Origin of the sequence: Paraburkholderia oxyphila NBRC 105797, assembly GCF_000685075.1 — a bacterium.
GTDB classification, from domain to species: domain Bacteria; phylum Pseudomonadota; class Gammaproteobacteria; order Burkholderiales; family Burkholderiaceae; genus Paraburkholderia; species Paraburkholderia oxyphila.
The window spans coordinates 57341-115011 of sequence record NZ_BAYD01000006.1 but is presented as its reverse complement, the minus strand read 5'-3'; the positions used below and the strand labels follow the sequence as shown (position 1 = coordinate 115011).

General features: G+C 58.1%; 54 protein-coding genes (2 of these 54 running past the window's edge). 32 read left to right on the top strand and 22 right to left on the bottom strand.

All coding sequences use genetic code 11. The features are described from left to right. The 12 genes from BO1_RS49805 to gmtX form a co-directional block, all read left to right on the top strand. Positions 1-158, top strand: partial view of a MarR family winged helix-turn-helix transcriptional regulator gene (locus BO1_RS49805; protein ID WP_043283872.1) — the 3' end only. 358 nt of this gene lie to the left of the window's left edge; only the last 158 of its 516 coding nucleotides appear in the window; the start codon falls outside the window, past its left edge; it ends in the stop codon at positions 156-158. Positions 159-247: 89 nt separating this feature from the next. Next, positions 248-1846 carry an efflux transporter outer membrane subunit gene (locus BO1_RS05545; protein WP_028216711.1) on the top strand — a complete coding sequence of 533 codons (1599 nt, stop codon included), beginning with the start codon at positions 248-250 and terminating at the stop codon, positions 1844-1846. A 47-nt stretch (positions 1847-1893) separates the two neighbouring features. Next, positions 1894-3132 (top strand): EmrA/EmrK family multidrug efflux transporter periplasmic adaptor subunit, encoded by a 1239-nt coding sequence (locus tag BO1_RS05540; RefSeq protein WP_028216710.1) that lies wholly within the window; start codon positions 1894-1896, stop codon positions 3130-3132. Between the two features lie 38 nt (positions 3133-3170). Next, a complete protein-coding gene (locus tag BO1_RS05535; protein ID WP_028216709.1) occupies positions 3171-4736 on the top strand; it encodes a DHA2 family efflux MFS transporter permease subunit in 1566 nt (521 codons plus the stop codon). A 308-nt stretch (positions 4737-5044) separates the two neighbouring features. Beyond that, a complete protein-coding gene (locus BO1_RS05530) occupies positions 5045-5470 on the top strand; it encodes a hypothetical protein (RefSeq protein ID WP_052409364.1) in 426 nt (141 codons plus the stop codon). A 787-nt stretch (positions 5471-6257) separates the two neighbouring features. Further along, complete coding sequence (locus BO1_RS05525; protein WP_028216707.1) at positions 6258-6473, top strand: SOS response-associated peptidase family protein; 216 nt, start codon at positions 6258-6260, stop codon at positions 6471-6473. After that, positions 6470-6829, top strand: coding sequence for a hypothetical protein (locus BO1_RS56205; RefSeq protein WP_028216706.1), 360 nt, complete (start codon positions 6470-6472; stop codon positions 6827-6829). Before BO1_RS05525 ends, BO1_RS56205 begins: the two co-directional genes overlap by 4 nt. Positions 6830-6854: 25 nt before the next feature. Then, a complete protein-coding gene (locus BO1_RS05515) occupies positions 6855-7286 on the top strand; it encodes a VPA1267 family protein (protein WP_028216705.1) in 432 nt (143 codons plus the stop codon). After that, positions 7283-9526: an ATP-dependent DNA helicase gene (locus BO1_RS05510; protein ID WP_028216704.1), complete on the top strand. Its 2244-nt coding sequence runs from the start codon at positions 7283-7285 to the stop codon at positions 9524-9526. Before BO1_RS05515 ends, BO1_RS05510 begins: the two co-directional genes overlap by 4 nt. 3 nt (positions 9527-9529) lie before the next feature. Further along, positions 9530-10993 (top strand): gamma-mobile-trio recombinase GmtY, encoded by a 1464-nt coding sequence (gmtY, locus tag BO1_RS05505; RefSeq protein WP_028216703.1) that lies wholly within the window; start codon positions 9530-9532, stop codon positions 10991-10993. A gap of 1 nt (position 10994) precedes the next feature. Further along, on the top strand, positions 10995-14342 hold the full coding sequence (gmtZ, locus tag BO1_RS49795; protein ID WP_167338312.1) for a gamma-mobile-trio integrase GmtZ: 3348 nt from the start codon (positions 10995-10997) through the stop codon (positions 14340-14342). A 2-nt stretch (positions 14343-14344) separates the two neighbouring features. Then, on the top strand, positions 14345-14983 hold the full coding sequence (gene gmtX / locus BO1_RS05495; RefSeq protein WP_218002790.1) for a gamma-mobile-trio protein GmtX: 639 nt from the start codon (positions 14345-14347) through the stop codon (positions 14981-14983). 92 nt (positions 14984-15075) lie between these two features. On the opposite strand, the gene BO1_RS05490 is transcribed toward gmtX, so the two are convergent. After that, entirely contained in the window at positions 15076-15402 is a 327-nt protein-coding gene (locus tag BO1_RS05490; protein WP_028216700.1) for a helix-turn-helix domain-containing protein, read from the bottom strand. A 335-nt stretch (positions 15403-15737) separates the two neighbouring features. Here BO1_RS05490 and BO1_RS60950 point away from each other — a divergent pair, with 335 nt between their 5' ends. From BO1_RS60950 to BO1_RS49775, 4 genes are all read left to right on the top strand, one after another. Further along, entirely contained in the window at positions 15738-16304 is a 567-nt protein-coding gene (locus BO1_RS60950) for a hypothetical protein (protein WP_043283871.1), read from the top strand. A 43-nt stretch (positions 16305-16347) separates the two neighbouring features. Further along, positions 16348-17037, top strand: a complete 690-nt coding sequence (locus tag BO1_RS56875) for an MbcA/ParS/Xre antitoxin family protein (protein ID WP_063744664.1) — start codon at positions 16348-16350, stop codon at positions 17035-17037. A 151-nt stretch (positions 17038-17188) separates the two neighbouring features. Beyond that, complete coding sequence (locus BO1_RS49780; protein WP_052409363.1) at positions 17189-17599, top strand: hypothetical protein; 411 nt, start codon at positions 17189-17191, stop codon at positions 17597-17599. A 183-nt stretch (positions 17600-17782) separates the two neighbouring features. Then, complete coding sequence (locus BO1_RS49775) at positions 17783-18682, top strand: HAD domain-containing protein (protein WP_043283867.1); 900 nt, start codon at positions 17783-17785, stop codon at positions 18680-18682. 400 nt (positions 18683-19082) lie between these two features. Here BO1_RS49775 and BO1_RS05465 read toward each other — a convergent pair whose 3' ends face one another. After that, positions 19083-19895, bottom strand: coding sequence for a citryl-CoA lyase (locus BO1_RS05465; RefSeq protein WP_028216699.1), 813 nt, complete (start codon positions 19893-19895; stop codon positions 19083-19085). Positions 19896-20105: 210 nt separating this feature from the next. Between BO1_RS05465 and BO1_RS05460 the strand changes: the two genes are divergently transcribed. After that, positions 20106-20516 (top strand): RidA family protein, encoded by a 411-nt coding sequence (locus BO1_RS05460; protein WP_028216698.1) that lies wholly within the window; start codon positions 20106-20108, stop codon positions 20514-20516. Positions 20517-20722: 206 nt separating this feature from the next. Here the strand turns inward: BO1_RS05460 and BO1_RS05455 are convergent, their stop codons facing one another. Both BO1_RS05455 and BO1_RS05450 read right to left on the bottom strand, forming a co-directional pair. Beyond that, positions 20723-21391: a TetR/AcrR family transcriptional regulator gene (locus BO1_RS05455; RefSeq protein WP_028216697.1), complete on the bottom strand. Its 669-nt coding sequence runs from the start codon at positions 21389-21391 to the stop codon at positions 20723-20725. Positions 21392-21448: 57 nt separating this feature from the next. Further along, the gene (locus BO1_RS05450; RefSeq protein WP_028216696.1) at positions 21449-21871 is read right to left on the bottom strand and encodes an acyl-CoA thioesterase; all 423 of its coding nucleotides are present in this window, start codon (positions 21869-21871) and stop codon (positions 21449-21451) included. 228 nt (positions 21872-22099) lie between these two features. Between BO1_RS05450 and BO1_RS05445 the strand changes: the two genes are divergently transcribed. Continuing rightward, positions 22100-22609, top strand: coding sequence for a thioesterase family protein (locus BO1_RS05445; RefSeq protein ID WP_084687774.1), 510 nt, complete (start codon positions 22100-22102; stop codon positions 22607-22609). A 108-nt stretch (positions 22610-22717) separates the two neighbouring features. Here the strand turns inward: BO1_RS05445 and BO1_RS05440 are convergent, their stop codons facing one another. The 13 genes from BO1_RS05440 to BO1_RS05380 form a co-directional block, all read right to left on the bottom strand. After that, positions 22718-23614, bottom strand: a complete 897-nt coding sequence (locus BO1_RS05440; RefSeq protein ID WP_028216694.1) for a carbon-nitrogen hydrolase family protein — start codon at positions 23612-23614, stop codon at positions 22718-22720. Beyond that, positions 23611-25194: a class I adenylate-forming enzyme family protein gene (locus BO1_RS05435; protein ID WP_245643717.1), complete on the bottom strand. Its 1584-nt coding sequence runs from the start codon at positions 25192-25194 to the stop codon at positions 23611-23613. The genes BO1_RS05440 and BO1_RS05435 overlap by 4 nt, the downstream gene beginning before the upstream one ends. Continuing rightward, positions 25149-25646 carry a MaoC/PaaZ C-terminal domain-containing protein gene (locus BO1_RS05430; RefSeq protein WP_028216692.1) on the bottom strand — a complete coding sequence of 166 codons (498 nt, stop codon included), beginning with the start codon at positions 25644-25646 and terminating at the stop codon, positions 25149-25151. Before BO1_RS05430 ends, BO1_RS05435 begins: the two co-directional genes overlap by 46 nt. A 55-nt stretch (positions 25647-25701) precedes the next feature. Continuing rightward, positions 25702-26508 carry a polysaccharide deacetylase family protein gene (locus tag BO1_RS05425; protein ID WP_028216691.1) on the bottom strand — a complete coding sequence of 269 codons (807 nt, stop codon included), beginning with the start codon at positions 26506-26508 and terminating at the stop codon, positions 25702-25704. A 201-nt stretch (positions 26509-26709) separates the two neighbouring features. Continuing rightward, positions 26710-27501 (bottom strand): SDR family NAD(P)-dependent oxidoreductase, encoded by a 792-nt coding sequence (locus tag BO1_RS05420; protein WP_028216690.1) that lies wholly within the window; start codon positions 27499-27501, stop codon positions 26710-26712. A gap of 31 nt (positions 27502-27532) precedes the next feature. Then, entirely contained in the window at positions 27533-28306 is a 774-nt protein-coding gene (locus BO1_RS05415) for an aspartate/glutamate racemase family protein (RefSeq protein WP_028216689.1), read from the bottom strand. 78 nt (positions 28307-28384) lie between these two features. Continuing rightward, positions 28385-29218, bottom strand: a complete 834-nt coding sequence (locus tag BO1_RS05410; protein WP_245643716.1) for a substrate-binding periplasmic protein — start codon at positions 29216-29218, stop codon at positions 28385-28387. 83 nt (positions 29219-29301) lie between these two features. Next, positions 29302-29967, bottom strand: a complete 666-nt coding sequence (locus BO1_RS05405) for an amino acid ABC transporter permease (RefSeq protein WP_028216687.1) — start codon at positions 29965-29967, stop codon at positions 29302-29304. Beyond that, positions 29964-30617: an amino acid ABC transporter permease gene (locus BO1_RS05400; protein ID WP_028216686.1), complete on the bottom strand. Its 654-nt coding sequence runs from the start codon at positions 30615-30617 to the stop codon at positions 29964-29966. Before BO1_RS05400 ends, BO1_RS05405 begins: the two co-directional genes overlap by 4 nt. Further along, entirely contained in the window at positions 30617-31417 is an 801-nt protein-coding gene (locus BO1_RS05395; RefSeq protein ID WP_043283865.1) for an amino acid ABC transporter ATP-binding protein, read from the bottom strand. The genes BO1_RS05400 and BO1_RS05395 overlap by 1 nt, the downstream gene beginning before the upstream one ends. A gap of 336 nt (positions 31418-31753) precedes the next feature. Beyond that, positions 31754-33382, bottom strand: a complete 1629-nt coding sequence (locus BO1_RS05390) for an electron transfer flavoprotein-ubiquinone oxidoreductase (protein ID WP_156992154.1) — start codon at positions 33380-33382, stop codon at positions 31754-31756. Positions 33383-33888: 506 nt separating this feature from the next. Continuing rightward, positions 33889-34830, bottom strand: a complete 942-nt coding sequence (locus BO1_RS05385) for an electron transfer flavoprotein subunit alpha/FixB family protein (protein WP_028216683.1) — start codon at positions 34828-34830, stop codon at positions 33889-33891. Between the two features lie 12 nt (positions 34831-34842). After that, complete coding sequence (locus tag BO1_RS05380) at positions 34843-35592, bottom strand: electron transfer flavoprotein subunit beta/FixA family protein (protein WP_028216682.1); 750 nt, start codon at positions 35590-35592, stop codon at positions 34843-34845. 606 nt (positions 35593-36198) lie between these two features. Between BO1_RS05380 and BO1_RS05375 the strand changes: the two genes are divergently transcribed. The 10 genes from BO1_RS05375 to BO1_RS05325 all read left to right on the top strand — a co-directional run bounded on the left by BO1_RS05375 (position 36199) and on the right by BO1_RS05325 (position 47835). Then, positions 36199-37314 (top strand): NAD(P)H-dependent flavin oxidoreductase, encoded by a 1116-nt coding sequence (locus BO1_RS05375; RefSeq protein ID WP_084687773.1) that lies wholly within the window; start codon positions 36199-36201, stop codon positions 37312-37314. 38 nt (positions 37315-37352) lie between these two features. Next, positions 37353-38141: an electron transfer flavoprotein subunit beta/FixA family protein gene (locus BO1_RS05370; RefSeq protein ID WP_028216680.1), complete on the top strand. Its 789-nt coding sequence runs from the start codon at positions 37353-37355 to the stop codon at positions 38139-38141. Continuing rightward, a complete protein-coding gene (locus BO1_RS05365; RefSeq protein WP_028216679.1) occupies positions 38141-39115 on the top strand; it encodes an electron transfer flavoprotein subunit alpha/FixB family protein in 975 nt (324 codons plus the stop codon). The genes BO1_RS05370 and BO1_RS05365 overlap by 1 nt, the downstream gene beginning before the upstream one ends. Before the next feature lie 7 nt (positions 39116-39122). After that, the gene (locus BO1_RS05360) at positions 39123-40640 is read left to right on the top strand and encodes an FAD-dependent oxidoreductase (protein ID WP_245643715.1); all 1518 of its coding nucleotides are present in this window, start codon (positions 39123-39125) and stop codon (positions 40638-40640) included. Positions 40641-40686: 46 nt separating this feature from the next. Continuing rightward, the gene (locus BO1_RS05355) at positions 40687-41847 is read left to right on the top strand and encodes an NAD(P)/FAD-dependent oxidoreductase (RefSeq protein WP_028216677.1); all 1161 of its coding nucleotides are present in this window, start codon (positions 40687-40689) and stop codon (positions 41845-41847) included. Between the two features lie 177 nt (positions 41848-42024). Then, entirely contained in the window at positions 42025-42804 is a 780-nt protein-coding gene (locus tag BO1_RS49770) for an NAD(P)-binding domain-containing protein (protein WP_052409362.1), read from the top strand. Between the two features lie 406 nt (positions 42805-43210). Continuing rightward, the gene (locus BO1_RS05345; RefSeq protein ID WP_028216676.1) at positions 43211-44053 is read left to right on the top strand and encodes a substrate-binding periplasmic protein; all 843 of its coding nucleotides are present in this window, start codon (positions 43211-43213) and stop codon (positions 44051-44053) included. A gap of 121 nt (positions 44054-44174) precedes the next feature. Then, positions 44175-45362, top strand: coding sequence for an aromatic ring-hydroxylating oxygenase subunit alpha (locus BO1_RS49765; RefSeq protein ID WP_167338311.1), 1188 nt, complete (start codon positions 44175-44177; stop codon positions 45360-45362). An 80-nt stretch (positions 45363-45442) separates the two neighbouring features. Further along, entirely contained in the window at positions 45443-46498 is a 1056-nt protein-coding gene (locus tag BO1_RS05330) for a 2Fe-2S iron-sulfur cluster-binding protein (RefSeq protein WP_028216673.1), read from the top strand. Positions 46499-46668: 170 nt separating this feature from the next. Further along, the gene (locus tag BO1_RS05325) at positions 46669-47835 is read left to right on the top strand and encodes a porin (protein ID WP_028216672.1); all 1167 of its coding nucleotides are present in this window, start codon (positions 46669-46671) and stop codon (positions 47833-47835) included. Between the two features lie 303 nt (positions 47836-48138). On the opposite strand, the gene BO1_RS49760 is transcribed toward BO1_RS05325, so the two are convergent. From BO1_RS49760 to BO1_RS49755, 5 genes are all read right to left on the bottom strand, one after another. Then, positions 48139-49497 carry an MFS transporter gene (locus BO1_RS49760; RefSeq protein ID WP_063744663.1) on the bottom strand — a complete coding sequence of 453 codons (1359 nt, stop codon included), beginning with the start codon at positions 49495-49497 and terminating at the stop codon, positions 48139-48141. A 420-nt stretch (positions 49498-49917) separates the two neighbouring features. Continuing rightward, positions 49918-50661, bottom strand: a complete 744-nt coding sequence (locus BO1_RS05315) for an SDR family NAD(P)-dependent oxidoreductase (RefSeq protein ID WP_028216671.1) — start codon at positions 50659-50661, stop codon at positions 49918-49920. A gap of 62 nt (positions 50662-50723) precedes the next feature. Then, on the bottom strand, positions 50724-51902 hold the full coding sequence (locus tag BO1_RS05310) for a porin (RefSeq protein ID WP_028216670.1): 1179 nt from the start codon (positions 51900-51902) through the stop codon (positions 50724-50726). A 226-nt stretch (positions 51903-52128) separates the two neighbouring features. Further along, complete coding sequence (aroQ, locus tag BO1_RS05305; protein ID WP_028216669.1) at positions 52129-52575, bottom strand: type II 3-dehydroquinate dehydratase; 447 nt, start codon at positions 52573-52575, stop codon at positions 52129-52131. 72 nt (positions 52576-52647) lie between these two features. After that, on the bottom strand, positions 52648-53193 hold the full coding sequence (locus BO1_RS49755; protein ID WP_052409361.1) for a nuclear transport factor 2 family protein: 546 nt from the start codon (positions 53191-53193) through the stop codon (positions 52648-52650). A gap of 636 nt (positions 53194-53829) precedes the next feature. Here BO1_RS49755 and BO1_RS05295 point away from each other — a divergent pair. The 4 genes from BO1_RS05295 to BO1_RS05280 form a co-directional block, all read left to right on the top strand. After that, the gene (locus BO1_RS05295; protein WP_028216668.1) at positions 53830-54753 is read left to right on the top strand and encodes an NAD-dependent epimerase/dehydratase family protein; all 924 of its coding nucleotides are present in this window, start codon (positions 53830-53832) and stop codon (positions 54751-54753) included. A gap of 121 nt (positions 54754-54874) precedes the next feature. Beyond that, entirely contained in the window at positions 54875-55690 is an 816-nt protein-coding gene (locus BO1_RS05290; protein ID WP_028216667.1) for a sugar phosphate isomerase/epimerase family protein, read from the top strand. Positions 55691-55885: 195 nt separating this feature from the next. Then, positions 55886-56824 (top strand): LysR family transcriptional regulator, encoded by a 939-nt coding sequence (locus BO1_RS05285; RefSeq protein WP_028216666.1) that lies wholly within the window; start codon positions 55886-55888, stop codon positions 56822-56824. Positions 56825-56877: 53 nt separating this feature from the next. Further along, positions 56878-57671: the 5' portion of a hypothetical protein gene (locus BO1_RS05280; RefSeq protein ID WP_156992144.1), read on the top strand. 88 nt of this gene lie beyond the right edge of the window; only the first 794 of its 882 coding nucleotides appear in the window; it begins with the start codon at positions 56878-56880; its stop codon lies off the right edge, out of view.

Below are 57671 nucleotides of genomic sequence, written 5' to 3'. Positions count from 1 at the left end.
CGGCGATCTTCACGAGCGTGACGGATCAGCTCTCGCAGGGCCTCACGCCCGAGGAAATCGGCTTCCTGAAGAGCATGTTGCGGCGGGTTCTCTCCAATAGCTGCGAAGCTATCCAGAATTCGGGCCCGGGTGCGGGGCAAAACCCGCCGGCCAATTGATGACGCGGCAAGCAAATTTGAGATCGCTGCAAACAAAAATAGCTGCAACGTCCAGTATTACCTCACCTTCTCACGCCATGAGACGAGCAATGAAACCTCAAACCCAGTTTGCGCCAGCGCTCTCCTGCCGGGGAGCCGTCGCCGCCGCGGTGGCGACACTCGCGCTCGCGGGCTGCGCGAACTACTTCGGCGTCAAGAGCGACAAGACCATCGCGCAACCGCAACAGTTCGAGACCTCGCAGAGCATTCCGGCCGAGGGCGGCCAATGGCCGACGCTCGATTGGGCGCAGCAGTTCGGCGACCCGCAGCTGCCCAGGCTGATCGACGAAGCGCTCGAGGGCAACCCCACCATCGCGCAGGCGCAGGCGCGCATCGCCAAGGCATCGTCGTATATCGATACGTCGAAAGCGGCGCTCTACCCGAAGGCCAACGCGAGCTATTCGTGGACCCGCGAGATCTACACGGAAAACACGATCTTCCCGCCGCCTTACGGTGGCAGCTGGTATAGCGAGAACAACGTCCTCGCGAGCGCGTCGTGGGATCTGGACCTCTGGGGCAAGAACCGCCAGCGCCTCGCCCAGGCCGTCTCGCAGCAGCGCGCCGCCCAGGCCGACATGCAGCAGGCGCGCATCACGCTCGCCGCCTCGGTCGCGCGCACCTACAACCAGCTCGCCCAGCTCTACGCGCTGCGCGACATCGCCGCGCGCGAAATCGACAACCGCAAGACCATCGGCACGATCACCGACGGCCGCGTGGTGGCGGGCCTCGACACCAACGTCGAGCGCCAGACCGCGAACGGCAACATCGCGACGAGCCAGGCCAACCTCACGCAGATCGACGGCCAGATCCAGAACGTGCGCTATCAGCTGGGCGCGCTGCTCGGCAAGGGCCCGGACCGCGGCCTGCAGATCGCGCAGCCGGTGCTCAACCCGGTCGCCAAGGTGGCCCTGCCCAGCAACCTGCCCGCCGACCTCGTGGCGCGCCGGCCCGACATCGTCGCCGCGCGCTGGCAGGTCGAGGCCGCGATGCACGACGTGAAGGAAGCCAAGGCCGAGTTCTATCCGGACGTGAACCTCGCGGCGGCCGCCGGCCTCGATGCATTCGGCTGGGGCAAATTCCTCACCTTCTCGAGCCGTCAGATGAACTTCGGCCCGGCCGTGCATCTGCCGATCTTCGACGCGGGCGCGCTGCGCGCGCAGTTGAAGGGCCGCTATGCCGACTTCGACCTCGATGTGGCGAACTACAACCAGACGCTCATCAACGCGTTCCAGGAAGTGGCCACGCAGGTCTCGTCGATCCGCTCGGCGGACCAGCAGCTCGTGGACGCCCAGCGCGCGCTCGACGCCTCGACCAAGGCGTACCAGCTCGCCGTGATTCGCTACAAGGCGGGGCTCTCGGAGCAGCTCCAGGTGCTCAACGCCGACCAGAACCGTCTCGCCGCGGAGCAAACCGTCTCGAACCTCAAGATGCAGCGCCGCGACCAGCAGATGGCGCTCATCACGGCGCTCGGCGGCGGCTTCGACGCGCACGACGCAGGCCTTGTGCCACCGGTCGAAACCGGCAGCGACGCCCCAAGTGCAAACGGCCAAAGCGACGTGAACGGCGGCCCGTGGCGCGACGCGCCGTGGACCGTGCCGCCCGCGCCCTCGGCGGCCTCGTCCGCAAGCGCCGCCACGGCCGCGAACTGAACACCAACACTCGAACGAACAGCACGCACGAACCCGGAGATCCTTCCATGAGCACCCCCCAGCAACCGGCGGCCAATCCGCAGCCGAACGCGACCAACGGCAAGCGCAAGCGCATGATGACGCTGCTTGTGCTCGTGATCGTGATTGCAGCCATTGCCTACGGCCTCTACTACTTCCTCGTCGCGCGCTTCACGGAGAGCACCGACGACGCCTACGTGAACGGCAACGTCGTGCAGATCACGCCGCAGGTGACCGGCACGGTGATCGCCGTGAACGCCGACGACACGCAGACCGTTAAGATCGGCGACTCGCTTGTCGAGCTCGACCCCGCCGACTCGCGCATCGCGCTGCAACAGGCCGAGGCGAATCTCGGCCAGACGGTGCGCCAGGTGCGCGGCCTGTTCGCCGACGACAGCCAGTACCAGGCGCAAGTCGCCCAACGCCAGTCCGACCTCTCGCGCGCCCAGGACGACCTGCGCCGCCGCATGGAAGTCGCGCAGACGGGCGCCGTCTCGCAGGAAGAAATCTCGCACGCCCGCGACGCCGTGAAGAGCGCCGAGGCTGCGCTCGAAGCCGCGCAGCAGCAGCTCGCCGCGAACCGTGCGCTCACCGCGAACACCACCATCGCCAATCATCCGAACGTGATGGCCGCCGCGGCCAAGGTGCGCGACGCCTATCTCGCCAACGCGCGCAACACGCTACCCGCGCCGGTGACCGGCTACGTGGCCAAGCGCTCGGTGCAGGTGGGGCAGCGCGTTTCGCCTGGCACGCCGCTGATGTCGGTGGTGCCGCTGAACGCCGTGTGGGTGGACGCCAACTTCAAGGAAGTGCAGCTCAAGCACATGAGCATCGGCCAGCCGGTCGAGATGACGGCGGACGTGTACGGCTCGTCGGTGGTCTTTCACGGCAAGGTGGTGGGCTTCTCGGCGGGCACGGGCTCGGCCTTCTCGCTGTTGCCCGCGCAGAACGCCACGGGTAACTGGATCAAGGTGGTGCAGCGCCTGCCGGTGCGCATCTCGCTCGATCCGCAAGAGCTCGAGAAGCATCCGCTGCGCATCGGCCTTTCGATGCAGGTGGACGTGAACATCAAGAACGAAACGGGCCAGCTCGGCAACGCGCCGAACACGGTTTATCAGACCGACGTGTTCGCGAAGTACGGCGACGAAGCCGATGCGGAAATCGCCCGCATCATCGCGGAGAACGCTGGTCAGAGCGCGGCCAGGGCGCAAGTTTCGTCGGCTGCCACCGGAGCCGGCGCGGCGAAACCCGCAGCCAGGCTGATGTAAGCCCGCGCGCCACCCGGAAGTCAACCACGAAGCACTCAATGGCAGCACAACAACCCGTAGTCCATCCGCCGTTGCAAGGCGCGCAACTCGTGATCGGCACCATCGCGGTGTCGCTCGCGGTGTTCATGAACGTGCTGGACACCTCGATCGCGAACGTGTCGATCCCGTCGATCTCGGGCGACCTCGGCGTCGCCTCCGATCAGGGCACGTGGGTCATCACCTCGTTCGCGGTCGCCAACGCGATCTCCGTGCCGCTCACGGGCTGGCTCACCGAGCGCATCGGCCAGGTGCGCCTGTTCATGGCGTCGATCATCCTGTTCGTGATCTCGTCGTGGATGTGCGGCCTCGCGCCCACGCTGCCCTTCCTGCTCGCCTCGCGCGTGCTGCAGGGCGCGGTGGCGGGCCCGATGATCCCGCTTTCGCAAACGCTGCTGCTCGCGAGCTATCCGCGCGCGAAGGCGCCCATCGCGCTCTCGATGTGGTCGATGACCACGCTGATCGCGCCGGTGGCGGGGCCCATTCTCGGCGGCTGGATCTCGGACAATATCTCGTGGCCGTGGATCTTCTATGTGAACATCCCCGTGGGCATCGTGGCCGCGATCGCGACGTGGACGATCTTCCGCAACCGCGATTCGGCCGTCAAAAAGGCGCCCATCGACGGCGTGGGCCTGGGACTCCTGATCGTCTGGGTCGGCTCGCTGCAGATCATGCTCGACAAGGGTAAGGACCTCGACTGGTTCGCCTCCACCACCATCGTCGTGCTCGCGCTCACGGCGGTCATCGCGTTCGCGTTCTTCGTGATCTGGGAGCTGACCGCCGATCACCCGGTGGTCGATCTCTCGCTGTTCGCGAGGCGCAACTTCACGGGCGCGACGATCGCGCTCTCGGTGGGCTATGGCCTCTACTTCGGCAATCTCGTGCTGCTGCCGTTGTGGCTGCAAACCACGCTCGGCTACACCGCGACCGACGCGGGCATCGTGATGGCGCCCGTGGGCTTCTTCGCGATCATGCTCTCGCCGATCACGGGCCGCATCCTGCCGCGCACCGACCCGCGCTATATCGCGACGGCGGCGTTCGTGGTGTTCGCGCTGTGCTTCTGGATGCGCTCGCAGTACACGACCGGCGTGGATACCTGGGCGCTCACGGTGCCCACCTTGATCCAGGGGATCGGCATGGCGGGCCTGTTCATCCCGCTCGTCTCGATCACGCTTTCGGGCCTGCCCGGCAACCGCATTCCGGCGGCTTCGGGTCTGTCGAACTTCGTGCGGATCATGTGCGGCGGCATCGGCACCTCGATCTTCGAGACGGCATGGGACCATCGCACGACGTTCCACCACGCGCGCCTCACCGAGCAAGCCACGCCGACCAACCCGATCTTCAACCAGTCGATGCAGCAGATGCAGAACGCGACCGGGCTCGATCCCTCGCAGGCGCATGGCATGTTCGACCGCATGGTCACGCAGCAGGCGGCCCAGCTCGGCGTGAACGACCTGTTCTGGATTTCCTCGGCGATCTTCATCGTGCTGATCGGGCTGATCTGGATCACGCGCCCCGAACGCACCAGCAGCGCCGATGCGGGCGCGGCGGCTTCGGCGGCGCATTGAGGCCGCATCTCGCTCAAGCCGCACCCATAAAAATGGCACGTCCGGTTCAACTTATGTGGTGTAGGTAGACGCTACTATTCGCCTCAAAAACAGCCACCAAGGCAAGCCCCTGGTGGCTTTTTTCGCCGTTGGTCTATCTATATATGGTGCGATACCTGTACGCATAGTAACCGGCTTACTAAAGCGGCCGCTATGAACTGCAGAAACATACACTTTCCGTGGAGCACCGGAGCCAGCAACCTCGCCCCTCTAGGTGGACGGTGGTTATTGGTGGCGTTGAGCCACCCGATAGCCCGTGGCGAGACGAGGTGTACAAGGACTATCCGGCACCAATTGTCAGGCGCGTAGGCGACGCCGAGCGAACCGACGTCGCCACGTTCGGGATGGTGCCGCGCAAGCACACGGAACTGCTCACGTTCCTCGTTATCGGGCAGCTGTTCGCGTTTGCGCACACCGGTGAATGGCTGCGTACTGACCATCTCATCAAGTCGGCTCAGATGTGGCTTAGCTCCAATGGCGCAGCATGCGATTGGTTGGAGCACGCACAACTGGTCGAGGTGTGCCGGGCGGTTGCCATCAAGGCGCTCGACTTGCCGTTTCCTGCAGTCGAGGCCGACATGGTGCTGTTTTTCAATCTGAATCGAGGCTGGTTTCTCGACTATAGGAAGCTCGTGGTCCAGCAGATTCACGCAATGTGCGTTGCGCATCTCTCCCACGCCGCGAGCATGATATAGACGTTCGACCGCCGTCAGCGTCGGAAACGTACGCTTTTCGGACAATTCGTCCCAGCTCATGCTTGCAGTCGCACAAATTTCAGTAAAGGCCAGTTGTCACGAGTCTGGTGTCCACAAGCTCGCCGACCGCGTGAACCGGGCTCGCGCCACGTTTGACAGTTTGAGTTACCGGCAGCGACGCCTTCATGGCACACCTCAGCGTGTTGGGCCCGCAACTGCGCTCGTGAGCGATGGCCATCGACGCATTGGCAGATTACGTCAGCCGGTCGGCATATCATTTGTAGCCCTTCGACCGCCAGAAATTGGGAATGGGAATGGCCAGCCAGCGCTTCTCGCGTGTTCCGCACCCACTAGCAGACGTACGGTTTCGAACCGGCCAAAGGGTTTGCGACATTAGTGGTGACGCAGACTCAAACAATTAAGCAAAAACAGAATATGTGTTGCGCGTTTAGTGTTTTATGCTATATACAGACGAATTACAGTGATTTTTCACATGTGTGATAGGTTTTTTTGAGATTTTTTTCGTTATTAGGCCTTGACCGGCGAGCGAAGCAGGATTACCTTCGATCAGAGCAGTGACAGGAGTGCTTCTTGTCTGGGCGGACGCAACTGCGGTCATATCGATAGGAGTGCGTAATGTTGCGATTTGCGGCCATTCAAGACCAACCGGCTTAGCGCGGGCAGAAGCGCGGCGGGCAAGTAGCCTCCATTGTTCGACGAGACTGTCGGGGTCGTCACTCCGCGCACCTTCACGACGCTGACCTTCAATTCTAACGAGCACCCTCTCATGAAGCGCTTCCACAAACCGGGTGACGAGAAGCGCTCCGTTGTCATCGTGCGACCGTCGGACTATGAGAACTGGCTGAGCAGCAACTCGACGGACGAAGCGTGTTCGTTCCTGAATCTCTTCCCCGTGGAACTGATGCATGCCGAGGCGTTCCCCGCGCCGCCGCGTGAGCCAAAGAACACAACAGACGCGCCGAAAGCACAAGCCGCGAAATGACGAATATGGACGAAGAGGCGAAGGCGGAGCTGCTTACATTCCTCGTGGTCGGGCAGCTGTTCGCGTTTGCTCGCACCGGCGAATGGTTGCGCACGGACCATCTCATCAAGTCGTCACAGATGTGGCTTAGCTCCAATGGCGCGGCATGCGATTGGTTGGAGCGCGCACAGCTCGTCGAGGCGTGTCGGGTGGTTGCCATCAAGGCGCTGGACTTGCCGTTTCCTGAAGTCGAGGCCGACCTAGTGCAGCTCTTCAATTTGAATCGAGGTTGGTTTCTCGATTATAGGAAGCCAGAGGTCCAGCAGATTCACGCGATGAGCGTTGCTCATCTCTCCCGCGATGCAAGCATGATTTAGAGTCGCTAAACTACGAGGCCCTCACATGGCAAGCGGCCAGCAGCGTGGCGAAGAAAACTTAGCCACCTTCCTGTCGTGGATGGCGAGCAAGACCGACGCCGACTTCCGGGAGATGACGACCCGAGGGCAACTCTCACGTCAGGAGATTTCACGTGAGTGCGGCTTCGCCCGCTCGGTTATTGCGCAGAACCCTCGCGTCAAGGACGCTCTGAGAGAACTCGAGAATGGGTTGCGTAAGCGCGGAGTGCTGCCCGTCGCGGCAGAAACTGCCGAACCGACCGCTACGCTGCCATCGCTGGCGACAATACATCGGGCCGCGGCTGACCAGGCACACCTGAAGCGCCTCGAATCAGAAAACGCCGCACTGCGCGCGGAAATTACGAAACTGCGCGCCAACCTCGAACACTTCCGGCTGATGGAGTCGCTGCTGGCGGAAACCGGAAGGCTGCCGCGATGACCCCGCCCCCTACCGTCACAGTGCGCGTGAGCACTATTCGCAGCCAGAACCCGTTCGGGCGCAGTGGCGCAATCTTCACGGGCGTCGAGGTCGATAGCCAGGGCTGGCGGGTCGACACAAAAAAACACTACGTCGTTAAGGCCTCCAACCAGGTGTTGCAGGCGGCCGTGGAGCGCGGCCAGCTATGGAGTGTGTCGGGAACGCCCGAAGCCAATACCATCGTCGTCAACGGCTACCAAATCACGGAAGCGACGATCGTCGCGACCGCGATGCAACTGCTACGCCCGTCGGGTGAGTACATCATCACCGTACTAGGCGAAGGCGAAGCCTTCGCCGGCATCGGTCAGGTCAAGGCGCGGCGGCTGTGGGACCAATTCGGCCAGGAACTTTATGCGATCCTGGACCGGGGCGACGTGTCGAGACTGGTTGATGTCCTCCCGCGCCGCATGGCGGAACAACTCGCTGAAGCCTGGAGCCACTGGGGTGACACCTTCACCCTGCAATGGCTTCAGTCCAAGGGGCTGCCGGTGCCGTTAGGGCGCAAACTGTTAGCGTTCTTCAAGCGGGACGCTGCGACGAAGATCGAGGAAGACCCCTACCGTCTGATCAGCTTCGCAGCGTCCTGGAAGACCGTTGATACCTTGGCGCGACGAACCTTCGGAATCGAGCCTGATGATCCACGCCGACTGACAGGGGGATTGGACGAGGCGCTGCACGCGGCTTTCGATGCGGGGCACACCTGCGTTGGAAAGATGCAATTTAAGCGCCGCGTGGCGGAACTGTTGCCTGGGGTGGACGACATCGCCATCGATGCAGCCCTGAGTGCGGCAGAGCAGAGTGGCAGGCTCATTCGACGTGCTGAAACACTCCATGCGCCGGGGCCCTACCTCATGGAATGCACGGTGGTCCAAGCAATCGTGGAACGGCTGACGCAGCCTGATCCACTCCTGGATGACGCATCACTGGAATCGCTTGTGAACGCCTATGTGAAGAAAGTGCGAGCCGACGTCGGCGATCCCGGCTTCCAGCTCAACGTGATGCAGCGCGAGGCGCTGACGGTAGCTAACGCCAAGCGGTTCTCGATCATCACAGGCGGAGCGGGAACGGGAAAGACCACCGTGCTGCGTGCCTTGTTTCGTATCTGTGATGCTGCCGGTCTTGCCGTTTACCCGATGGCACTGTCTGGTCGTGCTGCGAAGCGCATCGGCGAGGCTACCGGCCTCAAGGCCCAGACAATCGCGGGATTTCTCAAGAACTTCGCGCCGGACGACGCCCCGCAGAAGGCGGTGGCCGTCATCGACGAGGCCTCGATGGTCGATCTGCCCTCCATCTACCGGGTAATCCGCTGCCTTCCATCGGAATATCGCATCGTGCTTGTAGGCGATCCGCACCAACTGCCTCCCGTCGGGCCGGGCCTGCTGCTTCACGAGCTGGCCCACGACAGCGGTATCCCCATCGTCGAACTGGCCGAAGTACGGCGCTACGGCGGAGAGATCGCTCGGGCAGCCGCTTCTATACGGGCGGGGAAGTGGCCCGAACTCCCGGGCCAACCGGAGAACGACATTGCTTTTATTCCCTGTGCGCCATCAGAAGTCAATGGCACCGTGTTAAGGCTCTATGGGCAAGACCGCGCAGGCAGCCAGATCCTGTGCGCCACCCGCAACGCCCTGGCCGGGGGCACCCGACCTATCAACGCCCAGAGCCAGCAGAGCTTCAACCGCGAGGGAGAAGAGCTGATGCTCTGGAATATCGAACACGACCTGTGGCAAGGCACGGGTTTTAGGGTAGGCGATCCGGTGATCTGCCTCAAGAACGATTGGGAGATAGACCTGCAAAACGGCTCCGTAGGCATCGTTCTGTCGGTAGCGTCCCAAATGCTGGGCGAGCCCACCCGGCGCAGCCTTGGACAAATCCATTGGGACGACGGACGGGTGCGCGATCTGACTGCCGATCTGCTGAACCACCTCGAGCTTGCCTATGCCATCACGATCCACAAGTCTCAGGGGTCAGCCTTCCGCCGTGTGATCTTGCCCGTTACCGCGAGCAAGCTGCTGGACCGCACGCTGCTCTACACCGCAGTGACCCGTGCGGAAAAGCAGGTGATCCTCGTCGGCGACGTTGATGCGGCCCGTAAGGCCGTGCTCGCGCAGCGTCGATCCGACGGGCGGCAGGTGGCCATGCGTGGGCTCCTACGGGAGCGAGTCGACGCCATAGCGCCGGAAAACCTCGCAAAAGAATAATGCATGGACCACACCACCATCCGCGCCAGCGTGTACCGCGACAACACGGGCGTCTTAATGGAGATCCCCGTCATTCTGACCGAAGGCGGCCCACTCCAACCGCTGGTGGACTACCTGCTGGAATGCAACCGCAGCTTCTCGTGGATGCAGAAAATGACCCAGGGGGTGGGCTTACTGCTGGACTACATGGCGGCAAACCACGATTGCTTCGACGACTCGCGGGAATTGTTTCGAACTTTCGTACAACGCCTTTATTCCGGGACGATAGGCGAGGACGGCACCGACCCCAGCGGTCTTTACTGGCTGGGCATGAGCCAGTCTCTCGTGCGGCAACTGACAAATCAGCTGTCCCAGTTCTCCGACTGGATCGCTGAGAAGCAAGGCACAAGCCCGATCAACCCCTGGCGCGAAGCGACCCGGTACGAAGAGAGGCTGAATTGGGCGGCATGGCACCAGAAACACGATCGGGTGTTCCTAGCACATACCTGGGATAAGCAAGGGGCATCAGAGTCCGCAAAGCGGGCGCGTAGCGTCCTGCTCAAGCGCAATCCGGTTGTAGATCACGAAGGTGTTAAACGCTTCCCTGAAGACCGGATCCAAGATCTGCTCTTCAAGGGCTTCATTGTCCCCGGCAAGCAGACAAGTCCGCGCATCGAGGAGCGCCTGAACCTGCGCGACATCCTGATCACGATGCTGACGGACTACGGTGGACTGCGCATGTCGGAGCCATTTCATCTCTATGTCCATGATGTCCAGCCCGACCCCCTTCACCCTGAGCGGGCACATGTCCGAGTGTTTCATCCCAGCTTGGGCCTCGCACCGAACGACTGGCTTGATGCGAACGGCCGACCTGTCAGATGCAACCGCGAAGCATATCTGCGTGGCAAGCACGGACTGAGACCCAGGGACCAGTATTACTCGACGGACCAGTTGCACGCGGGCTGGAAGGGCAATGCGCTCGACAGCAAGGCGTACTTCATGCATGTGCATTGGTTTCCCACGTGGAGCGGCGAAGTGTTCATGAAGCTCTGGATCTTCTACATGGCCAAGCGCGCGCAGAAAGAGTGCGACCACCCGTTCGCTTTTGTCACCGAAGAGGGCAAGCCGTATTCGATCGATTCGTTCGAGCGTGCCCACCGCCGCGCGGTGGAGCGCATCGGCCTGACGCCGGCGAAGGCCTTGGGCACCTCCCCCCACGGGCACCGCCACGATTACGGTCATCGGCTGACGGACGCCGAGATCGATCCGATCCTGCTCATGAAGGCGTTTCACCATAAATCGCTGGAGTCGCAGGTGGTTTATACGGAACCCGACCGGGTACGGCTGACGCGAGCACTCGACGACGCGACGGCGCGACTAGATCGGGGTCGGACGCTGCCGCCTCCGGACTTCGCCAGCTACGGCTTTACCGATGTCGATCCCCTAGGGCTGCTGTCCGGCCCGAACCCGAGACTTAGGAGAACCTAATATGGGCTGCATGGGTGTCAAAAAGATAGTCGGCAAGTTCGATCCCGAATTCCGCTTCCTGCTCGACTTCGATCCTGCCTTTGAGGACTGGCGGGCGCTGGCGGTGGAGTGGTTCCCAACTCAGAAAAGTGTGAAAGCCAAGCAAAGTAACATTACACAGTTCTTCGTGCGGTACCTGCACGAACTGCAACTGGACAAACGCCCCGTCGCACTGCTGGACGCGCGCTCCACGTGGCCGTCGCTGTGGGACGCGTTGGACCTGGCCGACCGGACAGAGAACTCAGCCAAGACCGCCCACAGCGCCATCAGCGATTTCCTGGACTGGGTACTCAAGGAGAAATTTGCGGAGTACAACGCAGAAGGCCGCCGCGTCATTCCTGCCCACTTGCGCAATCCGTTCCCGCGGGTGAGCCACCGCAAGACGGTCGTGAAGTTCGATCCCGAATTCCGTTTCCTGCTTGACGTCGATCCCGCCTTCGAGGACTGGCGGGCGCTGGCAGCGGAGTGGCTCTCAACTCAGAAAGCGCAGATAACCTTCACGCGAGCTGCCATTGCACAGTTCTTCGTGCGGTACCTGCACGAACTGCAATTGGACAAACGCCCCGTCGCACTGCTGGACGCGCGTTCCACGTGGCCGTCGCTGTGGGACGCGTTGGACCTGGCCGACCGGACAGAGGACTCAGCCAAGACCGCCCACAGCGCCATCAGCGACTTCCTGGACTGGGTACTCAAGGAGAAATTTGCGGAGTGCAACGCAGAAGGCTACCGAATCATTCCTGCCCACTTGCGCAATCCGTTCCCGCGGATGAAAGTGAAGAGAATGAACAAGAGGTCGGACCTGGAGTTTCGCTACCTGCTGGAACACGACACCCGCATTGAAGACTGGCGAGCCCTGGCAAGCGAGTGGCTGGACGCCCAACGTACAAACAATGACCAAAAGCGACAAGCCCTCGACAAGTTCCTGCTGACCTACATTATCCAGGGTGGACAGGAACGCAATCCCTACGCTTTCCTGCGCCGCCAGACACGCAAGCCGCCATTCATCGATGTGATGATGGCTGCAAAGAAGGGGGCAGGAGCATTGCCCGGAGATTCCAAACCGAAACGTGGTGACGCAGATTTAAACAACGCTGTACATGACTTTCTCGCGTGGGTGCTCTCGGAGAAGCTCTCAGTCGAAGACGACCTCGGCCATCGCGTCATCCCCGTCGAATTCCATAATCCGGTTTCCAAGCAACTCGGAACTGGTATCGCGGCGACCGAAACCCTGAAAACGCCACTGCCCTACCGCTACATCAAGGAATTGCGGGCCATGCTCGCGCAGGGCCCGACATTCCAGGACTGGAAGTGGGCGCAGCAGGTGATGGACTCCGGTACCCGTGGTGACTGGTTTGCCACAGACCCTGCGCTGGTCAAACCTGATGACCCAGACTGCGTGTGGCGCGAGCGTGTCACAACGAAATACGAGCGCGAGACCTATGCGCTCCCCGAAAAGATCATCGAATTCTGGTCGCCCGTGCGATCCGTGGCCCTCTACCTCAAGCTGGAACTGCCGCTGCGGACGTTCCAGGTACGGATGCTGGACTCGGGCGAAGCCGATACCTGGCGCTATGAGTCCGGCAAGTTCGTTTTGAATGACTGGCCACTCGCCATGGGCGACAAGAAGCGTCCCTCGCAGCGTGGCGTGTTCCATCGAAGCTCGAACGAAGCGGGAGCCGGCTTTTACATCAACACCAACAAGACGGCCGACATCAACAAGGACGAGACGGAAAAGGGCTACACCATCCCCTGGACCTACGAGCCTGCGCTGTACTGGCTGGAGAAGCTGCGCAACTGGCAGAAGCGTTACAACTCCGTTGATGCCCCGACCCTGTGGCTAGACTTGAAAAGCAAGCACTTCGAGCGGACGCCGCCGCACCATGCCGTGCTGAAGGAACGCGGTTCCGCCTGCTTTCTGTTTCGGGATGCCACCGCAAAGGGCGCGGATCGGAGAAAACCAATTTCTAGGGCTACTATTGACCGCATCTGGCATCAGCTTCTTTCCGAGCTGGAAAAACGCTGCGCGAAGGTTGGAGAAACGCTCGATGATGGCTCGCCGATCCGTTTTGTAGTTCCTGGCACCAATGCAACGTACTACCCATTGCATGCTCTGCGCGTCTCGCTGATCACGGCGTTTGCGCTAGAGGGCGGCGTTCCCTTTCCTGTGATCTGCAAGCTCATTGCCGGTCATGAGCGAATCATCATGACGCTGTACTACACCAAGGCGGGCAAGGCATTTGTCACCGAAGTCATGCAGGAGGCCGAACGTCGGATGCTGGCAGATGCAGAGGCCAGCCACAAGCGCTTCCTGATGGAAAGGACCTACCAGGAAATCGAGCAGCGCTTTGCCTACACCAGTCCCGATGCGCTTAACGCCTGCCAGCAGCAAAAGTCAGCAGCGGGTTTCGTCATCGAGGATAAGGGTATCTGCCCGGTCGGGGGCAGTCTGTGCGATGTCGGTGGCGAGCCACTGACAGATCAAAAAAACCAAAAAAGTCTTTTCGCACCTGTTCTCGGCTATCCGCAGGAGCGCAACTGCATACGCTGCCGCTTCTTCCTGAGCGGTCCGGCCTTTCTGCCTGGCCTCGTCGCCCGTTTCAATCAGATTGCCTACGAGGCAACGGAGTGTGCCGAGCGCTACGTTCGTCTGGAGCAGGAAGTCCACGCCCTCGAAGAGGTACGCAGCGTTTGCGAGGAACGCGATCAGATCTTTGCACAGGGGAAAGATCTGGAACGGGAATCCCAGCGCTACGAGGCAGAAGCAGAAAAGGCCAACAAGCTCTTTGGTGATCTCCATGAGTGTATGCGCCTCGTCAAGCGCAGTATCGAAATCGCGAATTCCCACGCGAAGGACTCGGGCGGGATGAGCCTCGTTGCCAACGGCGGGATATCCGACATCCAGTTCGCTTTGGTCGAAACGGAATCCGAAATGCACCAACTCGAAGTCATGTGCGAAAACGCCGTGATCTATCCGGAGGTCGATGCCAGCAAGGCCAACTTGCGGCGCAGCCAGATACTCGATGCCATGCTGGAGATGAACGGCAAGCCACCGGTCTTCTTCCGGCTCAGTCCCGATCAGCAGCTCAATGTCGGCAACGAGGTCATGAAACTGATCCAGGCACGCGCCGGTAGTCTTAAGGGCGCGGTGGAGATTGCGGAAGGCCACCGGATGCTTAAGGACTTCGGCCTGCTTGAGGAGACAGTCAACTTCATTGAAGAAAAGTCTGCCGGCGTTGGCTTCCGGCAGGTGATCGAGGCCGTCCGAAACTCCAAGCGGCAGCCGCGCGCAAATAGCCTTTTTGGAGGATGACGATGCATCCTGACGATCTTCTCGAGCAACTGAAGACGGGGGTCGGCCTGCGCAAGGCCAGGAATCTCGACATCGTGCATGTCGTGTGCCGGGAACAGTACGAGCGCGGCAGCAAGGATTACTCGGTCGCCACCATCGCCCGTCTTTCAGTCGAACGCGGCGGACCCACCGCCCAGACTATCCACAACAAGACGGGTGATGACTTCAAAGGGCTGATCGCGGCTTGGGCTCGGCACACGGACGGAGTCGTCAGAAAGCCCCGCAAGGCCAACGAGAATCCCATCTACGCCGTGCTCGACAAAATCCCCGACCCGGCAGTACGGGCGGTGATGGGCTGCGCCCTAGCCGAGAACCGGAAGCTACGCGGTGAACTCAATGTGCTCAAGCAACAGGCCAATATTGTTGTCGACAAACGCCCATTGGCACCCGCAAACGTGCAGCAGCAAGCTATTCAGATTTTGCCGCCCTCCCATGGCCTGACCGAATCGGAGAAAGAGGCGCTCCGTCATGCAATCAGCGACAAGCTGATGGAGGTTGAGGGCTGGCAGCAGGACGAGAACGGGCGAATTCTCAACTCGAAGGGGCGCGCGATATTCAAGATCGGGTTCGTCTCGGCGATACGAAAAATACTGGGTTCCTGACCCAGAAGAGCGTAAGGCGGGCACCAGAAATGAACTTCAGACGTTTGCACTCCGATATAGATCTGGCTAATCGTGCGCGTACGCGGAGAGCATCACCGGTCTACTAGACCTGCCGGAATCAGCGCTCTAATCTCCTTCCGCACAGCGTTGGACAAACGCGGCCACGCGAGCACCAGCTCCGCAAGTTCATCGTCTTCACAGTAAAAGTAAGCAGCCGGCAAGCAAAGAATCTTCGCCAGGTTCACAGCGGTACCGAAAGGCGGCTCGTTCTCGCCGGTTTCGTATCTGCTTATGCGTGCACTTGCAGTGTGTTCATCAAGGCCAATTCGCACCCCCAGTTTGTCTTGCGGAATTCCGAAGCGTAAACGCGCTTCCCGCAAGCGGCGGCCGAACAAGGTCGATGACTTCTGCTTTTTCATTCTACGAATATCGTAGAATTCGCTTGTTGTTTCTCTACGTAATTCGTAGAATCGCCCAAGCTCGTGCCGACGACGCCACAATTTTAGGCAACGCTTTCGTCTCGTTCCCCGGCATTGCGTTCGCGGCACGCGAACTGCCCATTGATATGCACCGCTGACGTCGAAGATGGACTCCACACGACGCATGCGTCGGTAGCAGACTTCATTTTTACGATCGCTCACTGCGAGAAACCCGCGCGTCTGCGCGGAGGTTTGATGACGGAGATTTATTGGTGACTGCTCCTCGAGCACAGCGTCGCACACGGTCAATCGAGAACTCGGCAGCCGTGCGCCGAATGGTTAAGATGGTTGAACCAGTGGACACAGAGCTGCACCCCCAACCCCGCGTGTGGACGCTGACTTACCGGCAGAACGAGGTGCTCGCAAAGTACCCGCTCTTCTTCCGCGCAGTCCATTTTCCCTGGTCATACCCGGCGAACATTTCGCACTTTGGAATTCTGTGCGGAGGTGGCTGGTATCCAATTATTGAAGCGCTGGCGCGTGATGTCGAGTGCGAGCTACGTGCATTGTTGTACGACCAATTGCAGCTTCCGGACAAAGTCGCAGCCTTGGAAGGTGCACTCGCGACCGGCCGCGTGACCTTCCCGATCCTTCCCATCTGCACGGACATCTCACAAGTCGGTGGTGAACTCAAAGTGGAGTTACTGCTTGGGAGCATGTGCCCGGCGGATATTGCGGAACGCATTCGCTCTTACATAGACATCGCGGAAGCGAGTTCCCGCTATATCTGCGAGAGCTGCGGCAGGCCTGGCAAGTATCGCGAAGCCTATTGGCGTCGTGTGTATTGCGATGACTGCACTACGCCGGTGGGCCCCCTGCACCAGGCGTTGACGCCTGCATAAAACGTGTCTGGTCGGCCCCTCGCTGTGGTCGGAGGAGTAGCGCATGCTCGAATACCGTGAGAAAACTGTCCAGGAAGTGGCTGCCTGCACCTGCGACCGGTGTGGGCGCCGGATGAGCCCAGCGGACAGCGACGGCGAATGGCACGAACGGGTGTCGCTCGCTTGGCGCGCCGGGTTCCATTCGGTGTTTGGTGACTGTTCCGAGCTAGGCCTCGACCTGTGTCAGCACTGCGTGAATGCCACCCTCGGCGAGTGGATCCGGGTCTCACACCGCGACCTGAGCGACGGCCTTTCCGATCTGCGCAGCTTGGCGCTGGCCGGAACCACGTCATCGCCCACGTCCGCCGTAGATGCTGCCTACTTTGATTCCCTTCGTGAGTTCATCAGGGCCGCCAACGAGTTACTCGAAAAGAATGGATTGCCGCTCGAAGGAAACCAGAACCTGAAGAAAACTAGCTCAATCGCGGATCTGGCAGGCTGCGTAAAGCCGTCGGTCACTGGTGTGTCCGTGGACGACATGAATGCCTGGCGTGAAAAACCGAGCCTGGCGTGGCGGCTCCTGCGCCTTGCAACGCATGTCTGGGATGACGCGGCCGACGCCGACGCCTGGATGCACCATCCGCATCCTGAACTCGGCGGCAAGACGCCATATGACGCTGCGACGACTGACTCCGACGGCGCCGAGCGGGTGGAAGCCATCTTGGGGCGGATCCTGCATGGGATCCCGACATGAGTAGCTATCGCATGCGCGGCCGCATCGTGGCTGGTCTGCGCCCGATGTTGTCGAGATCAAAACGCAGGAAGCTCGGCGCCGCGAGGAACGCGAGCGACGAAGCACCAGGCTCAGTCGGCGTGTGTCGAAGTGCCAACAACGGAGAAAGAATTTGAGCCCAGAATTGGAAGCCAAGTTGCGCGCCGACTACCCGCTGATCTTTACTGCCCAGCCCATTGGGGATCCCGATGATCCCGAAGTCCCTGCTGTGCCAACGCTATTTGCAACCTGGGGCGTCGAATGCGGCGATGGGTGGTATGACCTGATCGACGCCCTCTGCCTGAACCTTCAGTACGCGACAAAAATCGGCGCGCCACAGGTCGTCGCCCGGCAGGTGAAGGAAAAATTCGGTGGACTCCGCTTTTACTCGGACGGACCAAATGATTATCAGGCGGGCATGATCCAAGTAGCCGCGTTGATGAGCACTCGCCTCTGCGAAGTGTGCGGCAAGCGCGGCAGGTTGGTTCCAAACGACTGGATAAAGACGCGCTGTCCCGAGCACGAAAAAGCCGACAACGAATGAGTCGTTACACGCGGCGCGAGCGTTGCTGGCACTACGGCAGGAGCCGTCCTGGCTGACTAGGTCAGAGTTCGTCGAGGTGGGGGCTCCCACTGAGCGGCGATGGCTCATTTCCCGCATCGCGCACTATTGAACTGGTAACCGTCTCTGGGAGCCGGGAACCTATTTGTCTCGCAGACCACCGCTATGCCTTCAGCATCATCAACGCCGAATTCGGCGCTCGTCCCGCACGCCGCAGACCTTCGTGCGCTCGGCGGGCTGGTTCGCGATTTTAGGCTGCGATGCGAGCTTAACCTTCTCGACGCTGCTGACTATCTTTATGTCGATGTCACTGACTTGAGTCGCATCGAAGATGGATTGTCCGTCGGTACGGATGCTCTCTTTATGGTACTCGCTGGGTTCGGACTAGAGATGCTAGTTATGAAACGGGAAGACGCTAGCGACGCTCTCGAGGCAGTTGGCCACACCGTCGACTGGTACAAGGTGATGGAGCAGCGTTCGCCGGGGCGAGAGCAGCCTGTAGCGGTGCACCTGGTCATGGACAACATGACGCCAACGCTATTCGTCGATTTCGATGGAACCCTCCATGCGGGCAACGCGTACATCGGCGAGGACGATGAGATAACGCTCGACACGGGGCGCCCGCTTCTCGAATTTGCGCCCGTGCTTGCCGAACTGCTTGCACCTTATCCCGATGTTGAGATTGTGCTCACAACGTCGTGGGTCCGTCGCTTGCCAGAGGAGCGCGTCATTGCCCACCTGCCGCCCGAACTGCGGCCGCGCGTCGTCGGCACGACCAGTAGCATTAAGCCACGTCGCAGCTATGTGCTTGATGGCACTGAGCGTACTTATGTCATCGCCAGTTATGTCTATGGCAAACGGCTAAGGCACTGGCTCGCCATCGACGACGCAGTGTTCGGCGCAGAGCGATTCGGACGCGAACCTGGAGAGCTGGTCGACCACTTCCTTCTTCTCGACCCGACGCGCGGCATCAGCGATGAGAATTCACAGCAGCGGATTCGCCTGTGGCTGACCGGCGTGCACCACGAGCACATGGCTCGAATGGAGCCTCGCCGTGGCTATTGAAGACGCAGCGAAATATCTCGCTGGAGCCGGGGCAACAAGGCAACGCCGTACGACATGAACCGGTTTCTCCCACCTGCTCAGCGGCCATGCACGACGCCGCCTCCAGTTATTACGGGTGGGTGCTGTATCTCGACTTCGACGGGGTGCTCCATCCGGAAGATGTCTGGCGGCGGCCCAAATTCGGGCCATACGTCGCTACGCCACCCGGACACACACTCTTCGAGGACGCGTCGTTGCTCGTGGCGCTGTTGAACCCTTACAAAAGCGACGGTGGTACGAAGCCGCCCTTGTACGGCGCCTTCCGGGCCGGTCGCGTATGGCAACTGCCCCAATTCCTGCTGATGCTGACACCGACACAGGTCCGGAACGCTGCTATAGATGAGACAAATCACGACGTCTGTTACCAGCCTGCCGCCTTGAGGTCCCCGGCCAAATCATGGCGGTCGCGAGCGTAGCTGGCGTCTCCGTCCGCAACAGTCCGAATTCGGACCTTGCTTTGTAACTCTTCCGAGACATGGGCAACGACGCCTGGCATGGTGGAAATCAACGCGAGACCAGTCATCTCTGCAGGCGAGAATCCCATCTGCGCCAGAATCGCAGCCATCATGCCCACTTCGTTGATTACCAATTCGGGCTTGTTCGCCTGCTTGATGAATGCTGCGTGAACGGCTTCGTACCAGTCACACAGGCCACCCCAGACTCCGTTCTCCAGCGCAATGCGCTTGAGCTTCTGCGCGCGAGGGTCGGTAAAGCGGAAATTCGGGTGCCCGAACCCCGGGACGCGCTGACCAGAACTACGCATCCGAGAAATCAAGTCCTCAGCAGCCGCGACCATCGGGTCCCCGCTCTTCTGGAATTCGGCAAAGGTCGCGACGATGAATGTGCCACCCGAATCAGGGGCCAGCGTGTATTCACCCGCCGACAGTACCGCGGTCGCCAGACCTGCCACCATCGATGGGTTACCGGAAACGCAATAGCGCGCGGCGACGGTTCCTGGCTTCTTCAGCGAGTAGTCGAGCACCGAGCACAGGACCGCCTCCATCATCTTCGACTCGCCGGGGGTAGGCAACCGGCCCCGGATGAGCAGATAGGACGCTGACGCAAACGACAGTTGTCCAATCAGTTCCCCGAGGTCGTAGCCCCGGATAAACACACTTGCCTCCTCGACGTCACTGACGGAGGTTTCCCACGCACGCTTCGTATCTGTAGTCATTTTGCTATCCAAAATTGAGCACCATTTCAGACTGGATGAATACCAAGGGGCTTCTCGCCTTAATCTTCCAGCTGTCAAAAATGTACTACATGGACAAATTTTAGTCTAGCTGGTCGAAATTTATGTCTATCCGGTGCATCCGACGGCTCAACAGGTTATACTCAATGGTCATTTTTTTACTCCAATTGGTCATTTCCGAAGGAGCCTGCCATGCTTACCGCGATCAATCCTCCGGGCGCAGCATTTCCCGGCGTCTCTCAAGCCGTGCAAATTTCGGGGGGCGACCTGCTAATCCTCGGCGGGCACGTACCGACTGATGAAGAGGGGAATCTTGTTGAGGGTGATTTCGAGACACAGTTGCGCGCTGTGTTTCAGGGACTGAAGCGAACGCTGAACAATGCTGGTGTGGGCTTTGATGCTGTAGCCAGACTTACGTACTACGTAGCGAACTACGAGCCGAGCATGGTGCCAATTCTTCGGAAGGTTCGCTCAGAGTTTGTTGACGCAGCACACACTCCGCCGGCGAGCGCCGTCGTCGCAGTTGTACAGCTCTATGACAAGGCAGTACAGGTCGAGGTCGATGGCTTCGCCGTGCTGCCGGCCAAGACCCGCGTCTACTGACTTAGTGAGATGGATGCGCTTTAGAGGAATATGGCCGCCCACCCAGGTGGGTAGCCATAAGCGCCAGCAGGCGCACAGACGATAAAGCAGAAAGACGGTCAAATGCACCGAGAAGCAGCGACTCTGTAGGTCAAATGCAGAATCGATTGACAAGCACATCGGGACGACAAGACCGCCCCGAAAGTGCCCAAGTGATACGAGGAAAATTATACAGCTGCAGCCTTCTGCAGGTTTGCCGAAGACTTCACGGACGCAGACTTTGCCTTGCCCGCAACAAGGTAGCCCTTTGTCAGCATGGCTACATAGTATTCCGCTATCTCCGTTGCCGTTATTGGCCCCTTCTCGCTGAACCACGTATACAGCCAGTTGCACATACCGAGAATCCCAGTAACAGCAACGTGCGGGGGAATGTCCTGGAATACCCCCGCCTCAACGCCAGCACGGTAAACCTTTTCAATCGTTGCATCGTATTCGCGCTTACGATTCAGCATGAGCTTCCGCTGCTTCTCGTCGAGTTCGCTCTCCTCGCGGAAGTAAATAGCCGTCCACTCCCGACGCTCCATCACGTTCATCGCGTGACCGATGATGATTTGTCGGAGCGCTTCCTCAGGCGATAGGTCCGTCGCCGAGATAGACGAAATCATCTCAAAATATGTGTCGTAGATTCTCGTAAAAATCTGCCAGAGAATCTCATTCTTGCTCTTGAAATAGTAGTAGACGACCGACTTGGTATATCCAAGATTGGATGCGATATCGTCAATTGTCACCGCACGGAAGCCACGCTCGGCGAAGAGCGTAACCGCAGACGACAAGATTTCATCTTGAACATATGCCTGCTTTTTCGCTTTCAGCTGCTCTCGCTTGTCTTGCTTCATGTCTTACTCCGTGACGGGCACTTACCGTTCTGCTCGGCCAGCTTCCCACATATTGTGTTATTTGAACTCCGAGCTCGTAGCGCTCAGCGCTTCATCCCGAATCACATCAGGAATCGGGATACTCTTCCTGTCTTTCAGATGGAAATAGACTGATGTCATCGCCAGCTCTGCAGCAACAACACCATTCTGCCCGACGAGCTGATGCGAAGACTTCAGCGAACTCTTGCCTACATTGACAACTTTGCTCACGACCGAAAACAGGTCTCCAGTTTTCAGTTCGGACCGAAAGTCGATTTCATAGCGAACGTCCGCCCAGCCCTCGTCCAGCTCATTGCGCCAATCGGGGTTGTAACCCAGTCTCGCAACCAGATGCCACATCGCCTGGTCGAACGCTGCGACATAGTATTGGACCGTCATGTGTCCCATCGCATCGGTTTGGGCGGGGTATACAACACCGCGGTAGGTGTCGAAGCTCATCATCGTCCTATCAAATTCGACGCCGGGAGCCAAAGTCGCATCCACATTGAACTCTACTCGAGTCCCAGTTTCTATTGTCATTTTTTTTGACCGTTGAGTCAACTGCTTGTACCTTAGCGATTCCCCTACTGCCGTGCTAACTCCGTTGCTTCATAGATTGTGCCGGGCGGCCCGACCCACAGCCGTCCGATAGCGCGAAGGGCAGAAGCAGGCTTAACTTGAGGAACACACATGTCATACGAGATTTTGCACCGAGAGAACAGGCCAACGCGCCGCCTGGTAGTACAGAGTGACTGGATTGATTTGTACGGTCACATGAACGCAGCTCGACATGTGGAGGTGTTCGACCGTGTCGGGTATGAACTCCTCGCAAACTATGGCGTTGGGGAGTCATATACGCGCGAGGAGAAGAACGGGATATTCACGGTCGAACTGAACACACGCTACCTCGCCGAACTTGTGCGCGGTGACGAACTCGAACTCACGATTCGACTCATCGCTGTAGACGAAAAGCGGCTCCTGTGTCTGTTCGAGCTACGCCGTGTTCGCGACGGCCGCATTTCAGCAACGATGGAACAGCTTTCCTTGAACGTCAGCCTCGTAACCCGAAAAGCGACCCCATTTCCCGAAGGTCTGCAACGCAGCCTCGCCGCAGCAGTTGCTGCCGACGCCCCGCTGCTAGAAGGCTATAGTCCGGCGTTGTCACTAAAGAAAACGAAAAGGCCGGAGGCGAAGGACTAGCGCATGCACTTCCGGCAAAGATTCGGCCACACTCGCGCATGACGTGGCCGACAAATCAGCGCTACCAGCAGCCTCCACGTCCGTGCGCGCACCGCTAGTGCTCAGACCTCACGCGATACTCCTTTCGACCAGCGCTTTGTATAGCTCCGGCCGCCGGTCAATCAGCTGACGGACTTCAGCCTTCTCACGCGACATTCGAAGCGTTTCGAGGTCAAGCGACGTGGTAAGCAAATCTTCGCCCTCATTCCCCACCGCGTACGTCCCATCTGCGACCTTGAAACGGTTATCGATTGGACACGCAACGAACGCGCGCCCGGAAGCGACGGACTGATAGTCACTGGGGATCTCCAGGGGGCCCACGAGCGTCGATACGCACACAAAGAGCTGGCTCTCAAGCGCGCGTGCGTGAGCGCTATGCCAGACACGCCAGGCACCACGCTCTTCGGTAAGCGAGGGCACAAACAAGACTTCTACACCCTGGCTTACCAGGTGCTGCGTGAGTTCTGGGAACTGAACGTCATAGCAAATGAAGAGGCCGCACTTTACACCGTCGATGTCAAACGAATTCAGGCCGTCGCCGCCCGAGGTCGAAATTGCGCGCTCGCCCCGCGTCATGTGAAGCTTGTCCTGGCGCTCGACCTTGCCGTCAGGCCGGAAAATCCAACCACTGTTGCGACCGATGCCATCTTCCTCATGCCAGAAGGACGCGCCGACAATAGTGATATGGTACTCTTGCGCAAGCCCCGCTAGAACCGCACAGTAGTCGTCGACGAGTGGCGTCAGCACACGGCGATAAAATTCTCCGACCGTTTTCGTGGTCACGCTCGCAGCATCCGGATGTGTCCAGAGCAGCCCGGTAGACGTCAATTCGGGCAGGAGAAGAACCGCACTTCCAGCGCTTGTGGCCTTCTCGACCAAGCCCTCTACGTGCGCCTCAAAATCCTTGAGCGAGCCATAGCGACGCGTCCCAAACGACGCGATTGAAATCTTAAATTCGGGTTTCATCGATTCCCTTCCATCCAATAGCGCAGCAACGAAGCCTTATCGACTTTACCGGTCACGCCAAGCGGGAGTGAGACCGACCGAACGAAGTAGCTCGGCACTTTGAAATCGGCTAGACGCTGGCTGCAGAACGCACGCAGCTCGTCATCGTTGAAAGTGCCTTCGCGACCAACGACGTACGCAGCCACGAGTTGCCCGAATTTTTCGTCTGGAACCCCAATCACCGCAACACTCTGTACGGCGGGATGTGTCGCAAGTACATCCTCAACTTCCGCGGGCGCGATATTCGCTCCGCCACGGATGATGATGTCTTTGATGCGCCCAGTCAGATAGTAGTAGCCGTTCGCGTCGCGGTAACCGAGGTCGCCGGTTCGTAACATTCCATCGACAAACAATTCCTTGCTCAACGCTTCGTTTTTGAGATAGCCACGCGTCGTTGAGGGCGCTCGAACCAACAACTCGCCCACTTCTCCTTCCCGTACTTCCGCGCCGGTGCCATCGACGATCGAAATCTTCACGCCTGGGGCCTGCTTGCCAATCGCAGTTTCGGGTACCGGCGTAGCATCGTCAAAGTAGCGTCCGAAGACGGGGCGAACCTCTGTCATCGCGTAATAGTCGTCGATGCGCTTCTTGAACTTTCGCTCAAACCGACCTCGAAGTTCCCGGGAAAGCGGTGCACCGGCCGAGATGAGCAACCTCATCGAAGACAAGTCGATGTCGACGTTGTTCTGCTCTGCGTACTCAAGCATCATGGCGAACATCGTCGGCACACCCTGGAACACCGTGGCGCGGTGTTGGACGAATGCCTCAAGCACTTCACGCGGATGGAAGCGGCGCATCACCACAACTTCGCCACCCGCCTGAAGTGCGGTCGCTGCTGCGGTCGACAACCCGTAAAGAAACCCGAGGGGAAGCGCGACGACAGTGACATCAGCGGCGCTCATGCCCCACATTTCAATCAGCGAGCGATTGCCAGCGACTTCGGCTTCCTGGTCGAAGATGACGGCTTTCGGCTTTCCGGTAGAGCCAGACGTATACACGATGAGGAAGTTGTCTTGCGGAGGCAAGACGCCCACAGAAAACTCCGCGGGTTCCGTCTCACGGAAGCTTTCCAGGTGAACAAGTCTTCCGCTCGAACACTGGTCATGGGCTGCAACAGCAATCGGAGCCATCTTCTCGTCGTGCAGGAGCACAGCAACGTCGCCGTGCTCCAGAATGTATGCGACCTCAGGCGCTGTGAGACTAGGGTTCACGGGGATGAACGTACCGCCCATCTTGCCGACTGCATAGTACAGAAGCATTACGTCAATGCGATTCTCACAGAGCACGGCTACTGGAGTATCCCTCGTTACGCCCAGTGCGGTCAGTCGACCAGCGACACGCTCCGCTTCATTGACTAACTCTGCGTAAGTCAAAGACCGTCCTGCGCCGCGCAGTGCGACCGATTGCCCACAGCGCAACGCGTGCGCTCCGATATCCGTGTTCACCATTTGCATTTTCAGGTTTCCCGAGTCCTCAATCGCGCCGACGGAAGCAATTAAACGCTCGTCGCGCGGGGGGCGCGCTTCATCATCACTTTCCACTCACCATCTTGTACCACCTCTCCACGCTGGTTTTCAATGGCAACATAAAAGTTCACGATGCCGGTCGTGGGCTTCTTCGTTTCGCGCTTCGACGTAACTTTCTCGCGGACGTAAATCGTGTCGCCAATCTTCACGGGGCCACGCATATCCCACGTCATGCCCAGGAATGCGATTGCGGTGCCTTCCTTGATACCAAGACGGCTTTCAAGACCAGTCGCGATAGCAAAGGCTGCCGGGCCATGAAGAATGCGGCCACCAAATACGGTGCCCTTCGCGAACTCTTCGTCGGTATGCACCGGGTTATGGTCGCCGGTGACAGCGGCGAACATAACGATGTCCGCTTCGGTGATGGTGCGGCGCGGGCTCAGCCACTCCGTTCCCACTTCAAGTTCTTCATAATACTTGGCGTTTTGGCCAATCTGCTCAGTTGCTTGTGCTTGCACGGCGCTCATTTTTCTTCCTCAGAATTTAATACGAAAAAATCAGGCTTTCGCTACTCGTCTCGGCTCATTTAAGAGACTTGCAGGCATCCGCCATCGTTGCGAACTTCACACCATCCTGCGACCGCATGTGTTGAATCAACTCTTCCAGCATCTTGACTCGCGGAGCCCGTCCGATGATTTCCGGATGACAGGTCAACGTGAAAACCCCACCCTCCTCGTGCGCAGCGTCAAACTCTGCCTGCCAGAGCGAGCGGACATCTTCCGTAAGCCGAAGTCCCTGATTGATAGGACGCGAAGCAAAATGGAAGTACGGGTAGTCGTCCAGTTCCCAGGCGACGGGGAACTCCAGAATGGAACTCTCCTTCCCAAAGGACAGACGCTCCTCGGTCATCACATCACCCTGGCGTGCGAAGAAGGGGTGGAAGTCCTGAGACATAAGACTGCTGTCGTACTGGAGTCCGAACTCCTCGAGCAGCGCGATCGTGTTGTCGCTGAGGTCCCACGCCGGCGAGCGATAGCCGACCGGGCGCTTCCCCATGATGCTCTGAAGTGTTTCAATGCTTTCGTGAAGCATCGCGCGTTCTTCTTGAATCGGAAGGCCTACAGGAGACTCGTGCACGAGACCGTGTACGCCAATCTCATGTCCGCCATCGACGATGGCCTTCACTTCATCCGAAAACGTTCGCGCTGTATGGGCCGGCGTGAAGAACGTCGCCTTCACGCCCTGCCTTGCAAGCATTGCCAAGATGCGGGGCAAGCCCGCGCGAGCGCCGTATTCGCCGCGCGACAACGGCGTCGGTGTGACTTGCTTAAACGTGCTAAGCCAGATTGAAACGGCGTCGAAATCAAAGGTTAGGCAAACTGTAGTCATGTCTGTAGATCCGTGTATCGATTATCCAGAGGACTCTTAATCAACTAGGAATCGAATGCAGCGCGCTCATCAATTAGCTGGAGAATATGCTCAGCCTAGCGGGTCAAGCTCTCCAACCGACCTGCCACTCGCAGTCCACTTTGATACGTGTCGGAGAAAAACAGCCGACGCTGCTCGCATCCGACACACCATGTTCAATGCTTAGGTGGCCGTCCAGCCGCCATCGATAGCAATTGCCTGACCAGATACGTAGCTCGCGGAGTCCGATGCGAGGAACGCGGCGACGTCAGCAACCTCTTGAGGCAAGCCCTTTCGGCGTGCGGGCACCATGCGCTTGTAGCCGTCCGGGTCACTGCCAACACCTCGACTCATTGTCGTCGCCGCATCGCCGAGAATCGAGCCGGAGTTCTGCCGAATATCGGTCGCGATGACGCCCGGACAGATGGCGTTAATCGTGATTCCGTGCTCCGTGTGCGAGCATGCAACTTGCCGCGTCAAACCCACCATGCCGAACTTCGAGGCCGTGTAGGAGGCGCCGTCAGCAGCGCCGCGCAGGCCACCGACCGATGCGGTATTGATTATGCGACCGGACCCTTGAGGAACCATCCGTTTCAGAGCCGCACGCATACCCAGATAGCAACCTCGCAGATTGATGTTCAGCACCTGGTCCCACAGTTCCGGCGAAGTTTCGACGCAATCCGCGAATCCGTCGAACACACCGGCGTTATTGACCATGATGTCAATCTTACCGTATCGGTCTACAGCCTCCTGAACGAGGCGCTCAACCTGCTCTTCGAAGCGAACGTCAGTCTTCACGAACGTGACGACGCCGCCCTCCTCGGTGATGTCGCGAGCTGCCTTTTCGCCAGCCTCAACCAGGATGCCGCCAATAATCGTCTTGGCGCCAGCGAGCGCCAGTGTTCGCGAGATTGCCAGCCCAATGCCAGTCTCGCCCCCGGTTATCACTGCAACGCGGCCAGTAAGGTCGACCATTTAATACCTCCGTGGATTGCCAGAACTTCGATTACTTACGAGCAAACTTACTGCGCACTAACTCGAACTCTCCCGGGCTGTGCTGCTGTAGTTGCTGATAGTAGCCACGACGACTGATTTGATACGCGCCTTGGCTTCGAAGGTCGGCCAACGCCTCCGCCATCTTCAGCGCCATCGTATTCGGGTTAAGAAGAGCATGATTGCGCACCGCCCCGGTGTCGCGCAGCCACTTCTCATAGCTTGCGGAGATAAGGGTGCAGCCGAAGACGCACACTTCTGCGTCGTTCGCCTCCATCGCGGCGACAGCCTTATTGGCAGCGTCGACGGCGACCGCCTGCGTGTCCTTAATCATGTCCTCCGCGAACCAGTCGATACACGAGACGCCGTGGCAATTCGCGTCAAGGCCATATACGCGAACCATGTCGCGAAGATATGGGACCGCCTTATGGTGGTCAGTCACCACGACAAAGTCATGCCCGTAGTACGGCGCGAACAACATCGTCGCCTCGAGAGGACCGACGACCGGGATATCAACCAGCTCCCGGGAAACGCGAACACCCGGGTCATAGCAGCAACCGACGATGACCGCATCGAAGCCTGCCTTCTCGGCCTTGATGACCTCATTGAAAACGGCCTCTTCGATGAGATGCTTGCTGTAGTAGTAGTCGATATTCTCCGGGCAGTTCGTCGTGTTTGTCACGACGACCTCCGTCCCGTTGCGCAGATACGGCGCCAAGGTTTCTTCAATCAACTTGTTGTACTGCGGCGTACCGAACGGGTTGATGAAGTTGATACGTGAACTCATAGAAGTCTCTGTATGTTTGTCAGTTTTTTACGGTATTGCCTGGACGGAGAGTCGCGCCGACAACCAAGTTCTGGTGCCTTACGGAATCAGTCGAGCCGGGCCAACATCAGCGCCTTTGGGGTCCATACCGTACGACTTCAGAATCTGAGCAACCTCGCCGTTCTTCTGCATCTGGGCGATGTCGGCGTCGAGCGCCGCACCCAGTGCCTCGTTGCCCTTTGCGAACACAAAACCAATCTGAGCCGGATTGACCGACGCGCGAACGCGCGGGTCAGGCGCGCCGACAAGAATCTTCATTCCAGCATAGCCGCCCTTGTTCTGCGCGTAACGACCGGTTGCAACGCTGTCCAGGCCTGCGTCCACTCGACCTGCCTGGAGGTCCTGAGCGAGGGCGACGGGCGTCGGGTAAAGTTTCAGGTTGTCTTTGTAGAGCGCCTGAAGGTCAGCCGTCCAGTTGTAACCCTGCACGGTCCCAACTTGCTTTCCGCTGAGGTCACCGAGCTTGGTGTAGCCTTCCTTGGAGTAAATCGCGAGCTGGTCGAGATAAAGCGGAGCCGTCAGCCCAACGACCTTAGCCCGATCCGCAGTGCGATACCACTGGCCAGCCGAAACATCCGCCTTTCCGGTCAGAACATACTGGATTGCAGAACTGAAGCCGACTGGCTGCGCATTGATTTTGAGGCATTCCTTATCAGCGATTTTCTTGAGAATATCGCCCTCGACGCCGCCGAGCGCCCCATCATTACCCGGGATATCAAACGGCGGAAACTCAGCGGTCGAGATAGTCAACACACCTGGCGTCACCGTCTTAAACTGGTGAGCCGGCTTGCATTCACCGAATGCGTTCGTCACGCTGACAAGACTTAATACGGTCATTGCAGCAAGACCAATGGCGTTATGCGATTGCTTCATGATGAACCCATCCATGTGTGTAGTCGAATATCCAGCTTGTAGGTTTAATCGATGCAAGTTGCCGTCGAGACTTGATTTGCCGTCTATGCCCGCGCCTCATGGCGCGACAGACGACGCTCAAGCGAAGAAACAAGTAACGTGGAAGGCACGCAAATCAGCGTGTACATCAGAGCGGCCAGCAACAGCACGGGCATGTACAGGAAAGTCTCGTTTCCAATTTGCTGTGCCTTTGTCACAAGCTCAGGCAATGCCACCGTAAAGCACAACGATGTCGTCTGGAGCATGATTACCGCAAATCCGAGCAGTGGCGGGATTGAGACGCGAAGGCCCTGCGGCACAACAATCAGGCGAAGGGTGTCCACTTCGGACAGCCCGATGGCGTAGGAAGCCTCGCGCTGACCGTGTGGAACAGCTTGCAAGCCAGCGCGGATGATTTCACTCGTGTAGGCACCAGTACACCACGCGAGCGCCAGCACTGAAGACAAAAAGGACGACAGCGTAAGATGTACGGACGGCAGTCCAAAATAGAAGAACTGAAGCAGAATGAGTGCGGGCGCTCCTCGCCCAAGCTCCACCAGTACAACAGCGGCAGTTCTCACAGCCCGATTCTGAATGCTTACGGCCAACGCGAACACGAGGCCGAGCGGAACACCAATCAGCATACAGAGAACGGTCACCTTGACGCTTGTGAGCAGCCCCTCGGACAGCGTGGGCAACCACTGCATCCACAAACCAATAAGCGTGTTCATCGTGCAATCCGTAGTCTCATGCGTTTATCAAGGCTTCTTGACGCGTAGGCCATTACCAGACTAATCGCGAAATACAGCGCACCAGAAATGAGATACACCTCGAGCCCCCTGAACGTCTGCTGAGAAACGCGGTATGCGGCTTGCGCCATTTCCGGAACACCAATGGTCGATGCGACAGCCGTGTCCTTCAAAAGCCCAATCGCGTAGGTGGCAGCAGACGGCAGCGCAACGCGGAAAATCTGAGGTGCAAGCACATCGGTGTATTGGCGAATTCCCGACAACCCCAAAACTTTCGCAGCTTCGAACTGCCCAGCGGGCACTGCTTTCATTGCACCGCGGTAAATCTCTGCAAGATTGACTGCAGTGATTAGACCGAGCCCGATGAGTGCGGACGTCACGGGGCTAAGCGGCACGAGTCCGTTTCCGATACCAAAGAAAATGATGAACAACCATACAATCGGCGGAACAGAGCGAACCACCAAGATGATTGAGTGCGAGACGGTTCGTACGATGGAGTTTTTTGACGACGCCACAGCACAAATTGGAATCGCGAGAACAGACCCAATGGCAAAGGACGTTGCTGTAAGCATCAGCGTCCACGGCAGTGCGTGAACGAGCGCAATCGCAATCGTCGAAAAAAGCTCTTCCATCACCGGTCCCTCACTGCGGAAAGGAAACGACGGACGCGCTCGGTCTTCGGGTTTTGCATCACTTCCTTGCTCGGCCCTTCTTCGAGGATGCCGCCGTCTGCCATGACGATGACCCGGTCGGACACGCTTTCCGCGAAACGCATCTCGTGCGTGACCACCATCATCGTCATGCCGTCTTCTGCAAGCTCTCTCATAACGGCAAGCACCTCGAGACCGACCTCCGGGTCGAGCGCGGAGGTAGGCTCATCGAAGAGCATAATTTTGGGGTCGAGAGCCAATGCGCGAGAGATTGCAATACGTTGCTGCTGACCGCCGGAACAACGCGCGGGATACTGCTTCGCCTTGTCCGCCAAGCCGACTCGCTTCAGAAGGGCAAGCGACCGCTCGTTGGCTTCATCCCTCGAACGCCCAAGGACACGGCACTGCGCAAGGCTGACATTCTCTAGGACCGTCAGGTGCGGGAAGAGATTGAACGACTGGAAGACCATTCCAAGCGTGCGCCGGAAGTGATTCAGCTTGGTCTTACCCGGTGCCTGCCCGGCAACAATCTGAACTCCATCAACCGTCACCGAGCCCGATGTGGGGGGCTCGAGTTGATTGATGCAACGCAGCAGCGTGCTCTTACCAGAGCCACTCGGACCAATCACTGCCACAACTTCCCCTGCGGCCATCTGAAGGTTGACGTTGAGCAGAACCTGATGCTCGCCGAACGCCTTCGAGACAGCGTCGATTTTCAGCAACGGCTTCGAAGCCGCGGCTAGTGTCTTCGGTATCGTGCTCACTTCTGAAAGGTTACCCATGCTGCTCACCAGCTCCAGTTGTGTATGTGCGGACTCGGGGAATATCCGACTTGTCAGCACCAACTTAAATTTTGCCGGCCGCTTCTCAGTCCCTTCGGGTCAAAGATTCGACCGGATAACCATAAAATTAGACCGCCCAGTCAGTATGCACGAACATACGCGTGAGTCAAAATAGTTTTTCAGTGCGTCAGGGGAAACGATAGTGCGTCGCGTGCATTGCCCCGCGCTCATCTACGTTGGAACGCAAAGGTGACGGTCGACACGGCGCCGCCACAGTCATACAGCTAAACGAAAACGCACTCGGGCGCCGCTCACCGAGGGGCGCCCGAGTGGGAGTTACATATTCGGATAGTTAGGGCCACCGCCTCCCTCTGGCGTAACCCATACGATGTTTTGCGTCGGGTCCTTGATGTCGCACGTCTTGCAATGCACGCAGTTTTGCGCGTTGATTTGCAGACGGTCCTCATCCTGCTCGGTCTTCACAAACTCATAGACGCCTGCAGGGCAAAATCGCGACTCCGGGCCAGCGTAAGTGCTGAGATTGACCTTGATAGGGACACGTGGGTCCTTCAACGTCAGGTGGGCCGGCTGGTTTTCTTCGTGATTCGTATTCGAAATGAACACGGAGGAAAGCCTGTCGAATGTCAACTTGCCGTCAGGCTTCGGATATTCGATTGGTGTGCACTGAGACGCAGGCTTTAGCGTCTCATGGTCGGAATAGCGGTGATGAAGTGTCCAAGGAACGTTGCCGCCGAGCAGCTTCTGCTCCACGCCGACCATCAATGTGCCGAGGTACAGCCCTTTGCTCATCCATTGCTTGAAGTTCCGAGCTTTGTAGAGTTCTGTATATAGCCACGAAGTCTTGAAGGACTCGGGGTATGCGTCCAGGTGGTCGTTCTGGCGTCCCGAGCGCACAGCATCGAACGCGGCATCGGCTGCAAGCATCCCGGTCTTGATTGCCGCGTGAGAGCCCTTAATACGCGACGCATTGAGGAAGCCCGCATCGTCCCCGACCAACGCCCCTCCAGGGAAAACGAGCTTAGGCAGCGACATTAGACCACCGGCCGTAATCGCTCGTGCTCCATACGAGACCCGCTTGCCGCCTTCCAGAAATTTCCTTATTTCGGGATGTGTCTTGTAGCGTTGGAACTCTTCAAACGGTGACAGATAAGGGTTGGTGTATCCAAGACCGACAACGAAACCCACCATCACCTGATTGTTATCGGTGTGGTAGAGATAGGACCCGCCGTAAGTGTCGCTCTTGAGAGGCCAGCCCGCAGTGTGGATTACCAGGCCCGCCTGGTGCTTTGCCGGGTCGATTTCCCACAATTCCTTGATGCCGATGCCGTAGACCTGAGGATCTGCTCCATCACGCAACTTGAACCGTTCTGACAATTGGCGACCAAGGTGACCGCGTGCGCCTTCGCAGAACAGGGTGTACTTCGCGTGAAGTTCCATGCCCAACTGAAAGTTCTCTGTCGGCTTGCCGTCTTTTCCGATGCCGAGATTCCCGGTCGCCACTCCCTTGACGGAGCCATCCTCGTTGTAGAGCACTTCGGCAGCGGGAAAGCCTGGGAAGATTTCGACACCAAGCGCCTCCGCTTCCCGAGCAAGCCAACGGGTCACATTTGCGAGACTGATGACATAGTTGCCGTGGTTCTTGAAATTGGCCGGGAGCGCCCAGTTGGGCACCGCCTTCGCACTCTTCTCTGACAGGAAAAGGAAGCTGTCTTCAGTGACCTCAACGTTCAAGGGAGCGCCTTTCTCCTTCCAGTCGGGAAAGAGTTCGCCGATTGCACGCGGGTCCATGACAGCACCAGAAAGAATGTGCGCACCAATCTCCGACCCTTTTTCGAGCACGCAGACGCCGATTTCAGCACCAGTCTCAGCCGCGCGCTGTTTGAGACGGATAGCTGCCGACAGGCCCGCAGGGCCGCCCCCGACGATGACAACATCGTATTCCATCGACTCTCGTTCGGTTTCGGGAAGTCCTTCAAACACCGTAGAAATACTCACTGCTCCATCTCTCCATACTGAGGGGTGGCGTCCGCCACAGGTGGCCTCGCTGATAGCTTTCCTGCTCTGCGGGGGCGTCTAATATTACGAATACAAGTGTCAAATGACCCTGAGCGAGGCTCCTTCACCTCGCACAGGAAAGCTCGACTGCACCTGGCCAGCGTCGTCGAGCAAATCGGTCGCTGCAGCAGCAAGCAGTACCCAGTCGCTCCCCTCTTGCCGCGAAAAGACCGTAGAGCACAAGCCATGAACCACTTCCACGCATAGGTAATGGGTGGCAGCTGCTTCAGAGGGACCGGCAAAGCATGCCAGGAACATGCTCCGGTATGAGGTAAGTCGATTTCGGAGGCGCGCGGCTTTTAGCCGGAGCGACAGACGAAATGATTTCGTACGCATGTGCCTATCGCTCCGGTCTGGAGTTCAATGGGAACGGTGTAGCCGTGAAACGAACTACCTCAAGCTTTCCCCAACTCCGAAACCAATTCAGGTACAACGCTAAAGAGGTCACCAACAAGGCCGTAGTCAGCCACGCCGAAGACGGGTGCTTCGGGATCCTTGTTTATTGCGACGATGACGTTGGAATCTTTCATGCCGGCAAGGTGCTGAATCGCGCCCGAGATGCCAACTGCAAAGTACAGCCGCGGCGCGACAATCTTCCCTGTCTGGCCAACCTGGTAGACATTGGACACATAGCCTGCGTCGACAGCTGCGCGGGACGCACCCAGAGCCGCGCCGAGCGCGTCAGCCAAGGGCGCAAGTACCGAATGGAAATTTTCGGCGCTACCAAGACCACGCCCGCCGGCAACAACGACTGCGGCAGTGGTCAGCTCTGGGCGCTCCAGCTTCGCCAGCTCGCGGCTGACGAACGCCGAAACTCCCGAGTCAGCTGGCACTTCGACTGACTCGACAGGCGTATTGCCAGACTCCGCAGGAGCTGCATCGAACGCGGTCGAGCGGACCGTGACCACCTTGACGACGTCAGACGATTGAACGGTTGCAATCGCGTTGCCAGCGTAAATGGGCCTTTCGAACGTATCGGCCGAGACAATCGCGGTTATGTCGCTAACTTGTGCGACATCCAGCTTCGCCGCGATACGCGGGGCGACGTTCTTCCCGAACGCGCTTGCCGGCGCAAAGATATGCGAATAGTTCTTCGCCAGCTTCAAGACTGTCGACTCGACGTTTTCAGCAAGGCCGTCCGCTAGTTGCGGCGCATCAGCCAGCAAAATCTTCGCAACCCCATCAATCTTCGAAGCAGCTTGCGCCACAGTGCTTGCATTCTGACCGGCGACCAGAATATGGATGTCACCCCCAACTTTCTGAGCGGCGGTCACGGTGTGGAGCGTAGCGGGCTTCAACGACACGTTGTCGTGTTCTGCAATTAGAAGAATCGTCATTTCACGTTTCCTTTACAGCACTTTGGCTTCAGTCTTGAGTTTCTCCACCAACGTCCGCACGTCTGGCACCTTCACCCCTGCCCCGCGCATGGCAGGCTCAGCGACTTTGAGCGTCCTCAGACGCGGCCGCATATCCACACCGAGTTCAGAGGCTTCAATCGTTGCTAAAGGCTTCTTCTTGGCCTTCATGATGTTGGGCAGCGTGACGTATCGCGGCTCATTGAGACGCAGGTCTGTCGTAACCACTGCCGGGAGCTTGAGCGACAGCGTCTCACCGCCTCCGTCGACTTCGCGCGAAACGATCGCTTTGTCACCGCCGACCTCCAACTTCGATGCGAACGTGGCTTGGGGCATCCCACCGAGTGCCGCGAGCATCTGACCTGTTTGATTCGCGTCATCGTCGATTGCTTGCTTGCCGAGTATCACAAGGCCAGGCCGCTCTTCCTGAACGATTGCGTTGAGCAACTTCGCGACCGCGAGAGGTTGAAGCTCCTCATCCGTAACGATGTGAATAGCGCGGTCAGCGCCGATGGCCAGCGCAGTTCGCAGCGTCTCCTGGCATTGAGCCGGTCCACACGAGACTGCAATCACTTCGCTCGCCCCACCTGACTCCTTTAACCTCACGGCTTCCTCGACACCGATTTCGTCGAATGGGTTCATGCTCATCTTCACGTTGCTGATGTCCACGTCCGTTCCGTCTCCCCTGACACGAACCTTGACGTTGTAATCAACGACCCGCTTTACCGCTACCAGAACCTTCATCGCAAACTCCTCACTCAGGGAACTTCGCTGCAGATGGAAGCCAAAACGTCCACCCACACATCAAGCGCACCTCGCGCAACCACGGCGTCGAACAGCAGCCTGACAACGCGCGAAAACGCCGGAGTTCTCCGGCGCGCCAACAGTCGTTCGACTCTCAAGCCTCTCGTGCTTCCGGGCTGGAGCAAAATCAAAAAGACCAGCTAGATGAAAAAACTGACTGCCTAGTATATATCGCTAAAATTCGCGCGCGCAAGGACGAGAAGACGGCGATTGCTTCCTTCGGTACAGCAGGCAGATACAAGGCCCGCAAGATGGGGACTAGGGCTTCTACCAATGGGCGGTGGCACATCAACAAATCTTTTTGACTTTAGCTGTCTTTGGTGCATACTGACCCGACGGTCAAAAATTTATATCCGACAGTCCTAAAATCGTACGACCGGGCTCCGGAAGGAAAACCGGACCGGAACTACCCTCGGAATCGCCTGCGTTTCAGCGCGGCGCGAGTTACGACGAGGGCTCGAAAAGGACCTGACCGGGTCGCTATACACCGGCTCGAACGCAAGGATGCGGTACGAGCTTTAGTGAAGTCTCAGGAGAACATTTGTCATGATGCGAACTGCTGTAACCGAGGCGCTTGGGATTGACCTTCCTATCTTTGCGTTCTCTCACTGCCGAGATGTCGTGGTCGAAGCCTCGCGAGCCGGTGGCATGGGCATTTTGGGCGCCGCATGGATGACGCCGGAAGAGCTTGAAGTTTCGTTGAAGTGGATTGACGAGCACGTTGAAGGCAAGCCCTACGGCGTCGATGTGGTTTTCCCGGGCACGTTCGCTGCCCTTGATGATGACCGTGACCCCGACCAAATCCTCCCGGCCGGGCACCGGCAATTCGTCAAGAATCTTCTGGACGAAGCTGGACTTGCGCCGTTGCCCGAAGACGATGCAAAGGAGTACATGCGCGAGCACGCGGGCAAGATGAAGATGACGCCGCGAGACAGCGAGCGCTCGCTTGAGATTGCCCTGAGGCATCCAGGCGTGAAATTCGTCGTCGGCGCGATGGGCGTCCCACCTAAGCACGTAGTCGACCGCATCCACTCCCACGGCATCAAGGTAGGCGCTCTCGTAGGCTCAGTTGCTCACGCGAAAAAGCAGCAGGAAGCGGGCGTCGACATCCTGGTCGGCCAAGGCAGTGAAGCAGGCGGACACGTCGGCAAGGTGTCGTCGATGGTTCTCTGGCCCCAATTAGTCGACGCTGTTGCCCCGATGCCTGTTCTCGCGGCTGGTGGCATCGGGCGCGGCCGCCAAATGCTGGCTGCCATGGCTCTCGGCGCTGCAGGCATCTGGTGTGGCTCGATTTGGCTGGGCAGCCGGGAGAGCGAACTCAGCGACATCATGAAAGAGCGCCTGTTCGCATCGAAATCCGAAGACGCCATCGTTAGCAAGGCGCTTACAGGTAAGTCCTGCCGGATTCTGAAGAGCGCATACACCGAGGCGTGGGACACCGGCACGCATCCCGACCCGCTCACCTTCCCGCTGCAATCAATTCTCGCCGGTGAGCCGATGCGTCGAGCTGAACGTTCGCGAAACCTCGACTACTGGACCTACGCCGTTGGCCAGATTGTCGGTGACATGAAGTCTGAGACGTCCGTCCGTCAAATTTTCGCCGAGATTTTGAGCGAGTACGTTGACTCGATGGAGCACCTGCAGAATCTCCTCGACGACTAACGGCAACTGCAAACTATTTCGAGGCGTAGGAGAAGCAAATGCATATCGTTGTAACGCTCAAGCAAGTCCACGACCCTAATTCGCCGACCGAGTTGCTGAAACTTGGTGCCGACGGCAAATCTATCGAAACGCCCGCGGGCGTCAGTGACGTCGCAAATGGTTACGACGTGAACGCTGTCGAAGAAGCCATTCGCATTCGGGACAAGGTCGGTGGCACCATTTCCGTGATAAGCGTTGGGTCGGAAGAGACGAAGGCGCAATTGCGCCGAGCCATCGCCATGGGCGCTGATAAGGCGATTCATATCAGCGGCCCGCACGGGCTCGACTGCGACCCACTGCTGGTCGCGGCCCTGCTGGCTGGTGCCGTGCGGAAGCTTCCGCCTGTCGACCTAGTTCTGAGCGGACGCCAGGCATCCGACACGGACTCCGGTCAAGTGCTCTTCCGACTCGCAGAGAAACTTTCACTTCCTGCGCTCGCCCCGGTCAAGCAGATTCAGGAGGTGACAGAAGACGCGATTGTCGCTGACCGCTTGACCGACGACGGCGTACAACGAGTGAAGGTTAAGTTGCCCGCTCTCCTTGGCGTGTCCAACGAAGCGAACAAACCGCGCTCGCCGTCGCTCAAGGGGGTGATGGCGTCGAAGAAGGCCGAGATTCCTACGTGGGCTCAAGCCGACGTCGTGGAAGGTGTAGTCACGCCCAGCGTGGTTCTTCGCCGTGTCTTCTTCGAGCCGGTATCGGAAGCGCGCGCGGAGATTTTCTCTGGTAGTGGCGCGGAAGCAGGTCGCGCTCTCGCAGAGCGTTTGCACGAGGAAGGGGTAATCTGATGGCTGGCGTACTTTTCTTTGGTTATGTGGCTGACGGCCGGGTGCAGGCAAGCTCTCTCGAAGCCGCAACCTGCGCAAAAGACCTCGCACAAAAGACGGGCGTGCCATTGGTTGGTGCGGTTCTCGGAAGCAACCAGGCCGCAGCAAAGACCTTGTCGAGCGTCGGCGCTTCCGAGATCTACTTCGTCGACGACTCCCGACTGCAACCGTACATCAGCGAGGCGCACATCGCGGCCGCTGAAGCGGTCATTCGTGCTTGTTCGCCGGATATCGTCCTCTTTCCGCAGAACTCAGAGACGAACGAGTGGGTGCCGAGACTGGCTGCCAAGCTCGATGCCGCGCTTGTCACTGCGGCATCGCAGCTGCTGCTCGAAAACGGCGAACTCGTAGCCATCAAAGCCATTAGTGGCGGCGCCGCAAAGGCGGAGTATTCCTTCGGTCGACCGCTGCGCATGGCAACGCTCTCAGCTGGGTCCTACGAGCCCTGCGAGACGACGTCGCAAGAAGGCACCGCTACTGCCGTCACGCTTCCTGAAGTGAAGACGAGTGTCGCCGTTCTTGAGTCCATTGCCGATGCGACCGGTGCGGGCCCGCAGCTCAAAACCGCACGCGTTGTCGTTTCCGGAGGACTGGGTATCGGCACCCGCGAAAACTGGAAGCTGATTGACGACGCAGCCGCGGAACTCGGTGCAGGCGTAGGTGGTAGCCGCGCTGTCGTCGAACTTGGCTGGATTCCTCCATCGAAGCAGGTTGGCTTTAGTGGAGTGAAGATTAGCCCCGACCTCTACATTGCTGTCGGCATTTCCGGCGCGGTCCACCATCTCGCTGGCATCTCCGGCGCGAAGACGATCGTTGCCATCAACTCGGATTCCGAGGCCAACATCTTCAAGGCAGCACGATATGGTGTGGTTGGCGACGCCAAGGACGTATTGCCGGCCTTTGTTGAGCGGGTAAAAGAACTGCGCGCACGTTGACAGCTAAATGGGCAACATGGACACGACATCAAAACACCTCCTCGTCGTCGGCGGCGGTCCCGCCGGCTGTGCAGCTGCGCTTGAAGGTGCCACGCTTGGCCTTCGCGTTACGCTAATTGACGAGCACCCCCAAGACATATCGGCGATGAGCCTGGACGCACCGTACTTTTACGGCTCACGGCTTCCATCCGTGCTTTCGGACCAAGCCCTCGTTGCAGACCGAGTCCTCGGTTCGAACGAGCCGCTGATGGAGTGCCTGGAAGCCGGCGTTGACGTACTGACAGGTACGTGCGCCTGGGGCAATTTTCAACCGGGCGCAAACAACACGCATCTGAAGGTCAATCAGGTCGGGGCAGCTGACGTCGAGCGCAGCTGGATGGTCGACTATGACTACCTCATCCTGGCGCCGGGCTCGCGAGACTTGGTGCTGTCGTTCCCGGGCTGGGAGCTGCCGGGTGTTCTCGCAGCAAATGGGGCAACGGCGCTACTCGAGCGCTATGACACGCTTGGCGGAAGCGAACTCGTTATTCTGGGCAGCGGAAACCTGGCACTTCGGACCGCCAAGCTCGCCTTGGACAAAGGTCTGACTGTCAAGGCGATTGTTGAAGTCGGCCCTACCGTGGTTGGCGACTCCTCGCTTGCAGATGAGTTGACATCGGCCGGCGTCCAGGTCCACCTGTCAACGACCGTAGTCCGCGTTAATGGTCAGACTGGCGTGAAGGCAATTGAGCTGGTCAAGGTCGATCACACATTGCGTCCCCGCCCAGGTACGGAATACGTGGTCACTTGCGACACGGTTTGCATGGCCTTCGGTGTTGTACCGAACATTGAACTTGCTTCTGTAACTGGCTGCAAGATGAAATTCGAGCCAAAGCTGGGCGGCTGGCTACCGGAGACGACCGCCCAGATGCAAACGACTTCTGCTTCCGTTTTCGTCGTCGGAGATGGCGCAGGCGTCACTGAAGCAACCCTTCTCGATGCTGCGGTGGCATGCGAGCAAGGCCGAACCGCAGCACGTCACATCGCATCCATTGAGGGCCTGCACGACCAAGTTGACGGTGGCCTCTCCCTCACGCCTGACGCAAGCGCATATCCGCCGAATCAATGGCTTGAATCGTTTGTTGCTGCTCAAGGTCTGGATGTCGTGGTGTGCCAGTGTGAGGAGGTTTCGCGCCGCGAACTCGTCCAGGTCAGCCCGCCTGGCTATCTCCATGCGAAGGACCGTTGTCCTGCAGGTGGTCTTGAAGGCCTGGGTGAGGTGGGTCGTTCAAGCCAGGACCTGCTCAAGCGCCTCACGAGAGCTGGCATGGGTCACTGCCAGGGTAAGCGTTGCAGAGACCAAACCCTCCTTCTGCTAGCCAATGCGACGAAGACCAATCTCGCCGATATTTCGCCGGGCTCGTACCGCGTTCCAGTCCGCCCCATTCCGCTTAAAGTCATGTGGGCTGACGATGAGACCGAGGAAACGCGACGCAACTGGCCTACGTGGCTTCACCCGTTAAAGGAAGAGACGCCGTGGAAGTGAGCGCCAAACGCCACTTGCCGAGTTGGAAGAGGAATTGAGGACATTCATGGAAACCGCTGACGTCGTCGTCGTTGGAGCAGGAATAGTTGGACTCTCCACAGGTTATTGGCTCGCCAAGACCGGTGCGAAAGTCATCGTAGTTGACAAGGGCCGCGTGGCCTGGGAGGCGTCTGGGCGCGCCACCGGCTTTCTGAGTTTAAGAGGAGAGACCCCGATTGAGGCCCCTCTCGCTGCCGAAGCCGAAAAGTATTGGAACGGTCTGGATGAAGAACTCGGCTATGTGACCGAGTGGCGCCCGGAAGGCCGTCTGTGGGTTGCGAACTCTCAGGAAGAATGGGAGGAACTTCAAGAAACGTACAAGACGTTCTGTACGACCCAATTCCCCTTCAGGCTCGTCGACGGTGATGAAGCGAGGTCTATTGTCCCCTGCCTTGCTGAAACAGTAATCGGGGGGATTCACACGACGCGCTCCGGTCATGCGAATCCACAGCGTACATCGCAAGCCTTTGCGTGGGCATTCAAGGACCGCGGCGGCATCATTCGCGAGAACAATCCTGTTACGGCCATCACGACAGAGGGAGGCAAGATTACGGGGGTACAGACGGCAGAGGGCTATATCTCCGCCCCAATCGTCATCAACTGTGCGGGCGTCGGTGTCGGACACATCGCCAGGATGGTCGGCGCGGACGTGCCCGTAGCTGCAGTACGACTGGAAGCGATGGTGACGGCACCGCTGCCCCCATTGTTCGGCGTCGCAATGGTCGGCAATGGCTTGTCGTTGCGCCAGACACGTCGAGGAAATATCCACTTTAACGGTGGTCCGCACGAGTGGATTGACGTTGACCTGACATCGGAGCCGGCAAAGCCCAATACGGCCATCGTTCGAAACGTCGCGCGTCGCCTCGCCGAACTGCTACCCTCGATTTCGAACATTCCGTTGCTTCGTTGCTGGGCTGGCATCGTCGACGTAACCCCGGACCAGGCAACGGTCATCGACAAAGTGGAATCCGTCGATGGTATGTATGTCGCCACCGCTTCCGGACACGGATTCGGTATGGCGCCCGTCATGGGACGCGCGCTCGCCGACCTGGCGCTCACTGGCCGCAGTGATTTGCCAATCAGCCAGTTGGGCCTGTCAAGGTTCGCAGGACTGCCCGCAGATTGGCGTGCCCAGCGGCATTGGGATGCCGGCGCGTATAACACCTGACATAGGCATGCCGCGGCGTCGACGCACCTCACGCTCGCGGCTGCTCTGCGGTCGTTGATTTGACCAGCTACTGGCGCCATTCGCTCATCGCCGGTTCGACGTAGTAGTTCCATCACATCTGCCAACGGCGCTTGCCAGAAGTGGGCGAACTCTGGCCAGCCTATTGGAGTAGACGAAGTGAGAATAGGTATCGTCGGTACCGGCTTCATTGCGCAGGCGATGGTTGAGGGGCTGCTTCGCAACTACCCCGACGGACCACATTTCGTTCTTTCCCCCCGTAACGCTGATACCGCGTCGCAACTAACGCGAAAGTTCCCGCTGAGGATTCGAGTCGCGACTTCAAACCAGCAAGTCGTCGATACCTCGGACTTCGTCATATTGAGCGTTCGCCCCGCGAGCGCTAACAGCATCATTTCTGAGCTGCGCTTCCGCCCCGAGCAAACCATCGTCAGCGTCGTGGCCTCGATTCCTCTTCTGGAAGTGCGACGAAGCGTATCTCCCGCCACAAAAGTTGTCCTGGCGATTCCGCTGCCGTCCATGGCACGAACACAAGCTCCCTTTGCAATATTTCCTGAGGATGCTGTCGTCCGCGAACTCTTCTCGCCGACGGGTTCCGTCGTTTCCGTCGATAACGAAAAAGCTTACGCGGCTCTGGGAACCGCAACTGCTGTCATGGCACCATACTTTCATCTAGCGTCAATTCTGGCTCGCTGGCTGAGTGAAAATGGCGTTGCCGAAGACATGGCCACGAGGTTCGTCAGCGGGCTGCTGTCAGGCCTATCTAGCACTGCCGCGCTGGCAACGACGAAAAATTTTGATGCGCTCGCGGCCGAACACGCGACACCTGGCAGCTTCAATGAGCAACTGATGCAGCATCTCGCTCAAAAGGAGTTCGAGCCTGCCGTAAAGGATGCCCTCGCACCATTGCTCGCGCGAATGTCGTCGAATCAGAGCTGAATCGACAGGCTTGAGAAAAAAGCACGATTAAACGCGCCTCGCTGCAGCCTGCCGTCTGGTTAATCTATCTGCGCTCCAAGCCCTCGTCTGCACACGAAACCTCCCGAACGTGCGTTCGCTGGCGCGCACCACATCGAGCACAGGACTTTCCCTAAGACGTCGAAATTCTTTTTGACGCGGCATCCAAATGATTCATACTGACTGGACAGTTTTTTAAATGACCAGTATGACTAAAAAAGAAGATTCAGTAAGCTGTTCGTCATCAGCGATGAAAGTCTCGAAAATTTAACTGCCGTCAAAAAATGTAGATGAATGCATGAGCGTGCCAATCGAGTCACAGAACTCTGATCGCTCGACGCACTTCAACCGGAATCTTTCGCAGTGCCACCGTTATGGGAGTTTCATGATGAAACGCATCACCAGCAATAACTTTTGTTTGGCATCGCTGGTCGCCGCCGGCTTCGCCTGTAGTGCGAGCATCGCCTCCGCAGAGTGCGTCCCTGCTCATAAGTTCAAGACCATCGAGCCCGGTGTCCTCACAGTTTCGACCACCATCTACCCGCCGTTTGATATCCCGCAAAACGACGGTGGCTTCACCGGCGTTGAAGGAGATATCCTTCAGAAGATTGCGGACAGAGAGTGCCTGAAGCTCAAGGCAGAGTCCGTTTCCTTCTCTGCGGCAATTCAGTATGTAACGGTCGGCCGAGCCGATGTCAGCGCTGGCCAGTGGTATCGAACCGCAGAGCGCCTAAAGGCCGTCGGCTTGACCGACGGAATCAATCTGGACCAACTTGGAATCTACTCCAAGGAGGGCTATACGAAGCTATCCCAACTGGAAGGCAAGCAGGTCGGTACAGTTCAGGGATACAACTGGGTTCCTGACCTGCAGAAAGTGTACGGCGATAACCTCAAGCTTTATCCAACGCCGGTCGCGTTGGCTCAAGATCTCTCAACTGGCCGCGTTGACGTGGGCCTCGACAGCGCGGCGCTGGGTCTGTACGAACAGCAAAAGAAAGGTGGCTTCAAGGGATTTCAGATTCGCATGGGCGAGCCCGACCCCCGCGTTCGCGCATCTATCAATCCCGCACAAGTCGGGTTTGCATACACGAAAGACAATGCTGCCCTCGGCGTCGCTCTGAATGAAGACATCGCTGAGCTTCACAAAGCCAAGGTCATCCCGCAAATCATGCAGTCATATGGCCTCGACCCCAAGAGTGCCGACGTAGGTGCGCCGCGTCTGGTCCAGTGAGCGCCAGGAATCTGAAGTGTGGTTTTGGGCGAGCATGAACTTGAGCGCCTGGAATGACAACCGTTCAATGTCGTGCTCGCAATCTAATACGTATTCCTCACATACCGAACGAAGGGTTTCGATGAGTTCAACCGTCCAGGCAGCGGTCCCGGTGCAAGTTCATCGTACGAGGCTTGTATCTGGAGTTATCCGTTCAGATTTGAATTATTCGACGATTCTGCCCCGAGATTACTACGTCGACGAAAAGATATTTGAAAAGGAATTCGAAAAGGTATTTTCGACACAGTGGACCTATGTCGGTCACGTCTCTCAAGTTGCCCGCGTCGGCGACTATTTCCTTGACAACATTGCGGGAGAAAGCATCGTTGTTGTTCGGGAGTCTGCCGACCGTATAAGCGCCTTTCACAATGTGTGTCGCCACCGCGGGCACCATCTGTGTTCCTCGGAAAGCGGGAACGTGAGAAGGCTGACCTGTCCGTACCACTTCTGGTCTTATGGTCTCGACGGCAATCTGCTGAATGTACCCGGCTCGAAGGATGGGGCTAATTTTGACTACAACGACTGGCCCCTGAAGCGCGTCAACCTTGAAGTGTTTCACGGCTTTATTTTTGCCTGCCTGAGTGAGCAGCCACCCGCGAGCCTGGTTGAAAAATTTAGCGCGGTGAGCGCGGACCTTGAAACGGTCAAAACCGAGTCGCTCAAAGAGGTGGGACGAGAGAGCTACGAGATACATGCGAACTGGAAAACGCTCCTTGAGAACTACCTGGAGTGCTACCACTGCCAAGGTTCGCATCCGACTCTCTGCCAGTCTATGGACCTCCAGGCAATGTTCCGGGGCACCGACGAGTGGCAAGAGCCGTATTTCACCGGCAAAGTCCCGCTGCGTCCTGGCGTTAAGACCGTATCCATGGATGGCCAGCTCGTTTCGAAGCCCCTGGGCGACCTGCAGAAACTGGACGAAGTGCCCGAGGGATTTGGAACCGGATTTGGCATCGTGCCGCTCTTGTCACGGGTCTTGATTCACGCCGACCACGTCGTCGTGCACGCAATGCGTCCCCTCGACGTCGGGCGAGTCAAATGGGAAACCAGATGGTACGTCGGAAGTGACGCGGTTGAAGGAACCGACTACCGCGCAGCGAATGTTGCAGCCGTTTGGTCTGCAACGAACAAAGAGGACGCTGCGCTCTGCCAAGGCGCGTACAACGGTGTGCGCTCCCGCTCGTTCACGCCAGGCCCGGTTGACGATAGCCGCGAATCGGCGATTCCCGCTGCGTTGCGCGCCTATCTGGAATTGATGCAGGCAGACTAAGTCTGCAATTTGTTGATGTCCGCTACGACCGGGTGCTGCATTGGGCATACCGGTCATGCGCTTTACGTTTCAAGTAAGCGATGAGTGATTCAACATTTGGCCAGCGCTACAAGAAGTATCAGGTCGTTGAGAAGATTCGTGAGAGTGAGAACATCACGTCGATTCTACTGGCGCCAGTGAACAGCGATGAGGTCCCGCCTTTCAAGGCGGGTCAATACATCACCATTCGAATTGACGACAATACCGTCCGCACGTACACAGTGTCTTCGGGTCCCCATGAGAGAAGGCATTATCGGATTTCAGTTAAGCGAGAACCCTCCTCGGGCGAAGGATTTCAACCGGGTCGGGCCTCCGGCTACATCCACGATGACTTGGAAGTTGGCTGTTTGCTCGACGTCATGGAACCACGCGGTGACTTCTACCTCAACCACACTGGTGACGGCGCCGTGGCACTCATCAGCGGTGGGGTCGGCCTCACACCGATGGTGAGCATGCTTCATGCGCTGATTGAGGGTAATCGCCACGTTGCTTTTATTCACGCGTGCGAGAACGGAAGCGTCCATGCACTCGACGGAGAAGTGGCTGAACTAAGTCAATCGCGGGAAGGTATTAGGAAGTTCTATGCCTATCGAAATCCGACCGATGCAGACCGGTCGCAGCAGAAATATCATCTCGAGGGAGTGCTGACTGCCGAGGTACTTCGAGACCTTCTCCCTCCCCACTGCGAATGCTACTTGTGTGGCCCGCCTCCCTTCATGAAGGCGGTCTATGAAGCCTTGCGCGCTTTAGGCGTACCGAAGGAACGCATCCACTACGAATTCTTCGGCCCTTCAACCGTTCTGGACTCCGATGACGTGACCGAAGCCAACCCTCGCGTCACGTCGACGGTTGTGTTCAAACGGTCCCGGAAGCGTCTGGATTGGAACGGATTCGAAGGAAGTATCCTGGAATTCGCGGAGGCAAACGGGGTGAAGCCTTCCTATGGGTGCCGCGCTGGAATCTGTAGCTCATGTGAATGTGACTTGCTGGCAGGCGAAGTGTCGTACTTGTCTGAGCCCTTGGACCCGCCGCCTGGCGACCGGATTCTCCCGTGCATCACAGTCCCAAGCTCCGACGAAATCGAACTCGACCTTTAGTCGCGTAAAGCGAATAACGCAGACCCACTCCCCGTTGTCGCAGGGCGAGGCAAGGAACGGCAGGACAATTTCCACGGAGAGACACAGAAAAATAAGTAGGCAGTTCCCTAAGTACGTTGGCAGCAAGACTCACACTCAACGGAAAGTTAGACGACAATCTGAGGAATATGATGAGCAATACTAATTTAAACAAGAAACTCTCAACCGTGGCCCTCGCAGCAGGTGCGCTGTTCGCAACGTCCCCTGCATCTGCTCAATCTTCGGTCACACTTTACGGTGTAATCGATGAAGGCATCGACTACACCAACAACAGTGGCGGGCATTCGCTTTGGCACATGCGAGACGGTACCTACGACGGTGTGTATGGTAGTCGCTGGGGCTTGCGGGGCTCTGAAGACCTTGGCGGCGGCCTCAGTGCAATTTTCAAGCTTGAGAGCGGGTTCAGCCTCGAGAATGGTCAAATGCGCCAGGGTGGCCTCCTGTTCGGTCGACAGGCTTACGTTGGACTGTCGGACGCGTCCTACGGCACGCTGACTTTCGGTCGCCAGTACGATTCCGTGGTCGACTATCTGCAACCCGTAACGGCGCCAGGCACGTTCGGTGGCCCGTTCGTACACGCGGGCGACATCGACAACACTGATAACTCCTTCCGCGTTGACAACTCCGTCAAGTACGCCAGTCCAAAGTTTGGTGGCTTGCAGTTTGGCGGCATGTACTCATTCACCAACACGAACGCACCTGGCCGGGGGACGACCGGTATGTGGAGTTTAGGAGCCACCTATTCGAACGGCGGCCTGACAGTGGCTGGTGCGTATCTTTACGCAAAAGACCCCGCACTGCTGTTCACGGATGGCAACTTTGTCGACAACACGACCGGCGCTGCCATCGGGGCGAGCGGTCCCTTCAGTTACGTCGGCAATCCGAGCAACGAGCAGGTCTTCGGCGCGGGTGCGACGTATGCGCTCGGCAATGCAATGGTGGGTTTGGATTATACGAACACGAAGTTCGACAATGCGAACGGAACCACCGCAAGCGTCAAGTTCCAGAACTATGAGGTGTTTGGCCAATATCACTTCACACCCGCGTGGTCCGCTGGCGTTGCCTATACGTACACACACGGCGACATTGGTTACAACAGTTCGGTCCCCGTCTATCACCAAGCCGGTCTGACGACGACTTACACGCTGTCGAAGCGCACGGCAATTTATGCGATGGCGGTCTATCAGAAAGCCGCGGCCGGAGCAGTTGTTGCAGATGTCTTCGACGGAGTGACTGGCAGCGCGTCGACGAACAATCACCAGATTGTCACCCGTGTAGGGATGTATCACCAGTTCTAAGGCGGCCGCTTCTCGTTGGTAATAGGTCCGATTCGCCGTGCGCTTGTCGGACCTATCGTTCTATCAGCTTTATGTAGTCATCTGCCGCGCCGTCGCTGCCAGATGACGGGCCTGATTCCCTGCAGTTCCTCGGTGCGCAATTCTTGACTGCCTCGCTGTACGGCTAGTAATTTTTGCGGACGCCAACACCACGCCTGTACGATGCTCGTATTGATTTAGCAGAAGAGGCCGCGTCGATCTGTCAGGTGCACAAATTCAAGCGACAGGGAGCATGGCCTTCTCGTGCATTATCGTGGTTCTTGTCTATGCGCTTCCGACGCGCTTGTGAGTGCCGTCGATGTCGCCTTCTGTAGGGCCAGTTCCTTCAAAACTCGCCGCTGAATGCGCCGATCGATGAAGCAGCCCAATCAAGATTCCGCCAAACAAAACGACTACGCTTAGGACAAGCAGTCCGCCGACGCCTGATCCGAACTTCATGTCGGCCCACGCTTTAACGTTTGGCGATACAAAATTGCCAATGTTTCCGATGGTGCCGACAAGAGCGATGCCGAGCACCGACGCGATCCCCCCGACATAGTTGGTCAGCATCGTCCAGAAGATCGGCTGAACCGCCCACAGGCCGGCGACTGCAAAACACATTGCGACCACAGTAAGAAGCGGTGATGACCCCGTCGAAGCGCTCATGGCCAAAGCGGCGACTATCATGCTTGCCGCAGCGAAGAGAGCGAGGCGACGTCGCTGGGCAGCAAGGCGCGGCACTACGAAGGTAGCAATAAGAGCGCACGTCCAAGGGATGGCAACAACCAATCCTACGAGCGGTCCCGGAGCAGTTCCCAGCAACTTTCCAACAAAGGTAGGGAGGTAAAAAACTACAACCGAAACACCCATCTGAATCAGAAAATAGATCAGGCCGAAATACAGTATCGTCGGATTGGCCAGGGCAGTAGCGATGTTATGCGGACCGTGCGCAAGCTTGGCCGATTGCTCCTTGCCCAACTCGGCATTGATAGCGCGCTTTTCATCATCGGAAAGCCATTTTGCGTTGTCTGGACGGTTATCCAGATAGAAGTAGGCCCAGATACCGACAGCGGTCGCACCCAAACCTTCGAGCAAGAACATCCACTGAAAGCCGGCCAAGCCCAACAGGCCATCCATTCTAAGCAGCATGCCAGACAACGGAGAACCGAAAATAAATGAGAGAGGCGCGCCGAAGTAGAAGAGACCCATTACATTGGCGCGACGATGGTCCGGAAACCAGTAAGTCAGATACAGGACCACACCCGGGAAAAAGCCCGCCTCACACGCGCCAAGAAAAATGCGGATGATGTAGAAGCTGGTTGGTCCTTTGACGAACATGGTTAGCGCAGACACGATTCCCCACGTCACCATGATCCGGCACATCCAAGCGCGAGCACCTACCTTATGCATAGCAAGATTGCTAGGAATCTCCAATGCAACGTATGCGATAAAGAAGATACTGGCGCCAAATGCAAAGGCTGCGTCGGAAAGCCCCACTGCGTCTTGCAGAGCCTGTTTGGCAAAGCCAATGTTCGCGCGGTCAAGAAATGACATTACGTACATCAGCAGAAGAAACGGGATTAAGCGCCTTGTCGACTTGGATACGGCTCGGTCGACTAATGTTTGGTCAGCGATTGAATTCATTGAAGTCTCCTCCGTTTGGGATGAAATCTATTCCCGATGAGTATGTATTCGCAAATTTATTAATTATTTTGGCAGTTCCTGGCGCGAGATTTGCAGACTCGGACCCGTTTGTGCATCCGACACGGCGCAACATCTTGGTCCTGCAGCGAGCTTCTGATTCGGTTGCCATTTGTGTCACTTTATTCCTGCTCGCCGCAAGGATAAATGGGCGTTTCGGCACAACATTTATGAATTACAGTCAAGACGCAAGCAAGAGTGCCGGGGAGACGGGTCGATACGCGCCCAACCGGATGTCGCCATCCAGTTCTCATGATCGCGCGGAGGCTGGGCGCGTCGAAGCCAAATCACGGCTTCTGAAGTGCGCCACCATTAGACACAGCCGATCCGAAGCAATAGGACCCGCGTCCGTTCCGGGGTCGCTCAGTACGTTGCGCGGCCACCCGAGAGATCAAACGCCGCGCCCGTCGAAAACGAGCACTCTTCGGTCGACAACCAGGCGACCATCGATGCGACTTCGTCGGGGCGTCCGGGACGGCCCAGTGGAATTTTCGCCAGCACGAACGCGCGTTGCTGTGGGGTCATCTTCTGCAGCATGTCCGATTCAATAGCGGCCGGGGTCACGCAGTTGACCCGGATCTCCGTGTCCGCGAGTTCTTTGCCCAGAGATTTCGTCAACGCGATCACCCCAGCTTTCGATGCGCCATACGCTGCCTGATTGGGATTACCGTCCTTGCCACCCATCGAGGAGAGATTGACGATACGACCGTGGCGGGTGTTTCGAAGGTATGGCACGACTTCGCGACAGCAAATGAACAGACCGGTCAGGTTGATGTCAATGACCCGACGCCAGTCATCGATCGAATAGGACTCGACCGGGCCTATCGAGCCGTTGATGCCTGCTGCATTGATGAGAACGTCGATCGACCCAAGCTTCGCATGCGCTTCGGCCGCGGCTGCGGCCACACTTTTTTGATCGGTAACGTCAACTTTCGAGGCGAGTGATGCGCGGAGCTTCTCGGCGGCGGCCGTCACGGCTTCACTGTTGACGTCCCACAAAACAACCTTGGCTCCCGATACGATAAATCGCTCGGCAATCGCAAAACCGATGCCGCCCGAGCCGCCGGTGATAACACATACACGATCCTGCAAGTCTAGCTTGTTCATGATTTGAATCCTGAGTAGTGGTGAAGACGTCGTCACGCTCGTGCTATCGCGACGTCAATGTTCTAGAACCTGTGGCGCAATGCGGCTCGAATGGCAAACTGGTGATTGTTTGTCGAATCACCAAGATTACCGATGTCGGCAACCGCGCCTGCGCCAGTGGACGATGTTCCAGAAGCTCTTTGATATGCGCCCTCAAGATACACGTCAGTACGCTTCGAAAGGAAGTAATCAGTCATCAGGCTGACCTGGTTGTAGTGCTGGTTGCCCACGGATTGACCGTTGGCTTGGGTGACGGACGACCCCTTGAGGTAGTCATACGCTGCCATCACGAAGAGAGAGGGCGATACGGCATATTTCGCTGCCACGTCGACGTTGCTGAATCTGGCCGTACCTCCAGCAAAGGCTCCACTCAGGTTGGCGTACTGGATGTTCGTGTAGGAGGTCGTCAGTGAGAGCGAGCCGATGGTATATCCAGCGCCGCCGCCGAAGACCTGATACGCAGTCGCGCTCGCATATCCCTTGTTCAGGGAGTTAGCCAATACCGAGGCGCCATTCGCGTTACTGGTAAAAAATCCCGACCCCGCTGTCGCCGATGTTGGATTCTTGAAATATTCGTACGCGGCACCAAGCAGGATCGGACCGTTGGAATACGCAGCGCCGACCGAATAGCCGCTGTTCGCTGTGGTGTTGCCTGCGACCCCACCCAGGCTGTAAGTGCCGCCAAAGGTCACGCCCGCGAAGTTGGGGCTCATATATCTGACGGAGTTGTTCAGACGCAGCGAGTTCCCCGTATTGTCTAGGTCTGCGGGATGGATGAACAGAGTCGAGCCCGCTTGCGCACCCTGCGATGTGACTGGCTGCAGGAAGTAGGTGATCGAATCGTACTGTCGACCGAACGTCAGGCTACCAACCTTTGTGCTGTTCAGACCGACAAAAATCTGACGTCCAAACGCCGTCCCACCCTGCGCGAACTGCCCGTTGTTGATGTTGATTCCCGACTCCATCGTAAAGATCGCCTGCAGTCCGCCGCCCAGATCCTCTGAGCCCTTGAAGCCCCAACGGCTACCGTTAATTCCGCTCGTCGAATCCAGCGTTACTTTCTTGCCACCTGTGGTGCCGCCAGAGTTGTTCAGGAACTGGACGCCCTCGTCAATAATCCCGTACAGGGTGACGCTAGATTGAGCGTGAGCCTCCGTTGCCATCACGCCAAGGACTGCCAGTGCCAAAGTTGTCTTTTTCATTCTGATCTCCTTAGATAGATATCTAAATATCAAGTATTACTAATTATTAAATTTATTTGCCGCTTGAGATTTCTCTCCTTGAGCGATCTGCGCGCCGTCTAGGGGGAAATCATTTGAGCGGAACTGTCATGGTCCATCTCTGCCGCCTCAAGCGCAGTGTTTGAACCGCTCGGCTGACATAGTTCACGCTGATCTGCTCTATTCAAACTCCGGTGAAACGTCGAACTTACTGCTTTACTTCAAGCTCCTCGGCCAGTGATGCAAGCGCGAGCTCGTAGCCCAGCGGACCGAGCCCACAAATCACCCCGACCGCAGCCAGCGAAACGAGTGACTTGTGGTAGATCGACTCGCGTTTGTGGATATTCGTCACGTGAACTTCGACGACCGGTAGATCGGAGGCCTTCAGCGCATCAAGGATCGCAATCGACGTAAACGAATAGGCAGCAGGATTGATCACAATTCCTGCTGCCTCCGTGCGCGCCTCGTGAATGATATTTATCAGTTCACCTTCTACGTTCGACTGCTTGAAAACGATCTGCAGCCCGAGCCGTTTCGCGGCCTCGAGGCATCGCTGCTCAACTTGGGCGAGCGTCGTGTGTCCATAAAGGTGGGGTTCCCGGATTCCGAGCAGATTGAGGTTGGGACCATTCAAGATATAAATCGGTTTGGTCATGGTTATCTCCTGTTTGTGTGTGTTAGTGAGTACGGGGGCTGTCGGAATCTAATCCCGCATGAGGATCAGGAATCAGCCTTCTTCAGGCGCGGGTAGCCAATCAGCGTCCGTCGGCCACGTTGGGGACGTTTGCTTGGGATGATCGGCCCGGAGGGGCACTGCGCGGAGGCGACGCAGGCGCAGATGACGCATCTTCCAAATGCCATCGACGCGGCAATACTCCTCCTCGTAGTGACCGAAACCTTGCATGCCTCGTGCTTGAGGTGCATCGGGCAACCCGATGGGCTCGTCCCACTCCATGTAGTCTTCCATCGCCCAAACCGCTCGCGCGAGGTCTGGACCAAGAAAAACAATGTCGGGCATATGGCAATGGTGAAACGTCACCGCGCCTTTCAGACGGGCGGTGACGCCCTTGATAAACGTAGCACCGTCTGAACCATTGGGTGCGGAGCCGAAACCATCGAAGCGAATGTCGTCCGCGAAGAGGGTTTTCAGTGCGTCGAACTGCTTGGTATCGATGTACCGACAATATCGTGCCTTAAGTCGCTTGATCTCCTCGACGTCAAGCAGGCGCTGCAGTTTGTCTCCATCCACGATTGATTCTCCTTTACTGATCATTTGCGGTCTTCCTGGTCACTGAGCCGCGACGATGGCCGAACGGAATAGAACGGCCCCCTTCCCCTTCCCACACGGCGATGCTCCACGCAATCCCCCCTTGGCAGTGGCAAAGGCGCGGCATTCGAAGTGGCAGAAATCCACGCAATCGTCTCCGTTCTTAGCGGTTCCATCGTATTGCCTTTACTTTGCACAAAAAAGCTAGTCAGAGGAACAACATTGATGAACTGGGTTCACAGATCGATCCAACTCCGGTTTGTGAATTCAGTTCATCAATCTTGTTCCAGAAAGTGGATTTATCCCGCCACCAAGCAGTAATAGCATGCTGCAAAGAGGTTGGAGAAGTTCGAAGGCCGGAATAGCCAGATGCCAAGCGGCAGCGCGCGCAGAGAGAACGGGCGGCGACTTCGCCAGATGGGCTGGGCATCGCGGTCTTCCTCCTGTGAGCGACCTCATCTCGGATCGAAACCTGGGTGCGGCATCCGTCGAGGGCCGGAGAAAGTCGGCAGCACCCGGGGTCCCTCCGAGTATTCACTCCTCTCGCCACGATCGCTTTAAGCAGGCGGGCTACGAGCCCACGACCACTCATTTAACTGGAAAACAGCCGCTCGAAATCGGCAATGAAATAGGAGAAGCTTCATGAAAGTATTTGTGACAGGCGCCACGGGTTACATCGGCGGGTCCGTTGCAACGGCACTTATGGCCGCTGGTCACCAGGTCGTTGGTCTGATCCATCCGGACAATGATCTGGCTGCGGTTCGCGAAAGAGGCATTGAGCCCGTTGCGGGCCTCCTCGATGACTCCAAGTTGCTCCGCGAAGTTGCATCTGGTGTGGACGGCGTGATCAACGCCGCAAACGTTGACCATCGTGGTGCAGTCGATGCCCTCCTCGAAGCGCTCGAAGGCAGCGACAAGCCGTTCATCCAGACCAGCGGCTCAGGGGTGATTGCCGACGGCGCAGGTGGTGAAGCCACGGAGGCGATCTACAACGACGACACGCCGCTGAAGGTCTTGCCGGCCCGCGCGGGTCGTGCCGCATTGAACGAAATCGTCCTCGGCGCGGCATCCAGAGGCATCCGAACCGCTGTCATTCTGCCCACGATGGTCTATGGGACCGGCACCGGTTTGAATCCCGCCAGTGCGCAAGTACCGCAGATGATCAAGGCCGCGAAAAAGTTCGGCGAAGGCAAATACGTTGGTCGAGGACTGAACCGCTGGTCTAACGTCCACATCGAAGATCTCGCCGACCTTTACGTCGCAGTGTTGGAGCGGTCAGAAGCGGGAAAATCGTACTACGCTGAGAATGGCGAATGCTCGATGCGCGAAATCGCTGAAGCGATCAGCCGCTTGCTTGGCTTCAATGGGGCAACTGGCAGCCTAAGCATCCCGGAAGCGATCGAGCAATACGGTGAGATGATGACGACGCTCAGCTTCGGCTCGAATAGCCGAGTTCGCGCCACTCGCGCCCATGATGACCTCGGTTGGGGACGCAAGCAGCTCTCGCTGATCGACGATATCGAACGAGGCTCTTACGCCGAGATTGAGGCCGTGGGGGCGCGGTAGTCGGCCAGGCGGTCGGCAACCAAAACGCTGTGTGCCGACGGGTCACCGCTCATCAGATCGAGTTCATTCGGCGCTGTCGTCAGGAAAGCGCCGGGTGCAGAACGCATATATGGAAGAGACAATGCAGCATCGTTACTCGCTTGCTCATTTGACCGCTTTGGGTCTCACCCCACCTGAACTCGTTCAGGCTGCTGCCGACGCCGGATACCAGTACGTGGGACTTCGACTTAACCGGACCACGCCGGAAGAAACGCTCTACGATCTCGCCAACGATCGGGCGCTCATGCGGGAGACGAAGGCGCGTCTTGCCGACACCGGTGTTCAGGTCTGGGATATCGAAGTTGCCCGCATGGACCCCGCTAGGGATCATCTCCACTATCGAGACTTTCTCGAAGCCGGCGCGGAGCTTGGTGCAAGACATGTCGTCGCACAGCTGCCCGACCCGGATCGACACCGCGCGACTGACCGCTTTGGTTCGTTGTGTGATCTAGCGAAGCCGCTCAATCTGAACGTGAGCCTTGAGTTCGTTTCCTGGACTGAGACACCCGGCCTTGTCGAGGCAGCAAGGGTACTACGAGAGGTCAATCGTTCGAATGCGAGCATACTCATCGACCTGCTCCACTTTGATCGTTCGTTCTCCAGCAAGGAATTCCTGCGGACGCTACCATCTGGATGGTTTCGGTGGGCGCAGGTCTGCGACGTCCCGGCGGCACACCCGCCGGATCTCGCTGGCCTGATCTACCATGGGCGCCGTGAGCGTCTCTTTCCAGGTGAGGGTGGGATTGATGTGAAAGGCATTTTGTCCGCCCTTCCCGACGACATCGTATACGCACTTGAAATTCCCGGAGAGCCGTCAGTGGCGAAAATGGGGTATCAGAAATATGTGCGTCGCGCGGTGGACGTCTCGCGTCAGTTTCTTGATCAAAGCGAGGCTTAAACCAAGCGCAAATCGGGTGCAGCGTTGATCGAGTGAACGCTGCCCAGACCTGTTCTTGCCAGCGCCCACCTGGAAAACAATCACACTACGTGGTTCCCCCCTATCACGACGTCGGACCGGCAGCAGTATGATTACTGCTGGTTAGGGGGTAAATTACGCTTCCAAACAGGTGATTGGTGAATCGGGCGCTTAAACATGGATCATGATCTCCAGGCTTTTGTCCATGTCGTTGATCGCGGCAACTTCACCGCTGCCGGAGCCGACCTCGGACTGACCCCCTCGGCAATATCCAAGCTGGTATCACGTTTAGAAGATCGCCTCGGGGTAACGCTGCTGCAGCGGACAACACGAAAGATCGCTTTGACCACTGAGGGCGAAACCTTCTATCTCCGGGCGCGGGACATCATTGCTTCGATCGAAGATGCAGAAGCGGAGGTCTCTCAATCCGGGCAAAAGCCCCGAGGGCGTTTGCGCGTCAATTGCGCGAGCGGCTTCGCTTTTCATCAGTTAGCGCGGACTTTACCCGAGTTTCGCTTGCGCTTTCCTGATGTTGAAATCGAACTGTCGGTTACCGACCGGGTGATAGATCTCCTTGCCGAGAATGCTGACGTTGGCATTCGCTCAGGTGCGGTCAGTGACCCATCGCTGGTGACCCGTCGCTTTGCAGAGCTCCAGCGCGCCTTGTACGCGTCTCCGGCCTATCTAGCCCGACGCGGAATACCCAATGACCCGAACGATCTCGAGCAACACGACTGTGTGATCCACGGCCTTCGTCCGCCGTTCAGGTGGCCTTTGCTTCAGAACGGGCAAATCACCCAGGTCGAGCTCAGTCGGCCTATCGCGGTTGACAACGCAGAAACGGCGCTACGGATCGCGCAGGCGGGCGGAGGGATCACGCGGACCGCGGACATGATCGCGGACGAGGCCCTCAAGCACGGGTGGCTTGTGCCCGTGCTGCCTGATTTTATCGTTCCCGACCCGGTGCCGTTATCTGCAGTGTATCCCCATGGGCGACATCGGATGCCGAAGGTTCGCGCATTCCTGGACTTTCTCGTTGAGCAATATTCGGACGTGCCGTGGCGGCTACCGAAAGCCGTTGAAGCGTTGACTCGAAGCAATTCAAAAGCGACGTGAAGATTGCGTGCTTTCCGAGCACCCTGGGTTATGCATCCGGCTGACGAAACGAAATGAACGCCGTTTCCGCCGCTTGTCTAGCGGCTTCCCCCCGTTGCCTTCACTGGGTAAAGCCAACTGCCGAACTGACGATGCGCGCAAAAGCGATGCTGCCCGCGATCACTGCGGATCTTGAAGACACGCGCGACGGCGTGAAGCCGCTGGCGACGCTGCTCATGCGCATCATCAACTACCTCCCGACTGCCGAGGTGTTGCCCGAGCGCCGGAGCAACTGGGCGTATAGGCCCCAGAACTTCCAGACGGCCGCGCCGCGCCAGAAGGTACTGAGCTACAGCGCCCTCGTGTCGGACGTGACACGACCCTGTCTGATCCGCATCGAACAATCACTGCGCGAGCGCACGGGCCTGCCGCCACCTATTCGAGCGGCGATAGGTGAATCCCCGTCGAGCGGGGTTGTTTCTGGAGGAACGCCGGGGCAACTCGGCGGTCTCTTTTTCGGGTGCCGTAAAATGCCGTCCATGAATATGGAACTAGCGGATATCCCGATGCTCACTGAAACCGAACTGCGCGAGCAGTATGCGAGCCTCCAGCAGCGCGCGCTGCAACTCGGATCGCACGGACAGACGCGAATTGACCGTCTCGCCGCAGCGACGCAGACGCCGCCAAATGATCATGCCGATGAGTATGTGCGTGTGGTCAAAGGCGCGACCGACGACGCGATGGTGGCGGTATTGAGCTACCACCGTGCGGTGCCCTTCCGCGAAACGGCCAACTCCCTGATCGAAAGCCTCGCGCAACCGGCTCCGCCTACGGATGAGGACGGCGAGTGGCATGAACAGATCCTGTT

Coding starts and splice junctions, on each gene's coding strand:
- BO1_RS05545 (WP_028216711.1), top strand. CDS start 248: ATGAAACCTCAAACCCAGTTTGCGCCAGCGCTCTCCTGCCGGGGAGCC.
- BO1_RS05540 (WP_028216710.1), top strand. CDS start 1,894: ATGAGCACCCCCCAGCAACCGGCGGCCAATCCGCAGCCGAACGCGACC.
- BO1_RS05535 (WP_028216709.1), top strand. CDS start 3,171: ATGGCAGCACAACAACCCGTAGTCCATCCGCCGTTGCAAGGCGCGCAA.
- BO1_RS05525 (WP_028216707.1), top strand. CDS start 6,258: ATGAAGCGCTTCCACAAACCGGGTGACGAGAAGCGCTCCGTTGTCATC.
- BO1_RS56205 (WP_028216706.1), top strand. CDS start 6,470: ATGACGAATATGGACGAAGAGGCGAAGGCGGAGCTGCTTACATTCCTC.
- BO1_RS05515 (WP_028216705.1), top strand. CDS start 6,855: ATGGCAAGCGGCCAGCAGCGTGGCGAAGAAAACTTAGCCACCTTCCTG.
- BO1_RS05510 (WP_028216704.1), top strand. CDS start 7,283: ATGACCCCGCCCCCTACCGTCACAGTGCGCGTGAGCACTATTCGCAGC.
- gmtY (WP_028216703.1), top strand. CDS start 9,530: ATGGACCACACCACCATCCGCGCCAGCGTGTACCGCGACAACACGGGC.
- gmtZ (WP_167338312.1), top strand. CDS start 10,995: ATGGGCTGCATGGGTGTCAAAAAGATAGTCGGCAAGTTCGATCCCGAA.
- gmtX (WP_218002790.1), top strand. CDS start 14,345: ATGCATCCTGACGATCTTCTCGAGCAACTGAAGACGGGGGTCGGCCTG.
- BO1_RS05490 (WP_028216700.1), bottom strand. CDS start 15,402: ATGAAAAAGCAGAAGTCATCGACCTTGTTCGGCCGCCGCTTGCGGGAA.
- BO1_RS60950 (WP_043283871.1), top strand. CDS start 15,738: ATGGTTAAGATGGTTGAACCAGTGGACACAGAGCTGCACCCCCAACCC.
- BO1_RS56875 (WP_063744664.1), top strand. CDS start 16,348: ATGCTCGAATACCGTGAGAAAACTGTCCAGGAAGTGGCTGCCTGCACC.
- BO1_RS49775 (WP_043283867.1), top strand. CDS start 17,783: ATGCCTTCAGCATCATCAACGCCGAATTCGGCGCTCGTCCCGCACGCC.
- BO1_RS05465 (WP_028216699.1), bottom strand. CDS start 19,895: ATGACTACAGATACGAAGCGTGCGTGGGAAACCTCCGTCAGTGACGTC.
- BO1_RS05460 (WP_028216698.1), top strand. CDS start 20,106: ATGCTTACCGCGATCAATCCTCCGGGCGCAGCATTTCCCGGCGTCTCT.
- BO1_RS05455 (WP_028216697.1), bottom strand. CDS start 21,391: ATGAAGCAAGACAAGCGAGAGCAGCTGAAAGCGAAAAAGCAGGCATAT.
- BO1_RS05450 (WP_028216696.1), bottom strand. CDS start 21,871: ATGATGAGCTTCGACACCTACCGCGGTGTTGTATACCCCGCCCAAACC.
- BO1_RS05445 (WP_084687774.1), top strand. CDS start 22,100: ATGTCATACGAGATTTTGCACCGAGAGAACAGGCCAACGCGCCGCCTG.
- BO1_RS05440 (WP_028216694.1), bottom strand. CDS start 23,614: ATGAAACCCGAATTTAAGATTTCAATCGCGTCGTTTGGGACGCGTCGC.
- BO1_RS05430 (WP_028216692.1), bottom strand. CDS start 25,646: ATGAGCGCCGTGCAAGCACAAGCAACTGAGCAGATTGGCCAAAACGCC.
- BO1_RS05425 (WP_028216691.1), bottom strand. CDS start 26,508: ATGACTACAGTTTGCCTAACCTTTGATTTCGACGCCGTTTCAATCTGG.
- BO1_RS05420 (WP_028216690.1), bottom strand. CDS start 27,501: ATGGTCGACCTTACTGGCCGCGTTGCAGTGATAACCGGGGGCGAGACT.
- BO1_RS05415 (WP_028216689.1), bottom strand. CDS start 28,306: ATGAGTTCACGTATCAACTTCATCAACCCGTTCGGTACGCCGCAGTAC.
- BO1_RS05410 (WP_245643716.1), bottom strand. CDS start 29,218: ATGAAGCAATCGCATAACGCCATTGGTCTTGCTGCAATGACCGTATTA.
- BO1_RS05405 (WP_028216687.1), bottom strand. CDS start 29,967: ATGAACACGCTTATTGGTTTGTGGATGCAGTGGTTGCCCACGCTGTCC.
- BO1_RS05400 (WP_028216686.1), bottom strand. CDS start 30,617: ATGGAAGAGCTTTTTTCGACGATTGCGATTGCGCTCGTTCACGCACTG.
- BO1_RS05395 (WP_043283865.1), bottom strand. CDS start 31,417: ATGGGTAACCTTTCAGAAGTGAGCACGATACCGAAGACACTAGCCGCG.
- BO1_RS05390 (WP_156992154.1), bottom strand. CDS start 33,382: ATGGAATACGATGTTGTCATCGTCGGGGGCGGCCCTGCGGGCCTGTCG.
- BO1_RS05385 (WP_028216683.1), bottom strand. CDS start 34,830: ATGACGATTCTTCTAATTGCAGAACACGACAACGTGTCGTTGAAGCCC.
- BO1_RS05380 (WP_028216682.1), bottom strand. CDS start 35,592: ATGAAGGTTCTGGTAGCGGTAAAGCGGGTCGTTGATTACAACGTCAAG.
- BO1_RS05375 (WP_084687773.1), top strand. CDS start 36,199: ATGATGCGAACTGCTGTAACCGAGGCGCTTGGGATTGACCTTCCTATC.
- BO1_RS05370 (WP_028216680.1), top strand. CDS start 37,353: ATGCATATCGTTGTAACGCTCAAGCAAGTCCACGACCCTAATTCGCCG.
- BO1_RS05365 (WP_028216679.1), top strand. CDS start 38,141: ATGGCTGGCGTACTTTTCTTTGGTTATGTGGCTGACGGCCGGGTGCAG.
- BO1_RS05360 (WP_245643715.1), top strand. CDS start 39,123: ATGGGCAACATGGACACGACATCAAAACACCTCCTCGTCGTCGGCGGC.
- BO1_RS05355 (WP_028216677.1), top strand. CDS start 40,687: ATGGAAACCGCTGACGTCGTCGTCGTTGGAGCAGGAATAGTTGGACTC.
- BO1_RS05345 (WP_028216676.1), top strand. CDS start 43,211: ATGAAACGCATCACCAGCAATAACTTTTGTTTGGCATCGCTGGTCGCC.
- BO1_RS49765 (WP_167338311.1), top strand. CDS start 44,175: ATGAGTTCAACCGTCCAGGCAGCGGTCCCGGTGCAAGTTCATCGTACG.
- BO1_RS05330 (WP_028216673.1), top strand. CDS start 45,443: ATGAGTGATTCAACATTTGGCCAGCGCTACAAGAAGTATCAGGTCGTT.
- BO1_RS05325 (WP_028216672.1), top strand. CDS start 46,669: ATGAGCAATACTAATTTAAACAAGAAACTCTCAACCGTGGCCCTCGCA.
- BO1_RS49760 (WP_063744663.1), bottom strand. CDS start 49,497: ATGAATTCAATCGCTGACCAAACATTAGTCGACCGAGCCGTATCCAAG.
- BO1_RS05315 (WP_028216671.1), bottom strand. CDS start 50,661: ATGAACAAGCTAGACTTGCAGGATCGTGTATGTGTTATCACCGGCGGC.
- BO1_RS05310 (WP_028216670.1), bottom strand. CDS start 51,902: ATGAAAAAGACAACTTTGGCACTGGCAGTCCTTGGCGTGATGGCAACG.
- aroQ (WP_028216669.1), bottom strand. CDS start 52,575: ATGACCAAACCGATTTATATCTTGAATGGTCCCAACCTCAATCTGCTC.
- BO1_RS49755 (WP_052409361.1), bottom strand. CDS start 53,193: ATGATCAGTAAAGGAGAATCAATCGTGGATGGAGACAAACTGCAGCGC.
- BO1_RS05295 (WP_028216668.1), top strand. CDS start 53,830: ATGAAAGTATTTGTGACAGGCGCCACGGGTTACATCGGCGGGTCCGTT.
- BO1_RS05290 (WP_028216667.1), top strand. CDS start 54,875: ATGCAGCATCGTTACTCGCTTGCTCATTTGACCGCTTTGGGTCTCACC.
- BO1_RS05285 (WP_028216666.1), top strand. CDS start 55,886: ATGGATCATGATCTCCAGGCTTTTGTCCATGTCGTTGATCGCGGCAAC.